Source organism: Cognataquiflexum rubidum, assembly GCF_022538115.1.
GTDB lineage: Bacteria > Bacteroidota > Bacteroidia > Cytophagales > Cyclobacteriaceae > Cognataquiflexum > Cognataquiflexum rubidum.
Map to the genome: position 1 here is coordinate 1 of NZ_JAKZAL010000008.1, position 57,671 is coordinate 57,671.

The window sequence follows — 57,671 nt, forward strand, 5'->3', positions numbered from 1 at the left end:
GAGGAGGCGTCAGTCGCTATGATGGTCCATCATTCACAACATTTTCCAAAGCCCATGGTTTGCCGAGTTCTTTTGTAGTGAGCATCACTGAAGATAAAGGTGGAAACCTTTGGTTCAGTACTGACGAAGGAGGTCTAAGTTATTATGATGGAAAATCATTTACCGATTTTAATCTTGCCTTGGGGCAATTTGATAATGGAATTACAAGCATCATAGAAGATAGAAATGGAAGCATATGGATGAGCACCCCAGCTTTCGGTGTTTTCAGATATGATGGTAATTCTTTTACAAATTATACCACTGATCAAGGATTGGTGTATTCTGGAATTAGGAATATTACCGAGGATAGGGCCGGAAATCTTTGGTTTGGAACAGTAGATGGAAAAGGACTGAGCCGGTATGATGGCAAATCAATAACTAACTTTTCCACCGTCCAGGGTCTGACACATGATGATATTTCCTGTAGCATGGAAGATAGTTCAGGTAACCTTTGGTTTGGGACTAACGGAGGTGGATTGAGTTATTATGATGGCGAAACTTTTACCAATTTAACAACGGCTCATGGTCTTGCCAATAATTATATTATGAGTATTGTAGAGGATAAATCAGGTAATCTATGGTTCGGAACTGTAGGAGGCTTAAGTTTTTTGGATTTAGAATCCTATATAGAACATTCGAACCAAGATAGTATTCCAGCTACTTTATTTAGAAGTTTTGGAACCGCAGAAGGTTTGCCTGATAATAATATAACACAAGTCCTTCAAATGCCAAATGGAAAAATGGCCGTAGGAACTAATTTAGGGATTTCAATTTTTAATATTTCAGATGATCTTTCTAACCTTACCGATATGGAAATTTTCAACACTTCTACAGGATATCCTGTAAAAGATGTGAATGGAGGACAAGGCACTATGCTTTTGGATAGTAAAGGCATTATCTGGGCGGGCACTGGCTCCGAATCATCAGGGTTGGTTCGATTTGATTATGAGGCCTTAAATAAGAATGAAGATCTTCCGATGCTTGTAATTGAATCGGTTAAAGTGAAGGATGAACCTGTGAGCTGGCATACTCTAATCGAGTTTGGTGATGAAAACAGGAAATCCAATTTTATTGATGAAAAAGTTAATCCGCTAGACAGTATTTCCGTTCCTGCCTACATCACAGACGAAGTAAGCCTTTTCGGGAGGGAATTGACATTAGCAGAAAGGGATAGTATGACACAACGCTTTAAAAATCTTGAGTTTGATGGTATAACACCTTTTTATCATCTTCCACAAAATCTAGTATTACCCTATAAGCTCAATCAGGTTTCTTTTGAATTTGTTGCCATTGAGACTTCAAGGCCACAGATGGTAAGGTACCAATATCTTTTGGAAGGGTATGATGATAACTGGAGCCCTGTCACCAACAGGTCAAATGCCTCTTTTGGAAATATTCATGAAGGTTCTTATACTTTTAAGGTTAAAGCACAGGGAGCCAATGGAATGTGGACGGAACCTGTTACATATACTTTTACAGTATTAGCACCTTGGTACCGCACTTGGTGGGCATATAGTATCTATAGTATCTTATTGCTAACCGCAGTTTGGCAAATTCATTTGGTTCAAAAAGCAAAAACCATAAGGATAGAAAGAGAAAAAAACAAAGACAAAGAACTGGCACAGGCTAAAGAAATTGAGATGGCCTACCACCAGCTAGAGAATGCACATAAAGGTCTTGAAGAGTCCCATCAAACTTTAAAATCCACCCAAGCCCAACTCATCCAATCAGAAAAGATGGCTTCGCTCGGTGAACTGACTGCCGGGATTGCCCATGAGATTCAGAATCCATTGAATTTTGTCAATAATTTTTCGGAAGTCAGCGCCGAGTTGGTTGAAGAGATCCGAGAGGCGAGAAGCAAGAATCGAGACAAGATTGACTTGGAGTTAGAAGATGAAATTCTAGGAGATATCAAGCAAAATCTCGAAAAAATCAACCACCACGGGAAAAGGGCGGATGCGATAGTGAAGGGGATGCTCGAGCACAGCAGAACAAGTTCGGGAGAGAAAGTGCCCACTGATATCAATGCCTTGGCGGACGAATATTTGAGACTGTCCTACCATGGCATGCGTGCAAAGGATAAGTCATTCAACGCTGACTTTGTAACCGACTTCGATCCAAATCTTCCCAAAATCAATGTGGTCCCACAGGAAATCGGAAGGGTGCTGTTGAATATCATCAACAATGCTTTTCAAGCGTTTACCAATTCAGAATTCTTTCCCGATAGCTATCGGGATCATAATTCAGAATTAAAGCCTCTAGTGAAGGTCTCAACGATGAAGAATGGAGACAATCTAGAAATAAGAGTTTCCGACAACGGCCCCGGCATCCCCGACTCTATCAAAGACAAAATCTTCCAACCCTTCTTCACTACCAAGCCAACCGGGCAGGGAACTGGATTGGGCTTGTCATTAAGTTATGATATTGTAAAGGCGCATGGGGGAGAGATCAAGGTGCAATCGGAAGAGGGGAAGGGAACAACTTTTATTTTACTTTTACCCATTCACTAATCTTTACCTAAAGAATCCCCCAAGATATTTCCTTGGGTTTTTGTTGCTTGTTTTTTGGGTCGGAACCTCTTCAATTCTTCATACCTAGCCCATATTCGAGCAAATAGGAAGGTTCCTTGTTACTACCTACACGACTGAGGAGTATGGGAGAGTTCTAATCGTGCTTTCTGTAAACTTGAGAGGGGAGAGGCTGATTCGAGAGGACTGCGCCAATGCCCCCAAACGTGCCTACAACCTAGTCCAACTTGTAAGCCTAGCCGTAGTTCCGTTATATTAAAGTTCACCTTCCTTCCATCCTCCGTACACCTCCCCTTATATTTTGACCGTGTTTATACCGTGTATTCACCGTGTTTGAGGTGGGGGGTAGTTAGAGGTTCTCTTTACTGCATTCAGGTTATCTTTCATTTTTAAAGCAAGCATAGCCACCGGAAATCCATTTCAAATAGGTAGGTAACTGCTGATATAGAGTTCTACAGAATATCCATTATTGCCTCCATTTTTGCTTTATTGGCTAAAAACGCTGTTCCTCCCAAATTGAACACCCCTCTTAGTAAGAGCATTTGGTTTGATGGCGGGAAAGTTTTTAATTGTACAAAAATCCAATCCCTATGGATATCTATCCCTTTTACCAGGTTGCTTTCTGGCTCTCCGCAGCCTTTATTTGTGGAGTGCTCGCCAAGCGTATCGGCCTTCCGCCTTTGGTAGGGTTCTTAATCGCAGGTTTTCTGATCAATTTTTCAGGTCTTCAGGAAGGAAACATCAATAGCAACATCGATGCACTGGCAGATATAGGAGTGATGATTTTGCTCTTCACTATTGGCCTGAAGCTAAAGCTCAAAGAGCTCTTCAGGCCTGAAATCTGGGTCTCGGCTACCTTGCACATGGTGCTCATCATATTGGCTATGTCGGGTGTTCTCACGCTATTGATGTACTTCGGGCTCAGTATTTTCTCAGACCTGAGTCTGGAAAGTACGCTGATGTTGAGTTTTGCCTTGAGCTTTTCCAGTACAGTCTTCGTGGTAAAAACCCTCGAAGCCCGCGGGGAGATGGCTTCTTACCATGGTAAGATTGCCATTGGAATTCTGGTGATACAGGATATTTTCGCCGTTCTCTTCATTGCTTTCTCTGATAAGAAAATCCCATCACCTTGGATTTTGGCGCTGCCCATAGTTTTATGGCTTCTCCAGAAAATACTAAGTCGGCTGCTTCATCAAATGGAACATGGGGAATTGTTTTCATTCTTTGGGTTCTTCTCCATTTTTGTAGCAGGAGCGTTGAGTTTTAACCTGGTAGGCTTGAAGGCCGATCTGGGAGCTTTGGTAATAGGAATGTTGCTTGTCAACCATCCAAGGGTGGATGAATTGTATAGCCGGATGACTGAGTACAAAGATTTTTTTCTCATCGCGTTTTTTATAAATGTTGGAATGGTGGGTTTGCCGAGTTTTTCCACATTCGGTGTGGCCATGATTCTTTTGCCTTTTGCCTTACTCAAAGGGGTGCTTTTTTTGTTTATCCTATCCAGGTTTTCACTTCAGCCACGTACCGCATTTCTCAGTGCTTTGGGCCTGACCAATTTCAGTGAGTTTGGGCTTATCGTGGGCATAGTAGGGCTACAGATTGGTTTACTCACCAATGAATGGATCGTGGCAATGGCGATATTGATGTCTTTGTCATTTGTTTTGGCAGCCCCTCTCAATGTACACTCTCATGCCATCTTTGACCGGTTTAAGGGTGTTATTTTGAAACTCAACAGGAAAAAGCAAAGCATGGATTGCGAACCGCTTAGCTTCGGGAAAGCAGAGATTCTGGTGGTTGGACTCGGGAGTGTCGGAATGCCAACCTTCCATTCACTGCAGCAGATTCACGGTGAAAAGGTATTGGGTCTTGATTTTAACCCTGATTTGGTGGAGGCAGTTCAGCAGGGTGGACACAATGTTCTTTGGGCGGATGTCACTGACAGCGAACTGTGGGATAATGTGGATTGTAAAAACATCAAAGCAGTTTTTATGACGGTTGCAGATTTCAATGCAAACATTCAAACCATTAAAGAAATTGGCCGAATAAATGACCGACCTTTCAAAATTTTTGCAATGAGCAGGTACTCAGACCATGCAGAAAAGTACAGGTCGATTGGTGTAGACTACGTTTTTGAATACAAGGAAAACCTGGGGTATGATTTTGTGGCCAACGTTCTTAAAAGACAAGATGTTTAGTTCATAATTAAATTTCGGCAATGGCTCGCTCAAAAGATTTGGGTAAAATCTTCCAACTTTTCTCCACCACCATTCCATAAGTGGAAGGTATAATGGGAATGAGATTGAGTTTTAGTGAAGACCCGTGCCGGGGAGTTGAAAGCAAGGACATCCGAAGGGCAGTGAGTTTTTTACAGAATTTCCCTCAAAACCATAATCTCAAAGGAAACTTTACGGGGTTCATTCTTTCAAAATGAGTTTGGAAATATCCGGCTGTCTGGGTGATGATTTTGGAAAAACCTATGGATCTAAAAATATTTTCAAATCCTTTTTTTGAATGGGTTCCCTGATTCTTTAGAAAAATTTCCTACATATATGTCACCTCCAAAGGTCTTGGTTTCTTATCAGATTTTTTAAGTGAGGAATAAAACTTCTTCTCTAAAGGAAGCTGATTTTTTAGATAGATCCCATTCTTTTTTTTCCATTTTTAAATAGTCGTCAAAGTAATTTGAAGAAATCAAAAAGCGCATTCTTTCAAAAATTTAGACTAAGAAAAAAAACTGCCGTCGAAATATTGACAAAAAAATCTAGTTTTTAAATGTGTTGATTCAATCGCAACCGTTTTTGACGATCATAAATACATGGTATCAGTGTTGTTTAAGTCAAAAAAAATGACCGATAGATAGGTTATTAAATTTAGGATTATGGTCAAAAAAACTTAAAAATAAATGTATTTTTTATTATGTAAGTAATAAATAAATAAAATAGTTACAATTTTTAGCCGTTTTATTTTATTTTTTATTCCGTTTGAAGAACAATGACAATTTTCAATAGAACCTATAAATTTTATTTAAGATTATTTTCAAAAATTATTTCATATATTAGAAAGTCCTTTTTATTAAAAGTAAATTGTACTTTGTATTTAAAAAATGACAATTATTGAATTGGGTGAATCTATTTTTTATTTCATCTAAACCATTAAGTTTTAAAAACTATTATAACTCTTCAAACTTAAAATAACTTTCCAATGCGTAAACTTTACACATTTCGCAACTTGCTGATGCTACTATTGCTTTTTGCGGCAAATTTTTCTTTCGCCCAAACTGTTAAACTGGAGCAAGGACAAAACGGGGGGATTAATCAAGCCCCCGTAAGTCCGGTAAACTGGGCCACAGGAAATTCCAACAATTCAAACAGCCACTTTTTTGAAGGGCAATCCATTCCTTACCGTGTCACCATTTCTAAAATCCGGAGTGGCTTCAAAGGTGTTATTGAAATAGAATGGGATACCCGGTCCAATGGAAAAAGTGCCATTGATTACATCACCGGGTTTGATAGGATCTGCGAAGTGGTAGAACCGGTCCCGGGTCTTCCCTATGGGAGCAACGCATATCAATATGCTTCAATACCGGTGCCTGGTGCCGTAAGCGGAATGCCCGCAGCCAGCTTTAACCAAGTGCCTGCATCAGAGAGAAGATTGGCAATTCATGGTGGCCAGTTTGGTACAGTCAGTTATGTGGTTCAGCAAAGCCCTACTTCTAACTCCGCTATAACCCGAATAAGAATTAATTTTACTGCAAATAGAAATACAGTGGTCATTGCTTGGGGAGGTCATATTGCTGATGCCAAAGATTGGGGTGATGGCAACTCAGCATCAAGTATTAGTGGTTCCCCATATCATACAAGACTGGTTTCGTTGAATGGTAAATCTGTTGGCAGTCAAGATAGGTCCGTACAGGCTGCATCCACCTCCATTGACCTAGATCCTAACTGTGAAATAACCGGTGACGCAGAGGTTTGCGCAGGATCTTCAGCTACCTATTCTGTCCCTGCAGGCGCCAGCAATTATAATTGGTCAGTGTCAGGAGGCACAATTGCCACAGGGCAGGGAACAAACTCCATTTCTGTCAACTGGACCGGATCTGGTTCTGTCTCAGTAAATGTAAGTAACCAAGGCTCATGTGCTCCCACTACTTGTAGCCTAGATGTAGTATTGAAAACACCTCCGACCCTTACCGTGGAAGATGCTGTTCTTTGTAGTACTGAGAATGGTGGTGACACTGCTGTTGGAAATTTAACAGAATACGTTAAGGTCAGTTTTGGCAACCTGATTTTCAAACGAAACGGAAGTACGATTCAAACTCCTGAAGCCATCACAGTTACAGATGGCGATTTGATTGAGGTTACCGCAGTAGGTGGTTGTGGAATCACCAAAACATTTAAAGTAACTGTTAATGACCGTCAGATTTTCGGTATCTGTTCCCAAGGCAAGGTGTATGAACCGGTTGGATCTGAATTAAAAGCCCTTTTTGAGATTTTCAAGCAAGGCCAAACTGTTGAATCCAACGAAATTTTTTATATCGATAAAAACGAAGTTCTCGTCGAAGTCATCTATGTGAAAGATAAGTTTGCCAGAGCAAAAACAATTTTGGATAGCTTGGGTTTTGTGACCCCAACGGAGGAAGAACTTAAGCAAGATCCGAATTCGGTGATCCTTGCAGGATTTATTCCAATTGGAAAATTGTTGGATTTAAACCTTTTTCCTTTAGCTATTAACTCCGTACGTCCGGCAATCCCAGGTGTTCCTAATAAAGGTGCTACTACTACACAAGGCGACAGGGTGATGCGGTCCAATCTCGTGAGGGCGGGCTATGTCCACAAGGAGGGTGACCAAGCTATCGATGGTACAGGAATAAAAATCGGTGTGCTTTCGGATAGCTATGCAACACGGAATGATGCCGGCGTCAATACTTTAGACACTGATATAAGAAATGGAGACCTACCGGCCACTGACAGTCTTTATTTCTACAGGGATTTACCAAGCAGATTTGGTATTGGTACAGATGAAGGCCGTGCCATGCTGCAGATTATACATGATGTAGCACCAGGTGCCAAGCTTGGCTTCCGGACCGGCGTGATTACAGCGGGAGATTTTGCACAAGGTATTCGCGATTTGGCTGATGCGGGAAGTGATATTATTGTGGATGATATCACCTATGTAACTGAACCTTTCTTTAGTGATGGAAAAGTGGCAAAGGCGGTGAATGAAGTTACTGCCAAAGGAGTTTCCTATTTCACTTCTGCGGGAAATTTTGGGACTAAATCTTTTGAAGGAGTGTTTAATCCTGTCATAGATCCTACTATAAGTTTACCGCTGAAGGAAGGCGAATGGACCAACGGAGGCCGTATTCACCAATTCGGAAATGGGAATACAACACAATCCATCAAAGTCTTCCCCGGACAAAATGGCCCTGCTGTTTATATGATTGTACTTCAATGGGATGATCCACTCTATTCTGTTGACGGAAATGGTAGCTTATATGACTTGGATATTTATCTTAAGGATTTCGGAACTCCTTTATTTGGTTTCAACCGTAATAATGCCAACGGAGATCCTTTTGAAATCCTTTCGTTCACCATTAAAGAACCAACCACTGTAGATCTTTTGATCGCTCGTGAATGCGAGAGTTGTGGTGCCGACCTTGATACCAATAAAGGCATCAAATTCAAATATGTGGTTTTCAGAGGCGAACTTGACCCGGAAGATCCGAATAACATAAAGGCTTCTACCATTGTTGGTCACGCCAACGCTGAGGGTGCCATGTCAGTAGGGGCGGTACTTTATGCCAATACATCTGTTTTTGGATTTAACCCGGCACTAGTGCCAAATGGAACATTGCCATTTACTGTTGCCAATTTCTCTTCAAGAGGAGGCACAACCACCAATGGCGTGATTCGCAACAAACCGGATTTTACAGGACCAAATGGAGGGAATACCACCGTCAGTTTTGGTGCTCCCAATATAGAGGGTGATCAATTTCCAAACTTCTTTGGCACTTCCGCTGCAGCACCACATGTGGCCGCAGTGGCTGCATTGGTGAAGCAGGCCCGACTCAAATATTATCCTGAAACCATTCCGACAGGTTGGATTGGGGGAAAAGTTAATTTGCCTACCGATATCAGGAGAGTGTTAAAAACTACTGCCCAAGACATGCATGATACCGGCGAGGATATAAAATCCGGGTCGGGTCTTGTGCGAGCTGACAGGGCATTACTCACCTTGGCTGCACCAAATCCTACTATAATACGATTGGATACAACAAATGCAGCGGCAAAGGGTGGGTTTGTAGGAGACGTTAGCTTTACGCTGATTATTCGCGGATCAGGATTTTACGAAGATTCTGAAGTTTTATTCCGTGACGAAGTGATTCCATCAGTCTTTAACCCTGATTCGTCATACCTTGAGGTAACCATTCCTGTGTTCCAAGGCAATCCATCCATTGGTGTCGTTAACAATGGCATTTCGGAAGAAAATTCGGATGGTGAAAGATTGGACGGTGGAACAGCAGGCCCTGTTTTTTTCTTTGATGTCGTCAAAAAAACCATAGCCATCCGTGCAGATGATATGACCAAAAAGTACGCTCAGATTCGAGAGCCCTTTACAGCTAGTGTCTACGAAAGAGTTAACGATGAGTGGGTGCTAAGTGAATTGACACTTGAAGATGTTGGGGTTACCTTAAATCCGGCAAATGTGGACACTTCATTGAAACCATTAACTATTACAAGTACCATCAGTGGTGACTTGGCTGAAGTGGGTACTTATATTATTACTGCTTCACATCCTCAGACTGGTTTTGCTTTCTCTGATTTTTACAATTACGTCGGCGTGGAACAACAGGATGGAAATATCTTCTATGACGGAACAAGCAATGACTTCGGGCCATATGGTCCCGGCATCATCACAGTGGAGGCCTTGCCAATTACCATCAAACCAATAGACCTGACAGGTGACTCAGCATTAAAGTATGGGGAATCCATCAGCGAAGCCTTAAAATTTGATGTGATCATACCTCAAGAGTTGATTGAATTTGAGGAAAAAACAAAAATAGCAGATGTACAAAGCCTCAAAGACGCCATTCTTTCGCAGTATTTCCAAGATCTTGCATTGGCAAAACAACCTGGTGACAATAGCCTTCCATTGGGTATTTTTAATGGTAGGACTATACTTGACAAAGCCATTTTTACGAACAAAAGTTTTATGGTGAGTGCCAAAACCATGCTCAATGGACGTACTCTTTTCACCAATGGACGTACTCTTATCACCAATGCACGTACTCTTATCACCAATTCCGCATTTGATGTCCCTGCTGAGTCTTTCGTGGATTATTTCAATAATGATCAGGAAGATCAGGCATTAATTCCTGTGACCATCAATGGGAAATCCATGATTAATTCCCGCACTATATTTAATGCCAAGACAATAGTCAATGGACAGACCATAATTAATTCCAAGTCCATCATCAATGGACAAACCATAATCAATAGTCGGACAATTGTCAATGCAAGAACAATACTAAATGGACGCGTCATCTTCAACTCACAGACCATAATCAATAGCACCGGTAGTGAAGAAGATGAGGAGAACAACACCTTGGTGATTTTTGGAGAAAAAGACCTTGAAGGTGCTACTCTATTGAATGATGAAGATGTTTATGATTTTGGTGAAGATAACCCTGACAGTGAACAAGACGATTTCAACCTTCAATTCTTCTCCGTCAGCATGGTGTCAGGAATAGATGTGGGAGAACAATTTATCATTCCAGGAACATTTATATCCAGAAACTTTTCTGTTTCCTATGAGACGGCAGACCTTACTATTACTCCGGCTACCCTTACGGCAACTACAAGTGCCAATCCTGATATGATTGAGTTTGGTGATCCTGCCCCACAATATTCAACTGAATTTGAGGGATTTGAAGTCAAAAGCAGTTTCCTTGATCCTAATGGAGCTCCGGTGACTGTGGAAGACGATGAAGAATCTGTAATTGATGAGCCTGTTGGATATTCTTTATTGAAAGAAAACGCGACTTTCCCAAGCAGTGGATTAATTGGGGCCGGTATTTACGAGATTGATCCAATCATAAGCCTTATTCAACCTTCTAATTATACCCTTGGTACAGTCACTCGGGGTGGACTTACAGTAGACAAAGCAACTCCAACGGTTTCTGTGACGGGAGGTTTGTTTGAGTTTGATGGGGAGCCCATTGAGGCTACTGCATTTGCCTATGGCATAGGGGGAATGCAGGATTTCCTTGATTTGTCTTTAATTACTATACTGTATGAAGGAACCGGTAGTACTATTTATGGTCCGACTGTTTCGGCTCCTGTTCTCCCCGGCACTTACCAAGTCATAGCGAATTTTGCTGGCAATGCGAATTATAAACCTGCAAGTTCAGCTTATGCTTCTCTGATAATCATTGGTTGTATCAACAAAGCTCCGGTTATGGGTGAATTCAACACTGCAAAAGGAAGTGGCAATACAAGTAATTCAGCCACCATAAGCAGACCAGCCAATACCAAAACTGGAGACTTATTGATTGTAGGTTTGATGTTTGAAAAAGGTCAAGCTCCGTCTATAACCCCTCCGGATAACACTTGGATACTTATTCGCCGTGTCAATCAACTTAATCAAGTGGCTATGGTGACTTATTACAAAGTGATTACCAGCAACAATGAGCCCTTGACCTATAGATTCAGAATCAGTCAAAGTCCGAAATGGACAATGGGTATATCAAGAGTGAGTGGGGCTGACATTAATCATCCTGATGGCCCAATTGTTGTTTCAAGTGGCTTGTCAGGTGCCCAGTCTTTGATTGCAACTGCGCCATCTCTGACAACAATGGATTGCAATACCATGGTTATGCTATTCTACACCAATAAGAAAAATGCAACATGGACTCCTCCGGCAGGAACCATCGAGGTTTATGATGATCCAAATAACCAACAAGGATTAACTTCCAATATGATGGCTTATTATATCCAAAGTGAACCGGGCAGAACCGGAGATTTTAGAGCAACTGCATCACTGAGCGAGCATTGGGTTGCCCAGGCAATTGCCATCCGACCTCTTGTAACCAACCTTCAATCTGCAAGAACTCAACCTCTTTCAACTGAAACAATCTCCGAATTGGCAATTTCTGAAGGAATTTCAACACTTCAGCAGGATGGACCATCAGGAGAGTTGATAGCTTATCCTAATCCGGTAAAAGACAGAATGAGTCTGAGCCTGAGAGGTCTTGTGGAAGAAGAACCTAATTCATCTTCTTTGGTGATATTGGATGCCATGGGAAGAAGTCACCAATTGCCAAAAGTTTGGTTTGAAAATGAAAGCCGTCTGGAATTGGACTTTTCCCAAATGCATGTTGGTTTTTATATCATCAATATCAATACCTTGGAAGGTGTCAAATCCATCCGGGTGATCAAACATAATCAGTAATAGTAAAAAACTTGGAATAGTAAAAAAGAATGGAAGTCACTTCCATTCTTTTTTGTTTTTTCTCCCAACTGAATGATAATTCAAATTGCTCCTATTCAGGCTAATTGGCAGGAAAGTCTCTGACTTTCTGTTGGTAAATTTTTCATCAGGATATTGAATGCAATATGGTAGATTTGGTTATTTGGCCCTCTGCACCACCTCGTGTTTGATAGGTTCTATTCAAATCCAATGCTTGGGTGCCACCGAATATAAAACAGGAAATCAATTGGGATAAGGTAAGTTTGGTTTTTAGCCAAAAAAAGTACATTTTTAAGTGCAAGAGATTGCGGATAATAAAAATATTCAATTGAACATATCCCACTACTAACATTTTATTAGGTCCATGAACCGTTACATATTTATTTTTAAATTTTTACTGCTTTTTTCACTTTCAGTTTTTTCATCTGCAAGCGGAAGTTTGGCGCAAACCAGTAAAGTAGATAGTTTGTTAATTGGGCTTGAAAAACTGGGTGACGATAGTCTAAAAGTAAATCAGTATGTAGAATTGGGTCGGGAGTTGCTTGGTTCGGATGTAAAACGAGCCATTTTTTACCTAGATGAAGCCATCGAATTGGGGACTAAAATAAATTACAAAAAAGGTCTTGGAAATGCCTATAATTCTAAAGGAAGAGCTTCAGCCACTCAAGGGAATTTTCCGGAAGGGATTTTACACTTTCAAGAAGCATTGAAACATTTTCATGATATCAATGACAAGACAGGCGAAGCAAATATCCTAAGTAACCTTGGTTCCATTTACTTTATGATGGGAAACAGTACCAAAGCACTGGAACTGCATTTTGAATCCCTCAAAATTTCTGAGCAATTAGACAACAAGCTAAGAATAGGAACTTCCTTCAATAATATCGGAACAGTATACCAGAAGAACAGAAGCACAATGAATGAAGCGCTGACTTTTTTCAAGAAATCTCTGGAAGTATTTAAGGGAATAAATATGGTACAAGGAATGGCTACCGCTTCCATGAATATTGGGGAGATTTATTTTATAGAATCAAAGTATGATTCAGCCATTTATTTTCATCAATTGGCTTTAGAGCTTAGTGATGGCACCCTTGACGCGGCGTTTCCCCTTACACAGCTGGGAGAGATTTATGCCTCTTTAGGCAATTTCCAAAAAGCTTTTGGTTTTCACAGACGGGCTTTGGATGTCGCGGAAAAATTGGATGCCAAATTTGAACTGACTCAAGTTCTCATTGGCTTGGCCAAAACTCAAAGAAAGCAGGAGGATTTTGAGGCTGCGATCATTACTTTGGAAAGAGCTAAGTTAATTGCAAAAGAGATTGATGCCAAAGATGAATTGGTGGAAGTGTATTTGAATTTATCCGAAATACAGGCTTCTATCGGGGATTATAAAGCCGCTTATGAAAATGAAATAAATGCTAAAACTGTAAGGGAAGAAATTGCGAAAACAAGTACAGAGAAGATGATTCAACAACTTCGATTTGAATCTGAACTGGACAAAAAAGAAGCCCAGATAGAACTCCTTCAAAAAAATACAGAATTAAAAAATGCCGCAGTTTTCAATCAGAGGATTATCATTTTTGCTTCTTTGGGAGGATTATTGATGTTTGTGATTATCAGCATTTCGCTTTTCCGCAATAACCTCAGCAAGCAAAAAGCCAATCGCTTACTGCAGGTTCAGAAGGAAGAAATCCATGCCCAAAGGGAAAAAGTGGAATCTGCCTTTGACCAATTGAAATCTGCCCAAGCCCAACTTATCCAATCCGAGAAAATGGCCTCACTAGGGGAATTGACCGCGGGGGTGGCACACGAAATACAAAACCCACTGAATTTTGTAAACAATTTCTCAGAAGTCAGCAGTGAATTGATAGATGAAATAGAACTTGAACGAGCCAAAAGTCAGGAGAAAAGGAGCGAAACATTGGTGAGCGAAATTTTGAAAGATGTCAAATCGAATCTTGAAAAAATCGCGCACCATGGCAAGCGGGCAGATGCCATTGTAAAAGGAATGCTAGCCCACAGCCGTCCAAGTACAGGAGAAAAGGAACCAACAGATATCAATGCATTGTGCGAGGAATATCTGAGACTTTCTTCCCACGGCATTCAGGCAAAAGACAAGTCATTCAATGGAGAATTATTCCCAATAGCAATAGCGACTGAATTCGATTCCAGCTTACCCAAAGTCAATATCATTCCCCAAAATATCGGTAGGGTGCTGCTAAATATGATGAATAACGCTTTCCAGGCTTTTGGCAATACTGATTCACAAAGCTATAAGGATAGAATTCGGAATGCTGAAATAAAACCAACAGTAACTGTTTCTACAAAGAATCTAGGCAATAGAATAGAGATAACCATAAAAGACAATGGTCCCGGTATCCCCGATGCCATCAGGGACAAGATCTTCCAACCGTTTTTCACCACCAAGCCGACAGGGCAGGGAACGGGTTTGGGTTTGAGTTTGAGTTATGATATCGTGAAGGCCCATGGAGGAGAGATCAGAGTGGAATCAAAAAGTGGTGAAGGCCTGACAGGAACTGCATTTACCATCACTTTGCCTTCATAAAAGGGTGGGGCCTTTCGTAGATAGGATGATACTTTGACCCTGCTTTTCTAATCAAAGTAATTATCCTAAAATTTGAAGGAGACTTGATGGTAGTGCTTTTTTCAAATACCAACTTTTTATTTATATTTCAGAATATCAAAATCACCAAGCAAAAATTCGTCACTGTATGAAAAAAGTCTTTTTATGTTTCGTACTTATTGCCTTTTCCATTTTTTGCCAAGCACAGTCATTGGAAATTGAAAAACTAAGAAAACAGATCCAAGAGTATACCAAACAGGATACGGTTAGGGTAAACATGTTGAATAGAATTTGCATAACCCCTCCATTAGTTTCCGGAGATGAAATGGAGCAATTTGCTTTAGAAGCACTCAACCTTTCGCGGGATTTAAAATATTTAGTTGGTGAAGGCTATGCACAAGTAAATATGTCAAGGGCTAATCTTCTCAAGGGCAAGCCAGAAGCAGCCATAAAATCAATTGAGCTAGCCGATTCCTTGGCAAAATTTACCGAAGATCAATCACTGCAGTGGCAGGTATTTATAATAAAAGGGAATACTAATGAATCAAGTGGGGATTTAAGGGAGGCACTTTCCTGGGGACTGAAAGGAGAAAGTCTAGCAGAAGAACTTAATAATAAAGAATACATACTTCGTTCACAGAATTTTCTCTCCAATATATACGCAAGCCTTGGTGATTTTGGGAAAGCAATGGACTATGGTATGCAGGCTTTAAAAAGGGTCCAAGAACAAGCTAATGAGTATTTTTTATATTCCGCATATTTAAATTTGGGTAACCTGTATGCACAGATAGGAGATCATGGAAAATCAAATGAATATTTTCAAAAACTACCTGATCTGATCAAAAAGCTTGGATTAGGAAACGACCAACTCAGTACTCTTTATAATGGTTTAGGGGAAAATTACAGGCTTACACAAAAATACCCTGAGGCCCTTAGTTACTATAAGCGGGCCCTTTCCATTACAACCATTGCCCTTAATAAGTTGCTTTTTAAAGGAAACATGGCTGACGTGTACATCCACTTGGACAGTTTGCAGCTTGCATTTGATAATGCCTATCAGGCATTGCCTATTGCCAAAGAATTGGGTGCGACTGATTTGGAATCATGGATCTATGGCATTCTTTCCCGTGCACATTTTAAGGAAAACAGGGCTGACAGTGCTTTATATTATGCTGAAAAGGGCTATGGTTTGGCAGTCAAAACAAGGTATATGGAAGATTTGCGGGAAAATGCTAAAGCATTATCAGAAGCATTTTTGCTTAACAATGACTATAAGAACGCATACACCTACAGGAACCTATACATCAGCTACAGGGATAGCATGCAAAGTGATGAAATCAGAAACAGATCAACTTTGTTGGAACATAATTTCGAAATGCAATTAAAAGAAGATGAAATTGCATTGCTCAATGAACAGCGGAAATTGCAGCAAAACTTTTTGATCAGTGCCTTGATTGTATTGGGACTTATTTTGATTACAGCCTTTCTTCTGGTACGGAATATCCGTCAAAAACAAAAAGCCAACCGTCTCCTTCAAAAACAAAAACTGGAAATTGATGAAAAGGCAAGGCAGCTTGCCATTCAAAAAGACAGTCTCGAAAAATCATATAACAATGTCGAGTTACTCGGTGAGATAGGTAGACAGATCACTGCTTCATTATCGGTAGACAAGATCATTGGTACTGTTTACAACAATGTAAATGGGCTAATGGATGCTTCCATATTTGGCATAGGGATTTTCCATGACGAAACCAAAACCTTGGATTTTCCATCGACTTATGAAAATGGGGAAGCTTTGCCCCCATATACCAACTCCATTCAAGACCCTAATAAACTTGCGGCACTATGCTTTAACAGTGGAAATGAAATAATCATCAATGATCTGAACGAAGAGTATGGCAAATACCTCCAAAAAATGCCCACAGCTTCAGAAGGTAAGGTTCCAGTATCCCTGATCTATATTCCCTTAAAAGTGAAAGGAAAAATGTTTGGAGTGGTCACCGTGCAAAGTTTCAAACAAAATACGTTTACAGATTACCATCTTTATATGCTGCGCACGATTGCTTTGTATTCAGCAATAGCCTTGGACAATGCGGAATCTTTCCATAAACTGAATACAACAATAAATACGCTTCAGGAAACGCAGAAGCAACTTGTCCAATCCGAGAAGATGGCTTCCCTAGGAGAACTCACCGCAGGCATTGCCCATGAGATCCAAAATCCGCTGAATTTTGTGAATAATTTTTCAGAAGTCAGCAATGAACTGATTGAAGAGATAGAAGAAGAAAGAGCAAAAAGCCCTGAATCAAGGGACGAAACATTGGTCAGCGAAATCCTTGGCGATATCAAGCAAAACCTCATCAAAATCAAGCACCATGGTAAGCGGGCTGATTCTATTGTAAAAGGAATGCTTCAGCACAGCAGAACAAGCTCAGGAGAGGCTGTTCCTACCGATATCAATACCCTTGCAGATGAATTTCTTAGACTTTCTTATCATGGCTTAAGGGCGAAGGATAAAAGCTTCAACGCAGATTTTAAAATGGATTTTGATCCTGATTTGCCTAAAATCCCGGTGGTACCTCAGGACATGGGAAGGGTATTTCTCAACATCATCAATAATGCATTTTATGCGGTCGACAAAAAATCGAAATCAGGAATTCCTGATTATAAACCTGTGGTGGTTGTACAGACCAAAAAACTTGACAAAGTGGTCGAGTTAACCATCTCTGACAATGGTTCAGGTATCCCTGCTGATATCAAAGACAAAATCTTCCAGCCTTTCTTCACCACCAAGCCTACGGGACAGGGGACAGGATTGGGGTTGTCTTTGAGCTATGATATTGTAAAAGCGCATGGTGGAGAAATAACCGTGGAATCCAAAGGTGGAGTTGGGCAATCTGAAGAACAGGGAGGCACTTCGTTTATTATCACCTTGCCCCTAACCTGAAATGATCATCTCGATATTGTATTCCTTTTAAGCGTTGCTTATCAACCCATTGATTTGACAAGGAAAGTTTATTTCCCTTTTTCTTATGCGTTCATTTTTGAAATATGTTGGACAAAGAGCTTCAGGTAATACCCTAATCCTGTCTCAAGTTTATGGATCTTGTCCAAATATTTATTCAAAAAAAATCGATTCATGGAAAAACATGGAAAACCAACCACTTAAAAAAATAAGGTTTTGGTGCTTTCCTATTTACATATACTTTAAGCCGCCTTAACAAAGCAAAATTTAAACTCTAAAATATTGGACCCAAATTTAAGCCACAATCCACATAACCGTGCCATTCTACTCCGCCTATTTGGTGAACTGGATGACGAATTGTTGACACAAATACTTGAAAAAGGCAAAGTCCTGGAACTGGACACAGGGTCATTTCTTTTCCATCAAGGGGATAAGGACAATTCACTTTACATAGTATTGTCGGGCAGATTCCGGGCACTTGCCGAGCAGAGTGACGGGACTTTGCATGCACTTGGGGATATAGGAGAGGGGGAACCGATAGGTGAATTTGCGCTTTTTATGGCAGAACCCAGATCTGCATCCGTAGTCGCCATCCGAAAGTCCATCGCATTGGAACTGAAGGAAAATGAATACCTTAAAATAGTAGCTAACCACCCGGCTTTCTCTACCAAGCTAACCCGATTTGTAGTCAATAGGCTCCGAAGAAACAGTTTACAAAAGCATCTTGAGACATCTGCCAAGAATATTGCCGTCATCAATCTTCAATCAGAAAATGATATCTCAGAATATACTGAAGCGATCAAGGTGCAGTTTGAGTCACTGAATGTGAGCATTCAGATTTTGGACCATGATTCACATGCCAATCTGGAATTGCAGACCATGTATGATACCTTGGAGCAACATGAGGGATTGAATTTTTTAGTGAGTACAGATGAGGATTTGGCTTGGTCCCGCCAATGCATCATCTACGCTGATTTGATTGTCATGGCAGCAGACTTTTATGCAGATAGCAGCTTGCAGGAAATTGAAAGGCAATTGGATTTATATTCGAATAATATCCTCAATAAGAAAATCTATCTTTTACTCCTTCATCCCGAAGATGCTAAATTTCCTCAAAACACCAGAAGATGGTTTGAAAACAGAAAAATAGACCTACACATCCACTACCGTAAAAATCACGGACCGGATATCAGGCGTTTTGCAAGGATTCTTGCAAACAAAGCCATTGGACTGGTTCTTGGAGGTGGTGGAGCAAAAGGATTTGCGCATTTGGGTGCTATTCTTGCACTTTATGAAGAAGGATTGGAAATCGACTTTTTGGGCGGTACCAGTGCAGGAGCCCTTTATGGACTCACGGCTTCATTTTCGGATTTTGACAAGGACAAAATAAACCATTATAGCAGGGAATCTGCTGAAAGCAAACTTACCTCCAATGATTTCACCATTCCTTTATTATCCATCATGTCAGGAAAAAAAATGAGCAACTACGTGAAGAAAATGATGGGTGACACTTATTTGGAGGATTTTTGGGTGGGGAGTTATTGCGTTTCAACAAACTATTCCAATTCCACTATCAAAATTCATGAAAGAGGACTCGCACGAAAACAAATTGAAGCGAGTATCGCGATTCCGGGAATTTACCCCCCTGTGGTCATTGACAATCAACTCCACGTGGACGGTGGGGTTGTAGACAATCTTCCCATCGAGACTATGTACAAATATCCTGTCCAGCATATCATTGCGATTTCCCTCAGCCAACTGAGAACCCAAGAGGTGGATTTTGATGAAACCCCCACAGCGTCAAAGCTCATTTGGAATAAAATCACCGGAAAGAAAAAATACCGAATTCCGGGCATTAGCTCTATTCTGGTCAATTCCCTTACTTTAAATAGCAGGCAAAAACAGGAAATGACAAAATCCGGCGTGGCAATTTATCTCGAAATGGAACTCAAAGGAATTGGGATGCTGGACGATACCAAGTGGAAGGAAATTGTCAAAAAGGGTCATGATCAGATGAAAGACGCATTGGATAATTTTCCTGACGAAAAGAAATTTTGGTAAGTAAAAATTGGCGATATTGTTTTTCTAATACCTAAAAAAAACATTAGATAGGCTGGTTTGATGCAAATTAAATTTCGCCTTTCCCTTGTGAATTTGTTGCAAAGAAATCAAAATAGGACAGGTAAATAAATCATTTTGATTTTGGATATGAATTCTATGATGTAAATGGAAAGACATACAGATTTTAAGTTTTACCTTCTAATTCTTTTATAATTTACACTACTTGCTTTTGGACCTATTTATCGCATCTCCTCATACAAAAAAAAGATTCATCTCCATATTCTGTCAAAAAACCTTCTTTACTATGGCCAAACGGAGAAAACACACAATATGTGAAACAGTTTTTCCAAATAATTTACTTTTTTAGCAAAAATCCACATAAATTAAAAAAAATAAAATCGATGGCAATGAAAAATAATTTTGATGATCATTACCGAGAACTCCTTAGCAATCTTTTTGGGGAGATGGAAGAAAAGAGCCTTAGGCAAATTTTTGAAGGAGGCATAAAAACAGAGCTTGACGCAGGCGAGTATTTGTTCAGGCAGGGAGATTGCGAAAATGATCTATATGTTGTTTTATCGGGCAGATTAAGGGCAATCAACGAGGAAAAGTCCGGTATTACGATTTTAGGCGATATTGGCGAAGGTGAACCTGTGGGTGAACTTGCTCTTTTTACAGATGAGCCTAGAATGGCGGCTGTACTGGCGATCCGAAAATCAGTGGTATTGAAAATCAGCAAAGCAGAATATCATGCTGTAGTTGCCAAAAACCCTCACTTTGCTTCGGCATTGACAAAGTTTGTGATCAACAGAATGCGCAGAAATGTACTGGAACAAAAGGTTGAAGCCATTCCAAAAAATATTGTTTTCATTCAACTCCAGGAAGAGTTTGATCTTAGCCCATGGATAGATGAAATAAAAATTAACCTGGAAGCCCTTTCTATTCAGGCACAGGTACTGGATAGGGCTTTTAAGAAAAATGATGGTTCCTCACCTGCCTTGGAACTTATGGAATCCCATAATGGAGTCAATTTATTGGTGTGTAGCGGCAAAGATTCAGAATGGACGAAACAATGCCTGCTATATGCGGATTTGATCATTCTGGCCTCGGATTTTTATGCAGAGGCTAATCTCTATGATATAGAAAAGAATCATAAGCTTTATGAAAATAACATACTAAACAGGAAAAAATACTTGTTGCTATTGCACCCTGAAAATAGCCCTGTCCCTGAAAATACTGCCCGGTGGTTCAAAAACAGAAATATCCATTTACATATTCATGCAAGGAAAAACAACATCATGGATATGAGGAGGATTTGCAGGATAATCACGAATCAGGCTGTGGGTTTGGTCCTCGGGGGTAGCGGCTCAAAAGGTTACGCCCATACAGGGGCAGTGAAGGCCCTTTTAAAAGCAGGTGTTGAATTTGATTTTCTCGGAGGTTCAAGTGCCGGAGCTCTGTATGGAATCAGTATGGCATATTCTGGTTTTGATTTTGATAAAATCAATGACATCTGTGAAAAATCAACTTCTGAAGAATTTGGAATAAATGACTTTTTCCTAACCTTTCTTTCCAAAAACAGTGGGAAAAAAATCGGTGAATTTTCACGAAAAATCTTCAAAGAGACAAACTTGGAAGACCTTTGGATCACTTCATACTGTGTTTCTACAGATATGTCCAAAAATGAAGTCAAAATCCATAATACCGGATTAGTCTGGCAACAGATTCAGGAAAGTTTTTCATCTCCCGGAATCTTTCCTCCTGTGGTGGTCGAAAATCAGATTTACGTAGATGGTGGGTTATCTGAAAATATTCCAATAGACCCCATGTATCGGTATCCTGTAAAACATATCATTGCGGTTTCCCTGACAGGTTCAGAACCGGAAAAAATTGATTTAAACAATCTTCCTTCTGTATGGGATCAAATCAAAGGAAAGTTTATGAAGAAATCACGGCAGGACAACCCTGTTGCAACAACTGTAATGTTAAACTCAATGACCTTCAATCCAAGACAGCGTGAGGAAATCAACAAATCAAAAGTATCACTCTATTTTGAAATCAACTTGAGGGCAGTAAGCCTGTTGGATGATGCCAATTGGAAAAGAGTGGTCAAAAAAGGAAATGATCAAACGATATCCTATCTGGAAAAACTGCCGCTAGAGGAGAAATTCTGGATAAAAAATTCCTAATGACCACTGAATAAGAAATAAAATAGGATTATGATTTTAGAAAATATCATTTCGATTTTCATCATAAACTATCTCCGCAAAAACAGAGAATTAACTGTTGATTTTTCTAAATGGGAGAAGTTGCTCAAGATAGGAATAGGGGTAGGTGCGGCGCTATGTTTTTTTGAAGTTACCCACTTGTTACCCAATTCCTTGCTGGTAATCTTAACAATCATTTTGTTTGGTGGGGTCACTTACCTTTCCTACAGGGTACCGGGTTTTTCTAAAGGAAAATCTTTGGTCTATGCCATTCTGCCATACATGACCATTTCTTTTGCTGGTCAATTGATTGAAATTGTGGGTACTGATTTTTTTGAAAAGATCGAAAATTACTTTGAAGCAGCTGAATTCTTTGCCATACTTTGGGCCTTATCCATTTGGTGGAGCGGAAGAAAACAGAAAAAAGCACTGGAGATAGAACGGCTCAAAGCCTTAGAAAAGGAAAGAGAGTATGAGATTTCTCAAAAACTTAAGGCTGAATTGGAAATTCAAGTCACCGCACGTACTGCCGAACTTACCCGGCAAAAAGAAGAACTTGAAAAAACTTTAACTGAACTGAAGTCCACCCAAAGTCAGCTGATCCACGCTGAGAAAATGGCTTCATTGGGAGAACTGACTGCAGGAATCGCCCATGAGATCCAAAACCCGCTGAATTTTGTCAATAACTTTTCCGAAGTCAGTGAAGAGCTGCTTCAGGAACTTCAGGAGGAGTTGGACAAAGGAGATCTTGAAGAAGCCAAAGCCATTTCTCAGGATGTCATCGAAAACCTCAAAAAAATCCATCACCACGGCAAGAGAGCTGACGGCATTGTCAAAGGGATGCTGCAGCACAGCAGGACAGGATCCGGGCAAAAGGAACCGACTGATATCAATGAATTGGCAGATGAATTCTTAAGGTTGTCCTACCATGGATTGCGGGCAAAAGACAAAACCTTCAATGCTGGTTTTAAAATGGATTTTGATCCGGCTTTGCCAAAAGTGAACATCGTTCCTCAGGATATTGGTCGGGTCTTCCTTAACCTAATAAACAACGCATTCTACGCCTGTGGAAATTCAGAATACAGAAAACACCATTCAGATTTAAAACCTATGGTAACTGTTTCTACCAAAAAACTTGGTTCAAAAGTACAAATCACTGTCTCAGATAATGGCCCCGGCATACCTGAGGATATAAGAGAAAAAATATTCCAACCATTCTTTACCACCAAACCCACCGGCCAAGGAACAGGATTGGGACTATCATTGAGCTATGATATCATCAAAGCCCATGGAGGTGAAATTAAAATTAAATCCGAAAAGGGAAAGGGAACTGAGTTTATCATCGAATTGCCTATTTAGCCCTTGATTTTCAGGCATCTTCAGAAAAACTGTGGTGATCAACAATGGAGTACCAACAAACTCAATTTTGATCTAAAAATTATCAACTTTCCAAATATCAAATAGAATACGTATTTTACAATTTATATTGATATAGGTTTCAATTCATGGAAAAACCAACCATACCCAATAAAGGAATAAAAAAAATTCAAGTCATTTTTGTTTCTTTCATAATTTATCTGGTTTTAATTCCTAAACATGGGGTTGCCCAGTCGAATGATAGTTCCGTAAACTCAACCCTAAGTTTATACTGGTGGATTTTTACATTTATTCTCATTGTATTTTTTGTTGTAGGGTATATTATTTATAAGGTTCAAATTAAGAAATCCATAGCCAAAGAAAAGGAAGTGTGGCGTTTGCAACAACTGACTTTGGAAAATGAAATAAAGGCTATTATGGAAAACCTGAAAGCAGCACAGGAACAGTTGATCCAACAGGAGAAGCTGGCGAGCTTGGGACAGTTGACTGCAGGCATAGCCCACGAGATCAAAAACCCACTGAATTTCGTAAACAATTTCTCAGAGCTAAGCATGGAGTACGTGGATGAGATCTACGAATCCGTTGAAAAATTAGATCAGAACGAAACCACTTCGGACATAAAATCCCTATTGGGTGATGTCAGGGGCAACCTGGCAAAAATCTTCCAACATGGTTCAAGGGCTGACGGCATAGTCAGGTCCATGTTGATGCATTCCCGTGGGGGGAAGGGCATTAAAGAACCGACCGATCTGAATGAGTTGATCAAGGAATATGTGAATTTGGCTTTTCATGGTATGCGGGCAAGCAAGAATCCAATCAACGTAGACATCAAAGTCCAGTTGGAGGAAGAGCTTCCCAAAGTCATGCTCAATCCTGAGGATTTCAGTAGGGTGATTTTGAACTTGTGTAAAAACGCCTTTGATGCCATGCGTGACAAAACAGAACTGCTTGGAAAAGATTACCTCCCCAAACTTTCTGTCAATACCAAAAACCTGGAAGACAGTGTGATGGTTGTCGTAGAGGACAATGGCCCAGGAGTACCGGAAGACATCAGGGATAAATTGTTGATGCCTTTCTTTACCACCAAAAAAGGGACGGAAGGAACCGGCCTTGGACTCAGTATTACGCATGATATTATCAAGGACCACGAAGGTGTTTTGGAAATAGACTCTATCGTGGGAGATTACACCAGATTTATACTATTAATACCTAAGACCCTGTAAATATTGTTTTTATGAAAATACTGATTGTCGACGATGAAAAAGATGTGGAGATGCTTTTTCGCCAAAAATTCCGAAAAGAAACCAGGTCAGGCAACCTTGAATTGATTTTTGCCTTTTCGGGTGCAGAGGCCTTGACTATCTTGGGTGAATCTGATCCGCCAAGTGTGGTCTACGTTTTCTCGGATATCAACATGCCGGGCATGACAGGATTGGAGCTTCTTGATCAGGTAAAAAAGAAATTTCCTCAGATTAGCGTGAGTATGATTTCAGCTTATGGTGACAGTGACAACTATAATAAGGCTATCAAATCAGGAGCGAAGGAATTTTTCACCAAACCGATTGATTTTGATTCCCTGCGCAAAGAGATTTTGGATTTGATTAACACGTAACATTTTGATTGAGTGATTATGGCAAAGATTTTAGTAGTAGATGATGAGGCCGATTTGGAGATATTGATAAGGCAGAAGTTCAGGCAAAAAATCCGTGAAAATGAATATGAATTTGTTTTTGCAATGAACGGAAGGCATGCCCTCGAGCAACTTATCGAGCACAAGGACGTGGACATGGTGCTGAGCGATATCAATATGCCTGAAATGGACGGATTGACTTTGCTTACAAGATTGAATGAAAACAACTCTCTTTTGAAGTCCGTGATAGTGTCCGCCTATGGCGATATGGACAACATCAGGATTGCCATGAACCGTGGAGCTTTTGATTTTGTGACAAAACCGGTGAATTTTACAGACCTTGAAATCACCATAGACAAAACCATCAAGCATGTCAAAGGCATCAAAGAAACCTTAAAAGCAATCAAGGAAAACAACATTCTCAAAATGTATGTGGATGAAACGGTCCTCAATTTTATGGTGGGCAAAGAGATGGAATCTTCCTTCTTTGACAATGAAATCGTAGACGGGACAGTTGCATTTATCGACATCTGCGGATTCACAGCAATCAGTGAAAACGAACCTGCCGACTTGGTTGTCAATATGTTAAATGCCTATTTTGACATCATGGTGCAAGAAATCATCAGTGAAAACGGTGTGGTTGACAAATTTATGGGAGATGCAGTTTTGGCGACTTTTAAAGGCGAAAAGCACCTTGAAAGAGCTCTTCGGGCATGTTCGTCGATCAGGGCAAAAATCCATGAAGCCAAAATTGGAATAGAGTCGGGGACCTATAAGCCTGATGTTTCCATTGGAATCAATACGGGAGACATGGTTTGGGGTAATATTGGTTCGGCCACACTCAAACGGCTGGATTATACTGTTATTGGTGATACAGTAAATGTGGCAGCTAGACTTCAGGCCGCAGCAAACAGGGGACAGATTTTGGTCAGCGAATCTTGTTATGAAGCTGCAAAAAATTCATTTCACTTTGAAAAAGTCGGTTCGTTCGATTTGAAGAACAGGGAAAAGTCTGTTTTGACTTATGAAGTCTTACCGTAAAATAACTTCACTTCATAAATGACTTTTAACACTTCATTTTTTGTCATAAATGGATTTAAAGGAAGGGAAAGGATGGAGGATGCTAGTTTTTCAGCATTTGGAAAACGGTCATTTGAATGATAAGGAACCATTTTTGGTAGGATGGTAGGGTAATGAATTGAGGTTTGGATTCCTTTTTGTTGTAAATGATGTTTCAATTCGGACCGGAAAGCGGTTTGAATTACAAAAAGATGGGCGTTATGATCTGAATCCAAAATGGAATATGGTAAAATCAAATCGCCGGTTTCGGAAAGATGATCGAGGTAAATGGCTGCTAGGTATTTTCTTTTTTCCTGCCATTTTTTGAAATATTCTAGCTTGATGTTCAAAAAACCTGCCTGAATGCTGTCTATTCTTGCATTCCTTCCAACGATTTCATGTTGGTCTCTGACCGGCTGACCATGGTTGATCAACATATTGATTTTTATAGAAAGGTCTTTATCAGAAGTGGACAAGGCACCTGCCTCTCCCAATGCCCCAAGATTTTTGGTTGGATAAAAACTAAAACATCCAACATCGCCCCAACAACCTGCGCTTTTTCCATCTTGAATTGCGCCAAACCCTTGTGCATTGTCTTCGATAACCTTAATCCCTTTGGGTCTAGCCCAATCGATAAGATGCTTCATTTCCACCATTTTCCCATAGAGGTGGACAGGAATTACAGCTTTTGTATTTGGACTAACTTTATCCAAAAGATTCAAATCCATTAATCCTGAAGGATCTGTATCTATAAAAACAGGCTTAGCACCCACTAATTTTACTGCCTCTGCTGTAGAAACCCATGTCAAGGCCGGTACGATCACCTCATCGCCATTTCCGATTTCTAAAGCCCTGAGGGCGATTTCTAAGGCATCGGTTCCGTTTGAACAAGGGCTAACAAGTGCCTCTGTACCCAAAAAATTCCCAAAGTTCTTGGCAAATAATTCTACCTCTTCTCCTCCGGAAAAAATCCCCTTGGAAAGCATTTCGGAAAACTTCCGCTCCAATGCTGTTTTTAATTCCTGGTCTGCCAAACTCAAGTCAAGAAAGGGGATCGGTACATTCATCTAAGAGATTGGAAAGTTGAAGTGTGAGGTTTTTTCTCGAATATTTATCGATGGAATCAGAGGGACCAAAGTCAGATTTGGGATTGAAATTGTGAAGGAAATTTTTGATTCCCTGGAGATCGGTATGCGAATATACCTGTCCTGAACCCGAGTCATCCAAAATTCGGGCACTGTCACCTTGAGGATCTCCCAAGGCAATAATTGGTCGCCCTGTGGCAATATATTCAAACAATTTTCCGGGAATATTGCCCTGCGCATTTTTGGTGTCCGTCAATATCAGTAAGAGCAAATGTGCTTTTTGGTAATAAGAAAATACGGCTTCATGCGGGACATATCCCTCTAGTTTTACATGACTTTGAAACCAGGAATCTGATTCGATCAGGGTTTTTACATTTTCAGAAACCTTACCGACGAAACGTAAAGTGACTTTTTTAGAAGCATTTTCAAACACTTCTTTCAATGCATTTAAAAAAGGAATAGGATTTCGGATCGCATCAATGACACCGGTGTAAAGGATTTCTATACTTTCCTCTGAGGGCTTGAGAGCTGACCAATTTTCCGGCAAATCAGCTGTGTCAAAACCGTTTGTCAACAAATGGATTTGTCTACCTGAAAGGACTTCAAAGTCTTTTTGAAAAGTGGGACTGATGGTGATGATGGCATCAGCCTTGTGTAGTACATCTTTTTCCAATGATTCGTGCCGCCGACGCACCCAATCAAGCATGGGAAGAGTATCCAAAAACTCCCATCTAGACCAAGGATCTCTAAAGTCAGCTAGCCAAGTAATGCCGGTTTTTCTTTTGAGTTCCAACCCAATCAAATGTATACTATGGGGTGGGCCTGTGGTAATGATGGCTTCAAACTGTCCTTTTTCAATCAAATCAGTCAAAAACTCCACGGAAGGTTTTACCCAGAATTTTCTTGGATCTGGGATCAAAGCATTTGCCCTGAGCCAAATCCCGGCCTTATCAGTGATGGACTTTTTCTTTTTTTCAAGGACTTTGGCTGTATCGGTGAGGGTTTCTTTCTTTAATTTCCGAAATATCCCATAAGGTTCCCAAATCGGAAATTTCAACACCTCTAAGGACGGACTGATTTCTTTCATCAGACTTTCATCCTTAAGTTCAAAATCCGGATTTTCGGGAGTAAAAATGACAGGCTCCCAACCAGATTCCGGTAAGTATTTGGCAAACTTCAACCATCGCTGTACGCCCGAACCGGCAGAGGGCGGCCAATAATAAGTGATGATCAGAACCCGCTTAGACATTTGTACAGTTGACAGTGTTCAGTTTATAGTGAACAGTTTGGAGAATTTTGGAAAACAGGTTCCATGGATAATTTTTAACCCTTCTTCCCATTTTTACCATAATTGATGAATGTCCGCTTTGAAATATTTGTCATAGATTTTTCTGACAGCATCCATATCCTTGGAGGAAATTTCGGGTAATCCTGAAGCGTTGACATTGGAAATCACCTGATCAATTTTGGATGCTCCGGGAATTACTGTACTTACTTCGGGAAACATCAATACCCATCGGATAGCCCATGCTGCCAAAGATTCCTTGCCATGGAAAATTTCCTTTAATTTTTGAACTGCAATTAGACCTTTTTCATAATCTACGCCGGAAAAAGTTTCTCCTTTATCAAAAGCTTCTCCCTGCCTATTGAACAGGCGGTGATCTTCCTTTGAAAAAATGGTGTCAGCAGTCAGTTTTCCTGTCAGGAGACCGCTCGCCAATGGGACGCGGGCAATAATTCCAAACTTATCAATATCAGGATGGGAGAATAATGTTTCCGAAGGTTTCAGCCTGAACATATTGAAAATAACCTGAATGGAGGATACTATTTCATATTTCATAGCAGCCAAGGCTTCATCGACTGTTTCCAGGCTGACGCCCATGGCATGGATTTTTCCTTCTTCCTTCAATTTTTCAAAAAGTCCAAAAATTTCATCCCTCCTGTATACGGGAGTTGGTGGACAGTGAAGTTGGATCAGGTCAATCGTTTCCAAACCTGTATTGCGAAGCGACGCTTCTACAAATGCCCTCAGTTTTTCGGGGGTATATCCCTCATTGACATGAGGTTGAATTTGCCTTCCGCATTTGGTGGCAATATATATTCTCTCGGTACTTTCTCTTAGGGCTTTTCCTACCGCAGCTTCGCTTAATCCGCCATCATAGACATCCGCTGTATCTATGAAGTTGATTCCCCGGTCGATCGCGGCGTGGATAATTCTATTCGCTAATTTGTCATCAAAGGGTTTTCCCCAGCCTCCTCCGACTTGCCAAGTGCCCAAGGAAATTTCCGATACGGACCAACCAGTTTTCCCAAGTTTTCTATAATTCATCTTGATTTGTTTATTTTGGCAGTCAATTTCAGGAAGCAATTTAAATTTTTATCTTTAAACCTTTAAATTACCATTATGAATTCCAGAAGAAAATTTCTCCAAACCTTAACCGTTGCCGGTGCGGCAGCAACTTTACCAATTTCACTCATGGCAGAACAAGCAGAAAAACAAAAAATGATCCACCAGGTATTTTTCTGGTTAAAAGAAGGCGTCGATACCAAAGATTTTATGAAAGAAGCCTCAGTACTAGGGAAGTGCAAAACAGTAGATAGTTTCTATATGGGTGTTCCGGCACCAACAGAAGCAAGATCTGTAGTAGACCACAGTTATTCGGTAGCTTGCACATTATTTTTTAAGAGCATAGAGGATCAGGATTATTACCAAACAGATCCCATGCACCTTGCTTTTATTGAAAAAAACTCAAACAAGTGGGCCAGCGTAAAGGTTTATGACTTTGTGATTTAAACCATTTTGGTCCTAAATTACGTATATCGAAGAAATCACCTTAATCAAGCGTATGTTAAAGTTAAGATTATCCGTTTTGGGCATGCTGATGACCTCAGCCATCTTGTTCCTTTCCTGTAACCCTGAGGAAGAACAAGTCCCCGTTGTAGTTGAAGACACTGTCAAGAAAGCAATTTTCGATGCCATGAAGGAATGGTATTATTGGGAAGGCGAGTTGCCGCAGACTTTGGATGTGACAAAATTCGCTTCCAACCAAGCGGTTCTGGACGAGTTGATGTTCGAACCATTAGACAGGTGGTCTTACCTGACTACCAAGGCTGAGTTTGATGCGGCATTTACAGGTCAAGTCTCAGGGGTACATGGATTCAGTTTTGCTTTCGATAAAGACGAAAAATTATTCGTTGCTTTCGTTTACGACGAAGGTCCTGCGGGCAAAGACGGTTGGAAAAGAGGTTGGCAGATTGTGGAAATCAACAGTAAACCTATTGCTGACTACAAAACCAGTACAGGAAGTTATTCATTTAATCTTGGAGCCAATCAGATAGGAGTGACCAACACCTTCAAATTCAGGTTGCCTGATGGCACTGAAACTACCCGTACTATCCAAAAAGCCGCTTTTCAGACCAATTCTGTACTATACAAAAATGTATATGAGGTTGGGTCAAAAAAAGTAGGACATTGGGTATATCAAAGTTTTAAAGCAACAGCAGGACTCAGCCCGACAAGAAGTCAGGAAGTAGAGGATTTGTTCAACTACTTTATTGCCGAAGGTATCAATGAATTGATTATTGACCTTAGGTATAATGGAGGGGGATCAGTGAATGTCACAGAGCAGATTTTGAATTACCTCGCTCCTGCCAGAATAAATGGCAGGGTGATGTACACCAACAGATACAATGGTAATAAATTTTCAAATAACCGTACAGTAAATTTTGCCAAAAAAGGAAATCTTGAACTTGATAGGATTGTTTTTATAACCTCAAGAGGCTCAGCATCTGCTTCAGAGTTATTGGTTAATTGCCTAGAACCTTACATGGACTTGGTTTTGATAGGTGATAATACCTATGGAAAACCCGTTGGAGCTTTTCCTTTGTCAAGTTTCAATCGAATTTTGAGCAGCAATAACGTGGAGTTGGTTCCGATTACCTTTGCTATTGCCAATTCAGAGGGTAGGGCAGAATACTTTGACGGATTTCCTGTCAATTTTGCCGTAGGAGATGATCCGGCCAGAAATTGGGATGATAGGGAAGAAATGAGGTTGAAGGCTGCTTTGGAATTTATCCAAAACGGTAGTGTGAGTGCTAGAATGAGGGATACTTCTTTCCAACCAAAATGGGAAATGATCGATGCATTTGAGGGTTTGATGAAGGAGTTTCCGATGTATTAATCTTCAAAAGTTTCTATAGTTGATAAACAATAAAAGCGGCAATTTGGCCGCTTTTGTCATTTAAGAAGGGTTGGTTTATTATCTTTTTTTTTCCGATTGCTTTTTCTTGGGTTTAAACATCCAGCTTCTACCTGGATGTTTTAGAGGCAAGGAAATTGGCAGTTTCATCAACCAAATTATTATGACCTGATTTCAATACATATAGGGAAATATGTGGGATTTTGGAATTGAATCGGCTTAAGTTTTCAGTTGTGACCATTTTATCATATTCACCCGTGAACAATGAAATGGGAGTATGGTTCATCCTGATCATCTTGATGATTTGCCCCAAATCGGGCCGCAACGGCTTGAATACATTCCAAGTAAAATATACCTGAGCTCTCATTGTCCTGGTGCCCATTTGAGATTTGACAAATTTGATTAGGCTACTTTGCAGAAGTCCGAGCCGATGAAAAAAATCCATTGTCCTAAAAAACCTTTCCGGGTGAAATACAACATGCCTGAACAATCGGTTTAGGATGCCGGGAAATGTGGCCATGTTGTACCAAAAGCCTGTTTTGATACCATCAGGCGCCATCAGAAGGAGTGATTTGACGAAATTTGGAAACAACTCATACGTGATCAGACAAAATTTTCCGCCCATGCTGTAACCTACAAGATGGAATTTTTCAAATTTTTCCTTTTCCATCAACAAAACCATGATTTCTCTCCAGATTTCTTTAGTCAATTTTTGTTTTACCGATTTCCAGCTGCTTTGTCCATGATAAAACATGTCAAATACCAAATAGCAGTCATTTTCTTGTTTCAAGGGTAAAAATGAATCGTAAGCTTTCATGTTTTGACCGAAACCATGGAAAAGTAAGTGGATGTTTTCACCACTGCCATGCTTTTTGTACGCCAAATGACCAAAATTGGTCTCAAGAAACTCCATTTTTTAATTAAAACAAAATATAAACAAAGGTAACTTTTGTAAATTATTAATTTTCGAAATTAGGCTTTATTGATATAATATATTGAAAATAATGTAATATCAAAATTAAATATATTATTAAGTTAACATTAATCAATTTATCAAAATATTATTTTAAAAAAAAACTTTAGAAACTTTGAACTTTCAAATAGTTTCCTGAGTTTTGTCATCTAATTATAGAAAATTTGGAGACAAGAAATAAAATTATTGAAACAGCTACCGAGCAGTTTATGCGGTTTGGTATAAGGTCCGTGACAATGGATGATATAGCGCGTCAGGCAGGCATATCGAAAAAGACCATTTATCAAGAATTTACAGATAAAAATCATTTGGTGTTCGAAACATTTGCAGCCTCTTTGGACCAGGATAAATGCATGATGGAAACTTTCCCGAAATTGACTGATGGCATCATTGAGCATCTGGTGGGGGTTTCCACTTACATGAGAAAACGTTTTGCGGATATGAATCCTCTCGTCATGAATGAATTGCAGCGTTACTTTCCCCAATGTTGGCAATTATTTGAAGATTTCAAGCAAACTCATATTGTCAGAGAAGTAATTACTGTACTAGAGAAAGGTAAAGAGGAAGGTTTTTTTAGACCCGAGATCAACAACGAAATCATTGCATTGCTAAGAATGGAACAGATGATGATCACTTTTGATCCCATCAAATTTCCCCCCTCAAAATACAACATGGTCGATTTACAGATAGAAATTTTCGAACACTTTCTTTACGGAATTTTTACAGAAAAAGGAAGAGAAGCATACTTAAAACAGAAAAACGAAAACCAATGAAAACCACAGCCAAAAAGCTCTTGGGAATAGGGATATTCCTTTTTGCAATGTTGATGGAAGGACATGCCCAATCGGAGAAGGTCCTGCAATTGACACTTGAAGAAAGTTTGCGGTATGCCTTGGAAAACAATGTGGATGCTAAAAACGCCCAGTTGGAGACCTTGATTGCTAAAGCACAGATAGTGGAACGTCGCTCCGCAGGATTACCTCAGGTGACCGGTAGCTACGATGTTACCCATAATGCCGCGATTCCGGTTGTCTTTGTTCCCAATGAAGGTGCGTTTCAACAGCCTGATATTGATTCAGATGTACTTCCTTTGAGACTGGGTGTCAATTACAGTTCAGCATTGGTGTTCCAACTCAATCAAATGATTTTTGACGGATCGTATTTTGTGGGGCTAAAAGCTGCGCGGACTTACAAGATGTTGACTGATTTTGACAAGGAAAAGAGTGAAATTGATGTCAAGGAAACGATCAAGAAAGCATATTTTTCTGTATTGGTAAATGAACAGAGAAGTCTATTGATCGGAGCTAATCTTGGCAGATTAGATACTTTACTCAAAGAAACTCAGGCTTTATTTGAGGCAGGATTTTCAGAGAAAATCGATGTTTCTAGGATAAAGGTTCAGCGCAATAACCTTAAAACAGAAATGGATAGGGTAAAAGCAGCACGCGACATTAGCCTTCAACTGTTGAAACTGCAAATGGGGCTACCCATGGATTACGATATCATACTAAGCGAAAGCCTGCAGGATTTGAATAGTCCGGCAGAAATCAATGAACTGTTTGCTTTCCAAGGAACGAGAAGGGTGGAAGTGGATCAGATCAATACCAACATTGATCTGGTTGACTTGGATATCAAATTTTCGCATTCACAATATATCCCCAACCTTGACCTTTTTGGGACATACCAGAGAAATGCCGCTGCACAGTCCACAGGCTTAATTTGGGAAAGAGACAGATGGGTGACTGGAGCTTTTATCGGGTTGAGACTGAGCATTCCAATTTTTGACGGTTTGCTAAAAAGCTCTCAGATCCAGCAAAAGAGAGCACAGTTAAGTCAATTGGAGAACCAAAAATTATTCTTAGAAAGCAACATTGAGGTAGAGAAATTTCAGGCTAGGACCAACCTTGAAAATAACCTACAGGCACTAAAGGTACAGCAGGAAAACCGGGAACTTGCTTTGGAAGTATTCCGAATGGCCAAAATCAAGTACGAGGAAGGTGTCGGTTCCAACCTTGAAGTGGTAGAAGCGGATTCCGCATTAAAGGATTCTGAAACAAATTATTTCTCAGCACTTTATGATGCTTTGATAGCCAAAGTGGATCTGGAAAAAGCATTGGGTTTATTATAACTTATCAAAAGAAAAAACATACAGAAAATATGAAAACAAATTTTCCCTTTTTAATCATCATTTTGGTTTTGGTTGCATCATGCGGCCCCAAAGATGAGATTACCGTCAAAAAAGAAGAATTGGCTAAAATGAAGTCTGAGGCTGCCAGTCTCAGAACATCGATAGAAACCTTGGAAAAAGAAATTGCGGTATTGGATCCTGAGTTTGCAAAAGAAAACAGGAAATCAATCTTGATTTCAACAACAAATGTTGAAAAAAAGCATTTTGAGCATTTTGTCGAAGTTACGGGATCGGTATTGTCCAAGAAAAATGTCAGCATCTCGGGTGAAGTACTGGGCAGAATCCAAGAAATCACAGCTGTAGAAGGAATGAGGGTAAGCAAAGGTCAGATTTTGGCCAAAATAGATGCAGAAACTATCCTCAGAAACATTGACGAAGTTGAAAAGCAATTAGAATTGGCGACTATCCTTTTTGATAAGCAGGACAGGTTATGGAAGCAGCAAATAGGTACTGAAATCCAATATTTGGAATCTAAGAATAGAAAGGAATCTTTGGAAACCAATTTGGCGACTTTGAAGTCACAGCAATCAAAAACTTTGGTAAGGGCGCCTTTCAACGGAACGGTGGAAAATGTTCAAGTTAGATTGGGTGAATTGGTTCAGCCAGGAGTGCCCATGTTTCAGTTTGTGGGTGACAGCGACTTGTTTATTGAAGCCGATGTTTCTGAAAAATATGTTGGTTTGATCCAAAGAGGTGATTCTGTTGAGGTTAGTTTTCCTTCAGTTGAAAAGGAATTGAGTGCAAGGATTACATCGGTTGGAGCCATCATTAATCCTAATAACAGGACTTTTAAAGTTGAAATCGCAGTTCCTTCTTTGGAATTTTTGAAGCCAAACATGATTTCCGTGATCAAGATCAAGGATTATGAAAACCTAACAGCAGTGACAGTACCCAATTATTTGATCCTACAGGACAATAAAGGCGATTATGTATTTACTGTGGATGAAAGCCTGAGTAAGAAAAGGTATGTCAAACGAGGAAAAACATATAAAGAGGTAACTGAAATTTTGGAAGGCTTGACAGGTTCAGAAGTTCTTATCGACAAAGGATTCAGAGAAGTAGGAGATAATTTTGTTGTAAACATTGCCAAGTAAAATTGTTATGGCAGAGCTAGAAGAAAAGAAAAAAGGAGTAATACGGGAGTTTGGAATCAGTTCCTTTTCCGTAGACAATCAGATATCCGTACTCATACTTGTGATCATTATCACAATATTGGGTTTTGGGGCTTACAGGTCGATGCCCAAGGAAAGTTTCCCTGAAATCATCATTCCGACCGTCTATGTGGGTACAGCCTATCCGGGAAACTCTCCGGTGGATATGGAGAATTTGATTACAAGACCGATTGAAAAGGAGCTTAAATCTCTCAATAACGTCAAAAATATCACTTCTACTTCTGTTCAAGATTTTTCATCCGTGGTGGTAGAATTTAATCCGGGAGTGGAGATTGCCAAAGCAATTCAAGACGTGAAAGATGCCGTGGACAAATCCAAGAGCGAACTCCCCACGGATCTTGACCAAGAACCTGATGTTTTGGAAATCAACACCTCCGACTTTCCGATTATGAATGTCAATATTTCGGGAAACTATTCAGAAGAAGAGTTGAAGAAATATGGGGAATTTTTGGAGGACGAGATAGAGAAATTGGCTGAAATTTCCAAAGCCGAGCTTCGTGGAACCATAGAAAGAGAAATCCGGGTAGACGCGGATATCTATAAAATGGAGGCTTTAGGGGTTTCATTCAGTGATATTTCAGATGCGATTTCACAGGAAAACGTGACCATCTCCGGAGGGAATATTCTCTCAGGGGATTTTAGAAGATCATTGAGGGTTACAGGAGAATTCAAATCGCCTGATGAATTGAATGACATTATCATCAAAACAGAGGAGAGTAAAATCGTCTATATCCGGGATGTAGCTACTGTCACCGACACATATAAAGAAAGAATAAGTTATGCCCGTAGCAACGAACTTCCTGTGGTCACTGTCAATGTGATCAAAAGGAGTGGAGAAAACCTCTTGGATGCTGCTGATAAGATCAAAGAAATCATACAGGAAGCCAAAGCTCAAAGATTTCCCCAGGATTTGGAAATCAGCATTACCAATGACCAATCCAAAACAACAAGGGCGCAGGTGGCCGATCTGGAAAACAGTATCATCTTCGGTGTCATTTTGGTGGTATTGGTTTTGATGTTTTTCTTGGGTTTCAGAAATGCGCTCTTCGTGGGTATTGCGATCCCGCTTTCCATGTTTATTTCTTTCTTGATTTTGAGTTCGTTGGGAATATCACTCAACCTGATGGTCCTGTTTGCCTTGATCCTTGCTTTGGGGATGTTGGTAGATAATGGAATCGTAGTCGTGGAAAATATTTACAGACTCATGAGTGAGGGATTGTCACCTGTCCGGGCAGCAAAAGAAGGAGTTGGAGAAGTCGCCTGGCCAATCATAACCTCTACAGCTACCACTTTGGCTGCGTTTCTGCCACTGGCTTTTTGGGATGATATCATTGGGGAATTTATGAAATACCTTCCCATCACGCTTATTATTGTATTGTCTTCCTCATTGTTTGTGGCCTTGGTTGTCAATCCTGCTTTGGCTTCAGTGTATATGAAAGTGGAGAACTTGGACATCGTCAAGTCAAAAAAGAGGCCTTTGGTTATTGCATTTGTGCTTACTGTGATGGCCATCATTGGATACATTGCCGGTTGGATTGCTTTTGCAAACATTTTAATGCTTGCAGCCATCTTTACGGTTTTCAATGTTTTTGTCTTGCGTGATGCTATCCGTTGGTTCCAAAATGTACTTCTTGTCAATCTTGAAAATACTTACGAAAAGACTTTGGCCTTTGCTTTAAGAGGCAGAAATCCATATTTCATCTTTTTTGGTACATTCTTGCTTTTGATATTCTCTGTCGTCTTACTTGGTATCAGAGCCCCAAAGGTTCTTTTCTTCCCTGACAACCAACCTGCTTTGGTCAATATCTTTATCGAAAATCCCATTGGAACTGATACGGAAGCGACCAATTCATTTATGGTGGATAGGATGGAAGGAGATTTGTTAAAATTGCTTGATCCTTACGGTGCGATCATCGAATCTGTGATCACCCAAGTAGGTGAAGGTACAGGCGATCAGACTATGGGTCCAAGTATTGCCAACACACCGCACAAAGCGAAAATCACCATCAGCTTTGTGGAATATCAATTTAGACAAGGAGTGAATACCAATAAAATCATGGATGAAATCCGTGAAATGGTCGAGGTTTATCCTGGTGTTTTGGTTACTGTAAATAAGCAAACCAATGGACCACCTGTGGGTAAGCCTGTGAATATCGAGGTAAGCGGTGAAAATTTCGAGCAATTGATCGGTTTCGTTGGACAGTTCAGGGAAGACCTAGCTTCTGCCAATGTACCGGGAATTGAGGAATTGAAATCCGACCTTGAATTGGGTAGCCCGGAGGTAATTCTCAATATTGACCGAGAAAACGCCAGACGATTTGGACTTTCTACTTCCACGATAGCCAATGAATTGAGAACTGCTTTGTTTGGATTTGAAGTATCCAAATACAAGGAGGGAGAGGAAGATTATCCGATCCAACTCAGGTTAAGTGATGAATATCGGTATGATATCTCTACCCTGATCAATAAAAAGATCAACTTCAGAGACAAATTTGGAAATAAAAAAGAGGTTCCGATTTCAGCAGTTGCTGATTTGCAGTACGGTTCGACTTACGGTTCAGTCAAAAGAAAAGACTTGAATAAAGTGATCACCATTTTCTCCAATGTGACTGACGGCTATAACCCAACAGAGATCAATAACCAATTGAAAGAGTTGGTTGCACAATATGAAGTGCCGGATGGCGTTATTGTGAAGTTTACAGGAGAGCAGGAAGAACAGGCGAAATCTACCGCGTTCTTGATGAATGCCTTGTTTATTGCCATTTCAGTGATATTCCTGATCATTGTAGCCCAATTCAACTCAGTGACTACGCCATTGATCATCATGGCGTCTGTTGTCCTGAGTACCATTGGTGTATTCTTGGGATTGGTGATCTTCAATATGGACTTTGTAGTGATCATGACCGGTATCGGGATCATTTCTCTAGCAGGGGTTGTCGTCAACAATGCCATTGTATTGATTGATTACACCAATCTTGTAAGACAAAGAAAAAGAGAAGAGTTGAATACTCCTGAAGGGGAATTCCTGCCATTCAATGAATTGCTTGGAAGTATAATCCTCGCGGGAAAAACAAGATTAAGGCCGGTATTGCTGACAGCGATCACCACTGTGCTTGGTTTGATTCCTTTGGCTATCGGAATGAACATCAATTTCGCGACCTTATTCAGTTCATTTGACCCGCAGTTTTATGTCGGGGGAGACAACGCAGCGTTTTGGGGACCGATGGCTTGGACAGTAATATTTGGTCTAACCTTTGCGACCTTCCTGACGTTAGTAGTCGTACCTGTCATGTATTTATTGGCAGATAAATTAAACATGTTGATTCGTAGATTGAAATAACATGATTAAATAAAGGTTGGTGGTTTTTAAATGTCAAAACCCTCGGAGTAATATTCCGGGGGTTTTTATTTTTAGGAAAAAAGTAATGGGTGTCAAGAACTGAAAATCCTTATTTTTGCAGGCGTAAAATAAATTTTTATATGTCAGAATTAAAGTGGTTTGTCCTTTATACTACCTCAAGGTCAGAGAAAAAAGTAGCCAAAAGACTGGAAGAAATGGGTGTTGAGGTCTTTTTACCCATTGTGGAAGAATTGAGACAATGGAGCGACAGAAAGAAAAAAGTACAAAAGGCACTATTCAATGGATATGTTTTCGTCAAGACTTCCAAACCCAAATTGTGGGAATCACTTCAGGTACCTGGAGCTGTGAAGTTTGTGAATTTTTCTGGGGAACATGCCACTGTCAGAGACGAAGAAATTGCGACGATCAAGAGGATATTGGATACCGGAGTAGCCGTCGAGACGGATGGTTCTGACATCTCAGCCGGTGAGCAAGTGGAAATTTTGGGAGGCCCGCTTCAGAACATGAAAGGGGAATGCGTCAATAAAGGCAACAAAGATTACTTTATCATCAGGATTCCGGGAATCAACCAAAACTTGTTAGTAAATATCGAAAGGAAATACTTGAAGGTTGTCTGATCAAATATTGCTTTTTCTGGAAAAGTCCTTGCAGTGGCAAACCGCCATTATTTGTTCTAGTTTCTCAAAAATCTCCTGTAGACCAATTGAGTCTGGACAAAGTGGTCATTGAATTGGTTGTACCCCAAATTCCCGTCGAGATTATCGGAGAATGAAAACATCCCTTTGAATTCAAGGGATAAATCTGATAAGGGGCTGATGCTGTAACTGAATCCGACCATGCCGGGAATATAAAAGGAATTGGAAGACTTTTGAAATTCAGCAGCATTGTCATCAAAGGAAAAAGCCTCTTTTCTTCTTACTTGAATAAATCCCACTCCAGTTCCAAGATAGGCGTTGAATCTTCCTCTATTCAAATGGGAATTATAAGGAATCAGGTAGATGACAGGCATCAGGTCTAGGAAATAAGCCTGTCCCCTAAATCTGAAGGCACCGCCGGAATCTTCCCAAGTTTCAGTAGCATAATCCCGCTCAGTTCCTCCGCTTTCTACTATCTGTATTCCTGCTGTAGCTTGCAATGCAAATCTGTTTCCCAATTTCCGGAGATAGGCCAAGGAAAAAGCCGGATTCCATTTGAAATCCAAGGAATTATAAATACCTCCATTGTCAGCGTACATAAATGAGGGACCTGCACCTATGGCAATTGAATTTTTCCTTTCGTATTTGTCTCTGTAGAGGCTTTGTCCAAGTGTTTCCACTTGGGTAGAAAATAGAAAAAGGTAAATCAGAACGGCAGAAAAGAATCCTTTCTTAATCATATTGGATAAATTTAGCTTGTCGAACCGGAATAGAAGTAGGTGATTGGTGGTGGTTCAACCAAGAATTAGCGAAATAAATGTATAAAATATTATGTGCATGTACGCAATATTGCCAGTGAAAGAGTAACTCAAAAGAATTCAACGATAAGGACTAACATGTCCGGTGCATCGGTCTTCCGACCTCTGTCCCGACTAAAGTAGATTATTGGGTTACTGGTGAAGAAGTGTATATCCATTTGATATGGTAACAATTATGCTTCATCATCCTCTAAGGCTTTCGAGATTTCGGATTCCGTGGATTTCAATTTCCTCTTGCAGTCTTTGACAAGGGCTGCCGCTTCCTTCACCAACACAGACAATTCGTCCATTCCTTTTTCTCCACTTTCGAGGATCGAGACAATTTCCTCAATCCGGCTTATGGCCTGATCATAACTCATCGCATTATTTTCCATAGTCTTTGATTTCGTTGATTGTACTTGATATTACACTGTTTTTTGAAAAAGTATTTAATTCGTGACCCTTCTCGGGCACTGTCTTGTGAATCGGGATTCCATCTATTTCAGATCGGGTGTACCCTTTTTCAAAAAAAGAATTTGGGTCAGATTTGGTCAGGTCCTTTTCCAATAATTCAAGTTTTCTGTTTTCTTTTTCCAGATATACTTTCCATCCTTTTCTTAAATTTTGACTTAAGTTGGATAGCGATAAGTTACTGATCCTAATTTGGTTTTGGTAGGAATACTGAATTCTATTTTGGAAAAAAACCAGCTTCTCCCCATTTTTCCCAAGATTGAATCTGACTAGATTTTTCAACCTGTTTTCCAGATCAGTCGTTTTCCTTTCTTCTTGTAGGAGCATCTGGCCTGCAAACCTGCTCAGATTTTTTGTCCAAAGATTAAGCCTGTTTTCAAAATCCCTAAAGCCTGAAAGGATAAATTCAGCCACAGCGGTTGGGGTTTTCATTTTGGTATGAGAAACCAGATCGGCAATGGTTTCATCCCGTTCGTGACCTATTCCCGTCAGGACGGGAATGGAGGATTTTGCAATAGCCAAAGCGAGACCATAATCATCAAAACAGTCCAAATCCAACTGCGCACCACCGCCACGGATCAGGATGGTGACATCGAAAAACTCTTTTTCCTGATCAATTTCTATTTTTTGAAATGCACCAATCATGGTCGCAGCAGCATCAGTTCCCTGTAAAGTGGCTTGGTAAAGTTTATGGACAACCTTGTATCCAAACCTGTTATGCTCAATCTGATTGACAAAATCACCATATCCTGCGGCAGAGGCCGAACTGATGACAGCGATTTTTTGGGGAACTGTGGGAAGTGGGAAGCGTTTATTCAGGTCCATCATCCCTTCCCGAGAAAGCCGATCAATGATTTCTTGCCGGATTCGTGCCCTTTCTCCCAAGGTGAAGTTGGGGTCAATGTCCTTGATATTGAGGCTGATGCCGTAAAGTTCGTGGAAGGTTACGGTCACTTGTGCCAATATTTTCATTCCTGAACGGAGTGATTGTCCCGTGGTAGCCTGAAACCTCCCGGCAATGGTCCTGTAAGAATAAGCCCAGATATTGGCGCGCATTTTGGCAGCAATCTGATTCCCTTGTTTCTCTACCAGATCGAGATAAGCATGGCCCTGGCCGGCCTGTTTGAGTTCACCGATTTCAGCCACCACCCAATAGGAAGGTTCCAGATGAACATCTAGGGTTTCACGGATCAGTTGGTTAAGCGCTAAAAGGGAAATAGCTTGCTGCATGTCTGAAATTAGTCAAAAAATAGGGTAGGGGACAAATGCTTTGTAAATTAAAATTTTTGACGTTATTCATTTTATAGATTAACTTTAGACAAGGAATAAGTAAAGTCCTAATCCATAACAGAATAAAAATTAAAAGAGAAATTTTAAAATGGAACTTGTTTTAAAAAAAGTCAAAGCCCAGCATTTGCCGCTTATTCAAGAATTAGCAAAAATTCTTGAGGTGGAGATTGAGGAGAAAGCTGAGTTGGAATACGATACTAATTTTGTAAAAGAAATATTAGATGCCAAAGAAGATGTCAAATCAGGAAAAGGAGTAAAAATTGACATTGAAAATTTATGGAAATAATTTTTTCGCCTAAGGCTATAAAAGATTTGACTTTTTGGAAAAAATCTGGGGATAAATCAGCGATGAAGAAAATACAAGAACTTTTAAAATCAATTGCTGTTTCTCCCTTTTCAGGTCTTGGGAAACCCGAGCCACTAAAGCATCAACTCTCAGGAATGTGGTCTAGGAGAATCAATAGAGAACATTGAATAATCTATGAGGTATTAGAAAACGAAAGGGATAAAACCATTAATGTTTTATCCCTCAAAGGTCATTATGAAAGAGTTTAATTTAAACGAGATTCTTCAAAATCCTCTCTTTTAGACTTTCTGTAGCCTTTACCAATGGAAGACGAACCGTTTCTCCGCAAATTCCCAAGTGACTCATCAGAAACTTCAATCCCACAGGATTTGCTTCCTCATACATCATCGGGTTGATATCCAAAAGCTTGAAGGCTGCCTCTTTTGCCTCTTCTAAATTTCCATGACAAATGGTTTTGAATATGCTAGGATAGGCGTTGGCCAAAACAGAAATAACACCTTGTCCACCGATGACCCTCATAGAAGGAGTCAGAATATCATCTCCCGAAATCAGAAGAAAATCCTTTGGCATCCTCGCTGCGATCCTCATACATTGGGAAAGATCGCCGCTTGCCTCCTTCATTCCGATGATATTGGGATGTTGTGATAGGTGTACTGTAGTCTGAAAAGCCACATTGGACATGGTACGGCCCGGTACATTATAAAGAATTACCGGAACAGGACAAGCATCCGCTATGGCTGTGTAATGAGCGATGATTCCCGCTTGGGTGGGTTTGTTATAATAAGGACTGACGGAAAGAATGGCGTCAATACCTGTAAAATCTGTTTCTTTGATTTCCTCCAATACTCCTGCAGTATTATTTCCTCCAATGCCATATACTACAGGAATCCGACCTGAATTGTATTCCAAAGCCGCTTTCAAAACCTGTTTCTTTTCGGATTTGGATAAAGTAGCGCTTTCGCCTGTAGTTCCACATACTACCAAATAATCCACACCACCGTCAATGACGTGGTTGATTACGTTTTGCAATCCTGCAAAATCTATAGATCCGTCTTCTGAAAAGGGAGTGATTAAGGCGACCCCTGTACCGTGTAATTTCAACATTTTTCTTTTATTTTCTTGAAATAAGCCATCAGCTTGTCTAAGTTGGGCTTGAGGTTTTCACCCTCAGTTTTAATCATAAAATCCAGCAATGGGCTGTTTTCTGCGGAGTAAAAGCCCATTTTGAACCCGCTTTTATTAACGAGCAGCAAATAACGCAAATATGGGCTAAGGTGTAAAGTAGGAACTAAAATAAAATCCAGTTTTTCCTCCATAAACTCATTGAAGTAATCGGTGGGCAAACCCCACACTGAAAAATAAATCGGGCAAATGGCTTCTGCATCCGTGTTTTCTTCAGAAAAATATCCACCAATGATCCTAATATTAAATCCCCATATTTTCCTTAGCATCTCTTTTGACTCCAAAAACTCCTCCTTGTTCGATGCCAAAATAGCCACCCGCCTAGGGTTACTAGGAAAGGAAACTTCGGTTTTTCCATTTTTTTTGAATGCTTTCTCCAATTGATAGACGATCATTCGGTCTTTGATCCACTTCATGGCGCTATCGGTTTTTCTACCATTTTCAGGAATTCTTCTTCAGAGATCAATTTGATCCCCAACTTCTCTGCCTTTTCTTTTTTACTTGGGCCCATTTCTTCCCCTTCGATGATAAAGTCAAGACCCTTAGAAACAGCTTTCAGATATTGACCTCCATTGGCTTCAATAAAATCAATGATTTCATCTCTCTTGAAATGGTTGAGTCGGCCGGAAGCAAGGATTTTCATCCCTTCCAATTTATTGCTTTGCAAAACAATGGTACTTTCCTCGACTTCAAACTTCAGCCCTTTTGATTTCAACCTTTGGATCAAAATCAGGTTTTCAGGATCTCGGAAGTAATCCTGTAAACTGATGACGAGCGTTTCTCCCACGCCATTGATTTCCAAAAGCTGTTCAGAATTTGAGGCCTGCAGTGCCTCGATATTTTTGAAATGCCGTGCAAGAATCTGTGCCGTATTCTCCCCAATATTCCGAATTCCCAAGGCAAACAAAACTTTTTCAAAAGACTGGTTTTTTGAAACCGAAATCCCTTCGATCATATTGCTGATGACACCTTCCTGAAAAGTATTGGCTTTGAGTTTTTTGATCCGGTCTTCCTGCTCGGCGGTAAGTTCCAACTTCATTTTCATCAGGATTCCATGAACTGTATTTTCATGGTAAGCTGCATCTGAAATTTCCCGCAGGGTCGACCTATTGCCTATCAAAAGGCTCAATACCAAAGCAACAGGCACATAATCCTCCAATATTGGATAGGAGGAGGTCATTAGGAGGTTTTCAAGCAGTTGTATTGTCCCTACATTCTGTGCCGTTTTCTTTTTGCTATTACGAATAAATGCCTGAAAATTTTGCAGAACGCTGAGCAATGGTTTTTCAGATTGACTTTCACAAAAACTCTGGATAGCTGTCAATGAAATTCCTTCTGTCAGTGCAAAAAATGTTTTGGGCAAGGATATATAAAGTAAGCCATCGTCGGTCTTCTGGTATTGGTCCTGACTCATTTCCAGTCCCAAAAGATTCTCCTGAACAGTTTCCAACTCGTAAATATCTGCCGGATTTTTGATAAATCCCTGATCGATCAATGTCCTGATCCGCTCGGTTCCCAATGAGTCGATGTCCATAGCCCTTTTATGGACAAAATGCTCGATTCTCCCTAGAATCTGCGGCGCACAACCTTTGGTATTGGGACAGAAATGCTTGGCTTCGCTTTCCTTTCTTTCAAGTTTGGTACCGCATTCAGGGCAATGGTCTATGTATTCAATGGGTTCGGAATTAGGGATTCTTTTGTCCAAAACAACCTCGGTGATCTTGGGGATGATTTCGCCGCCTTTTTCTACCTGTACCATATCACCTTCGTGAAGTCCAAGGCGGAGGATTTCATTGGCATTGTGAAGTGAGGCTCTCTTGACAGTCGTCCCTGCAAGGTGCACAGGGGCAAGATTGGCAACAGGAGTAATTGCGCCCGTCCTGCCTACCTGGTAAGAGATAGAAAGTAACCTGGTTGCACTACTTTCGGCTTGGTATTTATAGGCAATTGCCCAACGAGGAATCTTTGCAGTGAATCCCAATTCCTCCCTTTGGTCATAATCGTTGATTTTCAAAACCACGCCATCGGTATCCAAAGGAAGCGCAAAGCGCTTTTCCTTCCATGACTCAATGAAAGTCAAAACGCCTTGGATATCGGCGGATTTGAAATGCGTAGGGGAGACATTGAACCCCCATTTTTCTATCAAGGCAATGGCTTCGTCATGTTTGTTGACTCCGATATCATCTCCCAATAATTGGTAGAAGTAGCAGTTGAGCCTTCTTTTGGCGACTACGGTGCTGTCCTGCATTTTGACTGTGCCCGAAGCCGCATTTCTAGGGTTTGCTAAAGTCGCTTCGCCTGCTGCTTCCCTTTCAATATTGATTTTGTCAAATTCTTTTTTGGGCAAAAAAACCTCTCCTCTCACTTCAAACCGATCAGGAACGTTGTCTCCTTGGATTGACAAAGGAATATTTCGGATGGTTTTGATGTTTTCGGTGACCACATCTCCGCGTGTTCCATCTCCGCGTGTTACAGCACGGACGAGCTGACCGTTTTCATAGACTAAACTGATGGCCACACCGTCAAATTTCAATTCGCAGAAATACTCAAAGTTGCGGTGTCCGAGTCCTTTGGCAACCCTTTCGTCAAAAGCCAAAAGGTCTTCTTCCGAATAAGTATTTCCCAAAGAAAGCATGCGGTAGCCATGTTCGGCAGTTTCAAACTCCTTGGTGATGGTACCACCGACCCTTTGGCTTGGGCTGTCACTTTCAAGGAATTCTGGATATTGTTTTTCCAGTTTGACCAACTCTTCCAACAACCTGTCAAACTCAAAATCAGTTATTTCCGTCCTGTCTTCCTGATAATATAGATGATTGTGGTGATTGATTTGCTTGGTGAGTTCAGCAATCCGAGTTTTGGCCTCAGTTGGGTTCATGACGGTTTTGGGATGGAAATTAAAAGGTAATAATCCAAAATTAACTTTTGTAGGAAGAAACACCAAGGATTCTTTTGAGGGAATTGAGATTTCGCTTAAGTGGACATTAATTAAGTGGAATGCCTATATTTGACTCTCTATTTCAATTAATGAGCAAAAAATCAGATATCGAAACCAAAATCCTTGAAGTAGCCTACCAATACTTTATCAAGCAAGGCTACAAGAATACCACCATGGATGAAATTGCCCAAGAATTGGGAATGAGCAAGAAGACACTTTACAAGTATTTCCCGGGAAAGCTTGAACTTCTTGCCGCTACTTTTGATATCCTTAAGACAAGACTTTCTATAAAGGTAAGCGCATTGTTGGACAATAAGTTAATCCCATATACGGTCAAGCTCAAGTCTCTTTTGAGCACCGTTGCTTCGGATGTTTCGACCATCAATCCCAAGATATTGGATGAACTCCGAGACCATGCACCTTCTATTTGGGCGGATTTATTGGCATACATCAGAGAATCCGGATATCTGCGATTCCAAAAACTGATACAGGAAGGGATTGAAAAAGGGTATGTTCTCCCCACAGTCAATGTTTCTTTCATCGTATTCATCTATACCTCTGCGATCCAAAACCTGATCGACCACAAATTTTTAAGTCAGTTTCCTGAAGAAATGCGGGCGAGTTTCAAACTCAGTCCTGCCGAAATCTACGATCAGGCCATTCAGATTATCTACACCGGCATACTCACCGATGATGCCAGAAGAGAACTAAGCCAAATTTGAAACCCTTTTTCCATTCCCACTTTCCATTCTAATTTCTACCTTTGCGGCTTATGAAACCAAGCGAATTCAAAAGATATACAGTCACGGCTGCATTGCCTTATGCCAACGGTCCATTACATATCGGTCACTTGGCAGGTTGTTATATTCCTGCTGACATTTATGTGAGATACCTCCGCTCCCAAGGTCGGGATGTGGCTTTTGTCGGGGGATCCGATGAGCACGGTGTGGCCATCACTATCAAGGCCCGTAAAGAAGGAATCAGCCCCCAAGAGGTTGTGGACAGGTATCATGAGCTGATGAAAAAAAGCTTTCAGAAGTTTGGGATAAGTTTTGACCATTATTCAAGGACCTCTGCCAAAATCCATCATGAAACTGCATCGGGATTCTTTCGGGACCTTTATGACAAAGGGGAATTTTTGGAACAGACTACTGAACAGTATTTTGATGTTGAAGCCGGACAGTTTTTGGCTGACAGATATATAGAAGGTACCTGCCCAAAGTGCGGCAATGAAAACGCTTATGGAGACCAATGCGAAAAATGCGGATCTTCGCTCAGTCCCACAGAACTGATCAATCCCAAATCCAAGCTATCAGGAAATACTCCTGTTTTGAAGGAAACCAAGCATTGGTTTCTCGACTTGGCCAAATATACTGATTTCCTCAAAAACTGGATTTTGGTGGAGCATGGCCATGACTGGAAAAACAACGTCCTTGGACAGTGTCGCTCTTGGTTGGAAGCTGGCGACGGTTTGCAGGCGAGGTCAATGACAAGAGATATGGATTGGGGAATTCCTGTACCGGTCGAAGGAGCGGAAGGAAAGGTCCTCTATGTTTGGTTTGATGCACCGATAGGCTATATCTCCAGTACCAAAGAATGGGCTGCCGAAAAGGGATTTGATTGGGAGCCTTATTGGAAGTCAGAAGACACCAAATTGGTCCATTTCATCGGTAAGGATAATATCGTTTTCCATTGTATTGTTTTCCCCGCTATTCTCAAAACCCACGGAGGATATGTCCTTCCTGATAATGTACCCGCAAATGAATTCCTGAATCTCGAAGGAGACAAAATATCAACTTCACGAAATTGGGCGGTTTGGCTGCACGAATACCTTGAGCAATTTCCGGAAAAACAGGATGTGTTGCGCTATGTCTTGACTGCAAACGCACCTGAAACCAAGGACAATGATTTTACCTGGAAGGATTTTCAATCCCGAAACAACTCAGAACTTGTGGCCATTTATGGCAATTTTGTGAACAGGGCGGTGGTATTGACACATAAGTTTTTTGATGGGAATGTTCCCGGTTTGGGGACATTGTATGACTTGGACAAAGATGCTTTGGAAGCATTGAGATCCTTCCCTGAAAAAATTGCGGCTTCTATCGAAAGGTACCGATTTAGAGAAGCACTTTCATTTGTAATGGATTTCGCACGTACAGGAAACAAATACCTCGCAGAAACAGAACCTTGGAAAACCATCAAAGAGGACAAGGAAAGAACAGGGACAATCCTCAATATTGCACTCAATTTTGCTGCAAACCTTGCCATTGTTGCTGAACCGTTTTTGCCTTTCACCTCGGCCAAAATCTTTGGGATGTTTGGTCTACAGGGATTGAAGTGGGAAGATGCCGGAAGCCACGAATTGTTGCAGACCGGCCAGCAGATCTTTGAGGCGGCTCTATTATTTGACAAAATCGAGGATGCCACCGTAGAAGCTCAAATCCAAAAACTTTTGGATACCAAAAAACAAAATGAAATCGCAAATGCTGTAGCAGAACCTATGAAGGACATTATTTCTTATGAAGATTTTGCCAAACTTGACATGAGGGTGGTAAAAGTCCTGACTGCTGAACCAATGCCAAAATCCAAAAAGCTGCTCAGATTGACGGTGGATACGGGTTTGGGAGTGAAAACAGTATTGAGTGGCGTGGCCGAGCATTTCAAACCTGAGGATCTGATTGGAAAGCAGGTTACGATGCTGATCAACCTTGCGCCAAGAAAGATGATGGGGATAGACTCTGAAGGGATGATCTTGATGGCCGAAGACCGGGACGGCAGCCTGAGGCTTCTCCAACCCAATACTTCAACATCTGAAGGATCGACGATTTCCTGATATTGGATACACCGAATGGAAGGCCTTGAATTGAAAGTCAGTTCAAGGCTTTTTTATTTTTTTAATAATTTCTTAATGATCAGATATTCTTTTTATCAATTTGATGAATCGGAGTTCAAGTTTTTGTTTGTTTTTCAAAATCCACTATATTCAAGCCATATCATTTTTAAATCCAAAAAATAGGCCATATGGAGACGAATCAATACCAAGTTGGGGATAATTTTGATGAAATGTTTGCCAAAGAGGGTCAGGTGAGACCGCATTATGAAGAATTTCTCAAACTTTTGGGAAAAACCACTTCAAAAAGGATGTCCCATCTTCAATACTCTGCCAATAAGACACAGGTAGCGATGGGGATGACTTTTAATGTCTACCATGATAATCAGGGGATGGAAAAAATCCTTCATCTAGATATTATTCCAAGGATCATCGCGCATCAGGAGTGGAAGAAAATAGAGGCAGGACTGAAGCAGCGAATCCATACGCTCAACCTTTTTTTGCAGGATATTTATAATGACAGAAAAGTACTGAAGGACAAAATTGTACCGGAAGACCTGATTCTTGGTAGCAAGGATTACCTCAAACCCTGTGAGGGACTTACACCTCCCAAAGGGATTTGGTGCCACATCACGGGAACAGACTTGGTCCGAAACAATGACGGAAACTATTATATCCTTGAGGATAATCTCCGCTGTCCGTCGGGTGTGTCCTACATGCTCGAAAGCCGTGAAATCATCAAGCGCGCTTATCCCGACCTATTCAATAAATTGGGTGTGATGCCAGTTTCGGATTATCCGGTCAAGCTTTTGAAAATGCTACAATTCATTTCCAATAAAGAAAAGCCGGTAGTTGGGGTTTTGACTCCGGGGATTTATAACTCTGCGTATTTTGAGCATTCCTATCTTGCTTTGCAGATGGGAGTGGAGCTGGTTTCGGGTGTGGATTTGATTACTAAAGGCAAGAAAGTCTTTATGCAGACTACAAAGGGATTGGAGCAGATTGATGTTTTGTACAGAAGGATCGATGACACTTTCTTGGATCCATTGACTTTCAATCCACATTCTATGTTGGGCATACCGGGGATATTTGAAGCCTATAAGGCAGGAAATATTGCGCTCGCCAATGCGCCTGGGACAGGGGTGGCGGATGATAAGGCTGTTTATGCTTATGTTCCGAGATTGATCAAATATTACCTTGGTGAAGATCCGATTTTGGAAAATGTGCCTACTTATCTCTGCAGAGAAGAACAGGATAGAAAATATGTTTTGGACAATATTGAAGACCTTGTCGTGAAGGAAACCAATGCAGCAGGTGGCTATGGGATGCTGATAGGTCCCAAAGCCACCAAAGAAGAACATGCCAAATTCCGTGACCTTGTCAAAAACAATCCGACCAATTATATCGCGCAGCCAACTTTATCCTTGTCAACAGTACCAACTTTGACTGACAATGGGTTGGAAGGAAGGCATGTGGATTTGAGGCCTTATATTCTGTACGGACAAGAAATCGAAGTGATACCCGGAGCGCTGACGAGGGTGGCATTAAAAAAAGGGTCATTGGTCGTCAACAGCTCCCAAGGCGGGGGAAGTAAAGATACTTGGGTTTTATATAATTAAAATACTATGCTAAGTAGAGTTGCAAGTTCGATATATTGGCTGGGGAGATACCTCGAAAGGGCCGAAAATTATTCCAGGTTTATTGATGTGAATTTCAACCTGATGCTTGACCTTCCACCTGACTTGAAAGAGCAGTGGGAACCCTTGGTCATCACCACAGGCGACAATGAAATCTACAAGACCAAGCATAAAAATTTTGAAAGAAAGGATGTCATCCATTTTTTGACATTTGATACAGATAATCCAAACTCGATCATCTCTTCGATCTCGTATGCAAGAGAAAATGCAAGGGTAATACGTGAAAATCTGACTAAGGAAACTTGGGAAAACCTGAATGAATTGTATCATTTTGTTTTGAAAAGGGCAGATAAAAAAGATTGGAACAAAGAAGACCCTAGGGCTTTTTTTGAAAGTGTAAAGAATCAAGTTCTTCTGCTTTATGGACTTGCTGACAGTACTGTGGCAAGGACAGAAGGCTGGTATTTTAGGCAATTGGGGCTGTTTTTGGAGCGTGCAGACAAGACGAGTAGGATCGTTGATGTCAAATACCACATCCTGCTTCCCGCCCCGAGTTTGGTGGGAAGTCCTTTGGATTTTTTGCATTGGACGGCGCTGTTGAAGTCTGTCACTGCCTTCAACACCTACAGGAGATTGTATGGGAATATTGAACCAGCAAAAGTGGTGGAGTTTTTGATCCTGAATAAATACTTCCCAAGGTCTGTATTTTATTGCATCAGGGAAGCTGAAAGTTGTCTCCACAAAATTTCCGGTCTGGCGGATAGCGGTTACAAGAATTCTGCAGAAAAAGCCATCGGGGAATTGAGGTCAAACCTGGAATTTACCGATGTGGAAGAAATCATAAACATGGGTCTTCACGAATACCTTGACCAACTTCAGGTTAAAATTAATGATGTGTCGAATAAAATAAATACCAACTTCTTCCAAATTAAGGATAACTTTATCAATCAAACTCAGATTCAGGAATGACCTTTTGCCTCGGAATAAAAACAAAAAACGGCCTAATTGGCCTTTCTGACACCCGCATCACCTCAGGAAATGAGACTACTACTTCTAAAAAAGTATTTACGGTCAACAGGGAAAAGCATTCTTTTTTTATCATGACTTCAGGTTTGCGGTCCGTCAGGGACAAGGCAATAACCTATTTTACAGAAGTCATTGAGGACCAAGATGCAAATTTCACTAAACTCTATAAAGCAGTCAATGAATTTGGCAATCAGGTGAAAATTGTTGCAAGAGAAGATAAAGAGTACCTAGAAGAATCAGGACTCAAATTTAATTTATTTTCAATTATTGGAGGCCAATTGGAGCATGATAAAGTTCCAAAGCTCTATCTGCTTTATCCGCAGGGAAATTGGATAGAAATCAGAAGGGGCACGCCTTTTGTCATCATTGGAAATACGGGTGCAGGTAACCCGGTTCTGAGGCGTTCATTGAGTTACGAGGAATCTCTAGACTATGCTTTGAAATGTGCTTTCCTGGCATTTGATGCCACAAGGATTTCTGCCAATGATGTAGATTACCCGATTGATACTGTGATTTTGGAAAATGACACCTATCATACTATTGAAAAAAGGTTTGAGCAAAAAGAACTTGAACATATTTCTGCTTTTTGGAATAACCGGTTAAAGGAAGCGATTAAGGTATTACCGGCGGAAGTTTTGCAAAAAGCTTTTCGGGAGTTTGAAATAGTATGAATTTAAAAAAATGAAATTAAGAATCAGACATTCAACAAGATATACTTACGATCAGAAAGTACAGCTTAATATCCATGAATTTTATCTGATTCCATTACAGCGTTTTTACTTCAAGGTTTTAAATTCAAACTGGACCGTTTTCCCAACCCCTTTAGGATTTCACGAAAGGATCAATTTTGAAAACAATCCTTACTTTCAAGCTTGGTTTACAGGTGAATCGGATTTTTTGGAAATCAAGAGTGATTTTGAAATAGAAGTGGGGGAGTTTAATCCCTACGGATTTATCATCCAACCGCAACCCGTTTTTCCATTTGAGATTTTTTCTTATCCTGAGGAAGTCAGAGACTATTTAAGGATATATATTGAGGGAGAAAAACTGCCCAGTTTGGATGATTTCGTCAAAAGTGTGATGAAAGAATCAGATGGTCTTGTAGGGTTTTTGGTACTGCTTCTAGCAAAAATTCATTCCAAATGGGAGCATGTCATCCGTCATGAGGAGGGAATTATGCCTTTGGGGGAAGTTTTTGACAGTAAAATGGGTTCTTGCCGTGATTTGTCTTGGATGCTGATGTCTATGCTGAGAAGTATCGGATTGGCGTGCAGGTTTGTAAGCGGTTATGCTTTCAACCCTGAATTGGACGCTGGACATGAACTTCATGCCTGGGTTGAAGTATTTCTCCCCGGAGCGTCATGGATCGGTTTGGATCCAAGTTTGGGGTTATTGGCAGATAGCCGATATATTCCTTTGGCAATCAGCTATGACCCAAAGTTTGCATCGCCGGTTGTGGGGAATTACGGCGGCGCCTCTCAGTCTCATTTGACCACTGATGTGGTGATTGAGGTTGTTTGATTTTTTCTGAAAATCGATCGGTAGGTTATTATATTTTTTGAGCCTTTTGACTTTTATATTTTCTTATACCCCGGACTTTCAAGACGCAATCCAATAACTCCATAATCAATCCTCCATTTCCTTTATTTTTACCAGAATGAACAAAAACGGAATGGATTATGTATAAACCATTGTAAATCATCACAACAATGAATCAATCCGGTCCAATTATATTTCTCTCCATCCTTTTTTTATTTATTCTCTTTCTGAGTTGGTATGTATTTCAGGCGATCAGAACCGTCAGCATGGGAATCGACCTTATTCGCATCCAACAAATGATTAAATGGTCCTATTGGGCATTTATGTTGAGCTTATTGACTTGGCTAGTATTTAAATCTGTTCAAGTTTTTTCAACAGGAGAGTTTGCATCTTCAGCCCAGACCTTATCAAGTGTATTTCTTACTTTAATTGTGACCCAGTTGGTCATTGTTTTTGTCCTCTTAGGAGAAGATATCATTAGAAATATCCAAGCCATATCGGTTTTTGCGATGAATGGTGCAAAAGGATATTCCTTTCCATCTAGAACAGTTTGGGTGAGTGTTTTGGCCTTGACAGTCGCCTCTGTGCCCCTGTTTAGCTTTGTTTATGGGATCAAGTATGGTAAATACAATTTCAAAGTTCACCGGGAAGTCTTATACTTTGAGGATTTGCCTGAAGCCTTTGACGGCTTTACTATTACACAGATTTCTGACATCCATTCCGGAAGCTTAAAGGACCACAAAGCTGTGGCAAGTGGGGTTCAGATGGTATTGGATCAAAAATCTGATCTTTTTGTTTTTACAGGTGATCTTGTCAACCATAGGGCAGATGAGATTGAACCGTTGATTAAAGAATTTTCAAAAATAAAGGCAAAATATGGTCAGTTTTCAATTTTGGGAAACCACGACTACGGGGATTATTCTTCATGGCCTAGCCCTGAAGCAAAAAAAGAAAACTTTGAAAAACTGAAGGGACAGCATGCAAAACTTGGTTTTGATCTGATGTTGGATGAAAATATCAGGATAGAAAAAGACGGGCAATCCATTATACTTGCCGGGGTTGAAAATTGGGGAGTTGGATTCAAAGAAAAAGGCGATTTGCAAAAAGCATTGAAAGGAACTGAAACCGGGGATTTCAAAATTTTGCTTTCCCACGATCCATCCCATTGGGATGCCCAAGTCAAGAACAATCCCAACCCTGTTCATCTGACACTTTCAGGACATACCCACGGTATGCAGTTTGGTATTGAAACCCAATTGGTCAAATGGAGTCCTGTCCAATACCGATATCCAAATTGGGCTGGCTTGGCAGAAGAAGCCGGAAGTTATTTATATGTCAATAGGGGTTTTGGTTTCCACGCATTTGCAGGAAGAGTGGGGATATGGCCGGAAATTACAGTTATTGAGTTGAAGAAGGGTAAAAAGCCCGATTCTATCCATTTGGCTTCAGCCAAAAATTAGAAGACCCAATGATGAACAAAGTATAGTTTTTGGGGTTTTTACATCATGATCTGGTTTATTTCACTTATAATGGCTATTTCTTTTGAAGGAAAGGAAAATGTAACCCTTGATGATTTGAGATGGAAAAATAGGATTGTTCTTTATTTTCCATCACCTGATCAAAATCCAAAGTTTGAATTCGATGCTATCGAAGAAAAATTAAATGAAAGGAAAATCATTTTTTTATCAATAGGTGATGTCTTCACCACAAATTCTAAACTTGTTTTCACCCGGGATTATCTCCAGGTCCTTCAGGAAAAATATTCCACTGAAAAAGGCCAAGGTAATTGGTTATTGATTGGACTTGATGGTGGTGTTAAAGAGACCAAGATGGGTGAACCCGATTGGGACTTTATTTTCAAGACCATCGACTCTATGCCAATGAGGCAATCTGAAATTAGAAAGATTAACTAGAAATGATTTTTTTTACCAAACTTTTTTGAAAGCAAACACCACAATTTCTAAAATCAATTAAAAAATACCCTGATCAGGTTATTTTTTGGGATGGTTCAAGTGTTTAGATTTGAATGAAATAAAAATCTAATTGATGAAATTCTATTACTTGTCCACAGATCCCAATAATGAAGGAGATTACGAAATCCATCACCGCGAATGTTCAAAAATACCTTCTATTCAGAAACGATTGTATTTGGGTCCATTCAACAATGGGCATGAGGCGATGAACCTAGCTAGGGTTTCCCATTCAAAATTGGTTATTTGTGAGGCATGCCAAAATGTGTCTATGGTTCCAAGATTTTCACATTTCAACGATACTGAACCAATCCATCCCAATCCTTAATACTGGTCTAAAAGGTATTTGATGACATCTGTTGTGGTCACAATTCCTTTAAGTTCCCCATTTGCAACTACCGGCAAGGCATGGAATTCTTCGGTTGCAAAAATTTCCGCTATTTCCTTAATGGAATCTTCCTCAGACACCACTTTTGGCTTTGAAGTCATCACCTGACTAAGTGATAGGATTTCTAATACAGCTTCATCAGCACCATCTTGATTATCGAACAATGCGCCAAAAGTCAGCCTGTTGATATCTGTACGGCTGATGATTCCGGTGATTTTTTTTCCTTCTAATACCGGAATATGCCTGATTTTGTGTCTTCTGAACATTTCCACCACTGTAGACAGTTTTTCATTTTCCTGTACAGTGAATACCTCTTTGGTCATTATTTCCTTTACTGGTTCCCGCTTTTTCATGGTCATTTGGATTAATTTTTATTATTATCCGAAGCTACAATTAAGGGAAAAACCAAAACCTGATGAAAGTCATGTTCAAAATTGATTTTGGTTGCCACTGAATAAAAAATGGCCTTTTGGGGCATATTTCGATAATTATTCTCCGTTGAAAGAACAATTTCTGAAGTAGTTTTTCAAATATTCAGGAAAATAGTATTTTCGAACCCGAATCGGGGTGTGGCGCAGTCCGGTAGCGTACACGTCTGGGGGGCGTGTGGTCGCAGGTTCAAATCCTGTCACCCCGACAGCAATAAGTTTCAAAGTCTCAATCTCATCGGTTGAGACTTTTTTTTTCACCCAAACTTCATCGTAAATACTGTCGTTATTCCCGGTGCAGACTCTACTTCAAGGTTTCCCTTATGCAGGTTCATTATTTGCCTTGAAATGGCCAACCCGATTCCGCTTCCGGTTTTCTTGGTGGTAAAAAATGGTACAAATATGCGTTCCAACGCCTCAGGGACAATTCCCTCTCCGTGGTCTATCACTTGGATATAGGGAAAGGACTGACTGTTGATCCCTGATTTTAGAAGGATAGTTCGTGTGGTGGCTTTTTCCATTGCTTCTTTGGCATTTTTGATCAGGTTGATCAGGATCATTTGGATTAGGTCCTGGTCAGCCATCAATTCAAGTTCTTTTGGGTTCAAATCCGTTTGGAGCTGGATTCCGGATTTTGCCAATTCTTCCTTCAGGAGAACACAGATATTTTCAAACAACTGCTGAACTGCAAAACGCTTCAATATTGGTTGGGGAATATTGGTATAATCCCGGTAAGCATTTACAAAATCTACAAGACCGGTACTGCGCTTGGAGATGGTTTCCAAACCCTCACAGAGATCGACATAGGAGTCTTTTTCGAGGACCAATTCGCCGGTATCTTCCTCATGGATGTCTTCCTCCAAGATGGTTCCTAACGAATTTGCCAAACTTGCTATTGGGGTCATGGAGTTCATGATCTCATGACGGAGAACTTTCGTCAGATTTTGCCAGGCCTGCAGTTCGTTTTTTTGCAATTCTGAACGGATATTCTGAAAAGAAAGAAGGGTCCAACTGTTTCCCTCCATTTTGAAGGAAGCGGATTGCACGTTGAGATGGATCTCGTTATTTATTTTGATGGAAAATGAACCACCCGGTTTGAGAGAAAGAACACTTTTCAATAAATCTACAGATAGTTTCCCCAAGTCATTGATGTCTTTGAACTGAGGGATCTGAAGCAATTGTTTTGCTTCTCCGTTGATCACTCCGATGCGACCTTGGCTATCAAAAGACAAAATCCCTGTATTGATATGTTGGATCATGATCTGGAGAAAGAGCATCTGCTCCTCTTTTTCAGCTCTTGTCTTTTTAAAAGCTTCGATTACCTCATTGAAAGACATATT

41 protein-coding genes and 1 tRNA gene (1 of these 42 running past the window's edge) are annotated in these 57,671 nt (G+C 40.4%); 30 read left to right on the plus strand and 12 right to left on the minus strand.

Annotated features, from left to right (window positions below; genetic code table 11):
• From MMU05_RS10215 to MMU05_RS10265, 11 genes are all read left to right on the plus strand, one after another.
• Window positions 1-2,549, plus strand: a 2,549-nt coding sequence (locus tag MMU05_RS10215; protein ID WP_241141585.1) for a sensor histidine kinase, incomplete at its 5' end; no start/stop codon positions are given.
• Window positions 2,550-3,157: 608 nt separating this feature from the next.
• On the plus strand, window positions 3,158-4,762 hold the full coding sequence (locus tag MMU05_RS10220; protein ID WP_241141586.1) for a cation:proton antiporter domain-containing protein: 1,605 nt from the start codon (window positions 3,158-3,160) through the stop codon (window positions 4,760-4,762).
• A gap of 1,006 nt (window positions 4,763-5,768) precedes the next feature.
• A complete protein-coding gene (locus MMU05_RS10225) occupies window positions 5,769-12,017 on the plus strand; it encodes a S8 family serine peptidase (RefSeq protein WP_241141587.1) in 6,249 nt (2,082 codons plus the stop codon).
• A gap of 382 nt (window positions 12,018-12,399) precedes the next feature.
• Entirely contained in the window at window positions 12,400-14,601 is a 2,202-nt protein-coding gene (locus MMU05_RS10230) for a tetratricopeptide repeat-containing sensor histidine kinase (RefSeq protein WP_241141588.1), read from the plus strand.
• A 166-nt stretch (window positions 14,602-14,767) separates the two neighbouring features.
• Window positions 14,768-17,566: a tetratricopeptide repeat protein gene (locus MMU05_RS10235; RefSeq protein ID WP_241141589.1), complete on the plus strand. Its 2,799-nt coding sequence runs from the start codon at window positions 14,768-14,770 to the stop codon at window positions 17,564-17,566.
• A gap of 300 nt (window positions 17,567-17,866) precedes the next feature.
• Entirely contained in the window at window positions 17,867-19,645 is a 1,779-nt protein-coding gene (locus MMU05_RS10240) for a patatin-like phospholipase family protein (RefSeq protein WP_241141590.1), read from the plus strand.
• Window positions 19,646-20,052: 407 nt separating this feature from the next.
• Window positions 20,053-21,834 (plus strand): cyclic nucleotide-binding and patatin-like phospholipase domain-containing protein, encoded by a 1,782-nt coding sequence (locus tag MMU05_RS10245; protein ID WP_241141591.1) that lies wholly within the window; start codon window positions 20,053-20,055, stop codon window positions 21,832-21,834.
• Window positions 21,835-21,864: 30 nt separating this feature from the next.
• Window positions 21,865-23,211 (plus strand): sensor histidine kinase, encoded by a 1,347-nt coding sequence (locus tag MMU05_RS10250; RefSeq protein WP_241141592.1) that lies wholly within the window; start codon window positions 21,865-21,867, stop codon window positions 23,209-23,211.
• Window positions 23,212-23,645: 434 nt separating this feature from the next.
• Entirely contained in the window at window positions 23,646-24,452 is an 807-nt protein-coding gene (locus tag MMU05_RS10255) for a sensor histidine kinase (protein ID WP_241141593.1), read from the plus strand.
• 11 nt (window positions 24,453-24,463) lie between these two features.
• Complete coding sequence (locus MMU05_RS10260) at window positions 24,464-24,841, plus strand: response regulator (RefSeq protein ID WP_241141594.1); 378 nt, start codon at window positions 24,464-24,466, stop codon at window positions 24,839-24,841.
• A gap of 18 nt (window positions 24,842-24,859) precedes the next feature.
• Window positions 24,860-25,900, plus strand: coding sequence for an adenylate/guanylate cyclase domain-containing protein (locus MMU05_RS10265; RefSeq protein ID WP_241141595.1), 1,041 nt, complete (start codon window positions 24,860-24,862; stop codon window positions 25,898-25,900).
• Here the strand turns inward: MMU05_RS10265 and MMU05_RS10270 are convergent.
• The 3 genes from MMU05_RS10270 to MMU05_RS10280 all read right to left on the minus strand — a co-directional run bounded on the left by MMU05_RS10270 (window position 25,882) and on the right by MMU05_RS10280 (window position 29,332).
• Window positions 25,882-26,985: a DegT/DnrJ/EryC1/StrS family aminotransferase gene (locus MMU05_RS10270; RefSeq protein ID WP_241141596.1), complete on the minus strand. Its 1,104-nt coding sequence runs from the start codon at window positions 26,983-26,985 to the stop codon at window positions 25,882-25,884. The genes MMU05_RS10265 and MMU05_RS10270 overlap by 19 nt on opposite strands.
• Window positions 26,960-28,252, minus strand: coding sequence for a glycosyltransferase family 4 protein (locus tag MMU05_RS10275; RefSeq protein WP_241141597.1), 1,293 nt, complete (start codon window positions 28,250-28,252; stop codon window positions 26,960-26,962). Before MMU05_RS10275 ends, MMU05_RS10270 begins: the two co-directional genes overlap by 26 nt.
• 93 nt (window positions 28,253-28,345) lie before the next feature.
• Entirely contained in the window at window positions 28,346-29,332 is a 987-nt protein-coding gene (locus MMU05_RS10280) for an aldo/keto reductase (protein WP_241141598.1), read from the minus strand.
• Window positions 29,333-29,407: 75 nt separating this feature from the next.
• On the opposite strand from MMU05_RS10280, the gene MMU05_RS10285 reads away from it, so the two are divergent.
• Window positions 29,408-29,797, plus strand: coding sequence for a Dabb family protein (locus tag MMU05_RS10285; RefSeq protein ID WP_241141599.1), 390 nt, complete (start codon window positions 29,408-29,410; stop codon window positions 29,795-29,797).
• Window positions 29,798-29,849: 52 nt separating this feature from the next.
• Window positions 29,850-31,184 carry a S41 family peptidase gene (locus MMU05_RS10290; protein ID WP_241141600.1) on the plus strand — a complete coding sequence of 445 codons (1,335 nt, stop codon included), beginning with the start codon at window positions 29,850-29,852 and terminating at the stop codon, window positions 31,182-31,184.
• A gap of 127 nt (window positions 31,185-31,311) precedes the next feature.
• On the opposite strand, the gene MMU05_RS10295 is transcribed toward MMU05_RS10290, so the two are convergent.
• Window positions 31,312-32,115 (minus strand): alpha/beta fold hydrolase, encoded by an 804-nt coding sequence (locus tag MMU05_RS10295; protein WP_241141601.1) that lies wholly within the window; start codon window positions 32,113-32,115, stop codon window positions 31,312-31,314.
• A gap of 224 nt (window positions 32,116-32,339) precedes the next feature.
• Between MMU05_RS10295 and MMU05_RS10300 the strand changes: the two genes are divergently transcribed.
• The 5 genes from MMU05_RS10300 to MMU05_RS10320 all read left to right on the plus strand — a co-directional run bounded on the left by MMU05_RS10300 (window position 32,340) and on the right by MMU05_RS10320 (window position 39,513).
• Window positions 32,340-32,948 carry a TetR/AcrR family transcriptional regulator gene (locus MMU05_RS10300; protein WP_241141602.1) on the plus strand — a complete coding sequence of 203 codons (609 nt, stop codon included), beginning with the start codon at window positions 32,340-32,342 and terminating at the stop codon, window positions 32,946-32,948.
• A complete protein-coding gene (locus MMU05_RS10305) occupies window positions 32,945-34,303 on the plus strand; it encodes a TolC family protein (RefSeq protein WP_241141603.1) in 1,359 nt (452 codons plus the stop codon). The genes MMU05_RS10300 and MMU05_RS10305 overlap by 4 nt, the downstream gene beginning before the upstream one ends.
• A 29-nt stretch (window positions 34,304-34,332) precedes the next feature.
• Window positions 34,333-35,457 (plus strand): efflux RND transporter periplasmic adaptor subunit, encoded by a 1,125-nt coding sequence (locus MMU05_RS10310; RefSeq protein WP_241141604.1) that lies wholly within the window; start codon window positions 34,333-34,335, stop codon window positions 35,455-35,457.
• Window positions 35,458-35,464: 7 nt separating this feature from the next.
• Window positions 35,465-38,875, plus strand: coding sequence for an efflux RND transporter permease subunit (locus tag MMU05_RS10315; RefSeq protein ID WP_241141605.1), 3,411 nt, complete (start codon window positions 35,465-35,467; stop codon window positions 38,873-38,875).
• A gap of 140 nt (window positions 38,876-39,015) precedes the next feature.
• Complete coding sequence (locus tag MMU05_RS10320; RefSeq protein WP_241141606.1) at window positions 39,016-39,513, plus strand: UpxY family transcription antiterminator; 498 nt, start codon at window positions 39,016-39,018, stop codon at window positions 39,511-39,513.
• A 56-nt stretch (window positions 39,514-39,569) separates the two neighbouring features.
• Here MMU05_RS10320 and MMU05_RS10325 read toward each other — a convergent pair whose 3' ends face one another.
• From MMU05_RS10325 to xseA, 3 genes are all read right to left on the minus strand, one after another.
• A complete protein-coding gene (locus tag MMU05_RS10325; protein WP_241141607.1) occupies window positions 39,570-40,271 on the minus strand; it encodes a DUF6089 family protein in 702 nt (233 codons plus the stop codon).
• 251 nt (window positions 40,272-40,522) lie between these two features.
• The gene (xseB, locus tag MMU05_RS10330; RefSeq protein WP_241141608.1) at window positions 40,523-40,723 is read right to left on the minus strand and encodes an exodeoxyribonuclease VII small subunit; all 201 of its coding nucleotides are present in this window, start codon (window positions 40,721-40,723) and stop codon (window positions 40,523-40,525) included.
• Window positions 40,713-42,029, minus strand: coding sequence for an exodeoxyribonuclease VII large subunit (xseA, locus tag MMU05_RS10335; RefSeq protein WP_241141609.1), 1,317 nt, complete (start codon window positions 42,027-42,029; stop codon window positions 40,713-40,715). Before xseA ends, xseB begins: the two co-directional genes overlap by 11 nt.
• A gap of 148 nt (window positions 42,030-42,177) precedes the next feature.
• Here xseA and MMU05_RS10340 point away from each other — a divergent pair, with 148 nt between their 5' ends.
• Together MMU05_RS10340 and MMU05_RS10345 are read left to right on the plus strand one after the other, a co-directional pair.
• Window positions 42,178-42,375 (plus strand): DUF2683 family protein, encoded by a 198-nt coding sequence (locus MMU05_RS10340; RefSeq protein ID WP_241141610.1) that lies wholly within the window; start codon window positions 42,178-42,180, stop codon window positions 42,373-42,375.
• The gene (locus tag MMU05_RS10345; protein WP_241141611.1) at window positions 42,366-42,563 is read left to right on the plus strand and encodes a Txe/YoeB family addiction module toxin; all 198 of its coding nucleotides are present in this window, start codon (window positions 42,366-42,368) and stop codon (window positions 42,561-42,563) included. Before MMU05_RS10340 ends, MMU05_RS10345 begins: the two co-directional genes overlap by 10 nt.
• An 82-nt stretch (window positions 42,564-42,645) precedes the next feature.
• On the opposite strand, the gene dapA is transcribed toward MMU05_RS10345, so the two are convergent.
• The 3 genes from dapA to ligA are packed head-to-tail and all read right to left on the minus strand — an operon-like array spanning window position 42,646 to window position 46,453.
• Window positions 42,646-43,500 carry a 4-hydroxy-tetrahydrodipicolinate synthase gene (dapA, locus tag MMU05_RS10350; protein ID WP_241141612.1) on the minus strand — a complete coding sequence of 285 codons (855 nt, stop codon included), beginning with the start codon at window positions 43,498-43,500 and terminating at the stop codon, window positions 42,646-42,648.
• Complete coding sequence (locus MMU05_RS10355; RefSeq protein ID WP_241141613.1) at window positions 43,494-43,994, minus strand: DUF6913 domain-containing protein; 501 nt, start codon at window positions 43,992-43,994, stop codon at window positions 43,494-43,496. The genes dapA and MMU05_RS10355 overlap by 7 nt, the downstream gene beginning before the upstream one ends.
• Window positions 43,991-46,453: an NAD-dependent DNA ligase LigA gene (gene ligA / locus MMU05_RS10360; protein ID WP_241141614.1), complete on the minus strand. Its 2,463-nt coding sequence runs from the start codon at window positions 46,451-46,453 to the stop codon at window positions 43,991-43,993. The genes MMU05_RS10355 and ligA overlap by 4 nt, the downstream gene beginning before the upstream one ends.
• Before the next feature lie 149 nt (window positions 46,454-46,602).
• Between ligA and MMU05_RS10365 the strand changes: the two genes are divergently transcribed.
• The 9 genes from MMU05_RS10365 to MMU05_RS10405 all read left to right on the plus strand — a co-directional run bounded on the left by MMU05_RS10365 (window position 46,603) and on the right by MMU05_RS10405 (window position 55,843).
• Window positions 46,603-47,235: a TetR/AcrR family transcriptional regulator gene (locus MMU05_RS10365; protein WP_241141615.1), complete on the plus strand. Its 633-nt coding sequence runs from the start codon at window positions 46,603-46,605 to the stop codon at window positions 47,233-47,235.
• Between the two features lie 50 nt (window positions 47,236-47,285).
• Window positions 47,286-49,346 carry a methionine--tRNA ligase gene (gene metG, locus MMU05_RS10370; RefSeq protein WP_241141616.1) on the plus strand — a complete coding sequence of 687 codons (2,061 nt, stop codon included), beginning with the start codon at window positions 47,286-47,288 and terminating at the stop codon, window positions 49,344-49,346.
• Between the two features lie 188 nt (window positions 49,347-49,534).
• The gene (locus MMU05_RS10375) at window positions 49,535-50,962 is read left to right on the plus strand and encodes a circularly permuted type 2 ATP-grasp protein (RefSeq protein WP_241141617.1); all 1,428 of its coding nucleotides are present in this window, start codon (window positions 49,535-49,537) and stop codon (window positions 50,960-50,962) included.
• Window positions 50,963-50,968: 6 nt separating this feature from the next.
• Complete coding sequence (locus MMU05_RS10380) at window positions 50,969-51,949, plus strand: alpha-E domain-containing protein (RefSeq protein WP_241141618.1); 981 nt, start codon at window positions 50,969-50,971, stop codon at window positions 51,947-51,949.
• Window positions 51,946-52,677, plus strand: a complete 732-nt coding sequence (locus MMU05_RS10385) for a proteasome-type protease (protein ID WP_113922376.1) — start codon at window positions 51,946-51,948, stop codon at window positions 52,675-52,677. The genes MMU05_RS10380 and MMU05_RS10385 overlap by 4 nt, the downstream gene beginning before the upstream one ends.
• A gap of 10 nt (window positions 52,678-52,687) precedes the next feature.
• Entirely contained in the window at window positions 52,688-53,527 is an 840-nt protein-coding gene (locus MMU05_RS10390) for a transglutaminase family protein (RefSeq protein ID WP_241141619.1), read from the plus strand.
• A gap of 188 nt (window positions 53,528-53,715) precedes the next feature.
• Window positions 53,716-55,005, plus strand: a complete 1,290-nt coding sequence (locus MMU05_RS10395; RefSeq protein WP_241141620.1) for a metallophosphoesterase — start codon at window positions 53,716-53,718, stop codon at window positions 55,003-55,005.
• Between the two features lie 69 nt (window positions 55,006-55,074).
• Window positions 55,075-55,458, plus strand: a complete 384-nt coding sequence (locus MMU05_RS10400; protein WP_241141621.1) for a DUF4174 domain-containing protein — start codon at window positions 55,075-55,077, stop codon at window positions 55,456-55,458.
• A gap of 133 nt (window positions 55,459-55,591) precedes the next feature.
• Window positions 55,592-55,843, plus strand: a complete 252-nt coding sequence (locus MMU05_RS10405; RefSeq protein WP_241141622.1) for a hypothetical protein — start codon at window positions 55,592-55,594, stop codon at window positions 55,841-55,843.
• On the opposite strand, the gene MMU05_RS10410 is transcribed toward MMU05_RS10405, so the two are convergent.
• Window positions 55,840-56,256, minus strand: a complete 417-nt coding sequence (locus MMU05_RS10410; protein ID WP_241141623.1) for a CBS domain-containing protein — start codon at window positions 56,254-56,256, stop codon at window positions 55,840-55,842. The genes MMU05_RS10405 and MMU05_RS10410 overlap by 4 nt on opposite strands.
• 210 nt (window positions 56,257-56,466) lie before the next feature.
• On the opposite strand from MMU05_RS10410, the gene MMU05_RS10415 reads away from it, so the two are divergent.
• Window positions 56,467-56,540, plus strand: a tRNA-Pro gene (locus tag MMU05_RS10415).
• Window positions 56,541-56,588: 48 nt separating this feature from the next.
• Here MMU05_RS10415 and MMU05_RS10420 read toward each other — a convergent pair.
• Window positions 56,589-57,671 carry the 3' portion of a sensor histidine kinase gene (locus MMU05_RS10420; protein WP_241141624.1) on the minus strand. It continues 273 nt past the right edge of the window, so 1,083 of the gene's 1,356 nt are visible here — the last part of the coding sequence; the start codon falls outside the window, past its right edge — the gene reads right to left on this strand; the stop codon is at window positions 56,589-56,591.

Coding starts and splice junctions, on each gene's coding strand:
- MMU05_RS10230 (WP_241141588.1), top strand. CDS start 12,400: ATGAACCGTTACATATTTATTTTTAAATTTTTACTGCTTTTTTCACTT.
- MMU05_RS10380 (WP_241141618.1), top strand. CDS start 50,969: ATGCTAAGTAGAGTTGCAAGTTCGATATATTGGCTGGGGAGATACCTC.
- MMU05_RS10280 (WP_241141598.1), bottom strand. CDS start 29,332: ATGAATTATAGAAAACTTGGGAAAACTGGTTGGTCCGTATCGGAAATT.
- dapA (WP_241141612.1), bottom strand. CDS start 43,500: ATGTTGAAATTACACGGTACAGGGGTCGCCTTAATCACTCCCTTTTCA.
- MMU05_RS10340 (WP_241141610.1), top strand. CDS start 42,178: ATGGAACTTGTTTTAAAAAAAGTCAAAGCCCAGCATTTGCCGCTTATT.
- MMU05_RS10325 (WP_241141607.1), bottom strand. CDS start 40,271: ATGATTAAGAAAGGATTCTTTTCTGCCGTTCTGATTTACCTTTTTCTA.
- metG (WP_241141616.1), top strand. CDS start 47,286: ATGAAACCAAGCGAATTCAAAAGATATACAGTCACGGCTGCATTGCCT.
- MMU05_RS10375 (WP_241141617.1), top strand. CDS start 49,535: ATGGAGACGAATCAATACCAAGTTGGGGATAATTTTGATGAAATGTTT.
- MMU05_RS10400 (WP_241141621.1), top strand. CDS start 55,075: ATGGCTATTTCTTTTGAAGGAAAGGAAAATGTAACCCTTGATGATTTG.
- MMU05_RS10220 (WP_241141586.1), top strand. CDS start 3,158: ATGGATATCTATCCCTTTTACCAGGTTGCTTTCTGGCTCTCCGCAGCC.
- MMU05_RS10385 (WP_113922376.1), top strand. CDS start 51,946: ATGACCTTTTGCCTCGGAATAAAAACAAAAAACGGCCTAATTGGCCTT.
- MMU05_RS10260 (WP_241141594.1), top strand. CDS start 24,464: ATGAAAATACTGATTGTCGACGATGAAAAAGATGTGGAGATGCTTTTT.
- xseA (WP_241141609.1), bottom strand. CDS start 42,029: ATGCAGCAAGCTATTTCCCTTTTAGCGCTTAACCAACTGATCCGTGAA.
- MMU05_RS10295 (WP_241141601.1), bottom strand. CDS start 32,115: ATGGAGTTTCTTGAGACCAATTTTGGTCATTTGGCGTACAAAAAGCAT.
- MMU05_RS10315 (WP_241141605.1), top strand. CDS start 35,465: ATGGCAGAGCTAGAAGAAAAGAAAAAAGGAGTAATACGGGAGTTTGGA.
- MMU05_RS10235 (WP_241141589.1), top strand. CDS start 14,768: ATGAAAAAAGTCTTTTTATGTTTCGTACTTATTGCCTTTTCCATTTTT.
- MMU05_RS10225 (WP_241141587.1), top strand. CDS start 5,769: ATGCGTAAACTTTACACATTTCGCAACTTGCTGATGCTACTATTGCTT.
- MMU05_RS10265 (WP_241141595.1), top strand. CDS start 24,860: ATGGCAAAGATTTTAGTAGTAGATGATGAGGCCGATTTGGAGATATTG.
- MMU05_RS10390 (WP_241141619.1), top strand. CDS start 52,688: ATGAAATTAAGAATCAGACATTCAACAAGATATACTTACGATCAGAAA.
- MMU05_RS10245 (WP_241141591.1), top strand. CDS start 20,053: ATGAAAAATAATTTTGATGATCATTACCGAGAACTCCTTAGCAATCTT.
- MMU05_RS10270 (WP_241141596.1), bottom strand. CDS start 26,985: ATGAATGTACCGATCCCCTTTCTTGACTTGAGTTTGGCAGACCAGGAA.
- MMU05_RS10345 (WP_241141611.1), top strand. CDS start 42,366: ATGGAAATAATTTTTTCGCCTAAGGCTATAAAAGATTTGACTTTTTGG.
- MMU05_RS10405 (WP_241141622.1), top strand. CDS start 55,592: ATGAAATTCTATTACTTGTCCACAGATCCCAATAATGAAGGAGATTAC.
- MMU05_RS10355 (WP_241141613.1), bottom strand. CDS start 43,994: ATGAAGTGGATCAAAGACCGAATGATCGTCTATCAATTGGAGAAAGCA.
- MMU05_RS10255 (WP_241141593.1), top strand. CDS start 23,646: ATGGAAAACCTGAAAGCAGCACAGGAACAGTTGATCCAACAGGAGAAG.
- xseB (WP_241141608.1), bottom strand. CDS start 40,723: ATGGAAAATAATGCGATGAGTTATGATCAGGCCATAAGCCGGATTGAG.
- MMU05_RS10250 (WP_241141592.1), top strand. CDS start 21,865: ATGATTTTAGAAAATATCATTTCGATTTTCATCATAAACTATCTCCGC.
- MMU05_RS10290 (WP_241141600.1), top strand. CDS start 29,850: ATGTTAAAGTTAAGATTATCCGTTTTGGGCATGCTGATGACCTCAGCC.
- MMU05_RS10305 (WP_241141603.1), top strand. CDS start 32,945: ATGAAAACCACAGCCAAAAAGCTCTTGGGAATAGGGATATTCCTTTTT.
- MMU05_RS10285 (WP_241141599.1), top strand. CDS start 29,408: ATGAATTCCAGAAGAAAATTTCTCCAAACCTTAACCGTTGCCGGTGCG.
- MMU05_RS10275 (WP_241141597.1), bottom strand. CDS start 28,252: ATGTCTAAGCGGGTTCTGATCATCACTTATTATTGGCCGCCCTCTGCC.
- MMU05_RS10395 (WP_241141620.1), top strand. CDS start 53,716: ATGAATCAATCCGGTCCAATTATATTTCTCTCCATCCTTTTTTTATTT.
- MMU05_RS10310 (WP_241141604.1), top strand. CDS start 34,333: ATGAAAACAAATTTTCCCTTTTTAATCATCATTTTGGTTTTGGTTGCA.
- MMU05_RS10365 (WP_241141615.1), top strand. CDS start 46,603: ATGAGCAAAAAATCAGATATCGAAACCAAAATCCTTGAAGTAGCCTAC.
- ligA (WP_241141614.1), bottom strand. CDS start 46,453: ATGAACCCAACTGAGGCCAAAACTCGGATTGCTGAACTCACCAAGCAA.
- MMU05_RS10320 (WP_241141606.1), top strand. CDS start 39,016: ATGTCAGAATTAAAGTGGTTTGTCCTTTATACTACCTCAAGGTCAGAG.
- MMU05_RS10410 (WP_241141623.1), bottom strand. CDS start 56,256: ATGAAAAAGCGGGAACCAGTAAAGGAAATAATGACCAAAGAGGTATTC.